The sequence below is a fragment of the Pedobacter sp. SL55 genome (assembly GCF_026625705.1).
Taxonomy (GTDB): Bacteria; Bacteroidota; Bacteroidia; order Sphingobacteriales; family Sphingobacteriaceae; genus Pedobacter.
In genome coordinates this window covers 57,672-113,232 of record NZ_CP113059.1, presented here as the reverse complement: position 1 = coordinate 113,232, position 55,561 = coordinate 57,672, and the positions used below count along the sequence as shown (strand labels likewise).

Sequence of the window (55,561 nt, the reverse complement as noted above, 5' to 3'; positions counted from 1 at the left end):
GGATTTTTTACTTTGCTACAGATGGTAATATAGGTATGGGCGGGCTGGATATCTTTAAAACCAAGCTAAAGAGCGGTGTAGTAGAGAACATGGGCTATCCAATAAATTCCCCACAAGATGATTTTGCTTTCCAGATGTTAGGTGTAGATAATGGTTATCTCTCCTCTAACAGAGATGGTGGAGCTGGACAAGATGATATTTATAGTTTCATGGTGCGCCAGTTAAAACTGTTGGTTCGTGGCAAGGTGTTTAACCAAGAAACTAAAGCGCCTTTGCGTGATGCGGTGGTAAGTTTAACTAGAGCTAATGGTAGCCCAATGTTAGCACAAACCGATGCCGATGGCAACTTTAAGTTTAACTTAGAAGAAGAAAAAGATTATGAGCTATTGGCAGATAAAACCAACTTTAGAACGGCGACTGCAAAGATCAATGCTAAAGGTTTATCTGAAAGCAGTGTTATTGAACAAGACCTTTACTTAACACCTATCGTAATTAACAAGCCTATCCGTATAGAAAACATTTATTATGATTTTGATAAATCAAACATCAGGAAAGATGCAGCTGTAGAGTTAGATAAGTTGGTAGCCATTATGAAAGAAAATCCAACCATTTGGATAGAGCTTGGCTCGCATACAGATAGCAGAGGAAAAGACCAATACAACCAATGGTTATCGCAAAGTAGAGCAAATTCTGCGGTACAATATATCATAGATAGAGGAATTGATAAAAGCAGAATTACGGCCAAAGGTTACGGCGAAAGTGTACCAGTTAATAAATGTACCAACGGTGTAAAATGTAGCGAGGCAGATCATCAGCTGAATAGAAGAACAGAGTTTAAGATTATAAAGCAATAGCGTTTTTAGCAGTTCTCTGCTAATCTCAATCCGATAGAATCATAACATTCTTTGCAAAAGCTCAATGTCATTATTCACATTGGGCTTTTGCTTGTAACAATTTAATTTTAAGCAATCATTAACTTATAGCTAAAGAAATTTCAAAGTATAATTAACGTGAGTTATGGGTCTTAATCTTCGCTAACCGACCCTGACCTGTAGCAAAGCGGAAAGCTACGCAGTAAAATAAATTCAGGGTGACGGTATGGGCGGTTCGTCATGCTGAATTTATTTCAGCATCAGCTTTTAGGTCCATTTTTTAAAATCACATTTTCGAAATAAACATCTAACTTATTGATAAACAGAGAAAAAATATATAATTCACGTTAATTACTTCATTTGTTTAGCACTTTTAGTTGTAATTGGTAACTTCGGCGCATGAAAAAACTAATTGCAGTGCTAATGTTTTGTGGTAGCGCTATTATCGCTAAAAGCCAGGTTAAAGTGTCAGCTAAAGAGGCGGTTAATTATGTCGGCAAAGAGGTGCAGCTTTGCGATTCTGTGTATAGTTCCCGCAGTTTAGAAAATCTAAGTTTGTTGAATTTGGGTGGTGCATTCCCTAAAGAGGTAATTACCGTGGTGGTATTTAAAGCAGATCGAGCCAAATTTGAAAAAGATCCAGTGGAAATGTTTAACGAGAAGAAAATATGTGTGGTAGGTACAGTTACACTTTACAAAGAAAAGCTACAGATTGTAGTTAACGATCCAAAAAAAATAAAGCTAAACTAACGTGAGTTCGGGATAAGAAAATTATGCTATTTGCTAGCGATAGCGCTTCAAATCTTCGTTCAGCTGATTTTCGGTCTCTTATTTTTCGGGCCGCACCAATAAGCCAAAGCACTTTCTTTGAAAGAAAAATAAGCAACCGAGAGTTTTTGTTACTTTTTGCGGTCAAAAAGTAAGAACCCAGCGGCGGCGAGCTAAAAAAATACGTTCAATGCGAATTTCTTAAGAATTGTAAATACACTTAACCCGAACTCACGTTAAACTAATTGTTGTTTGCTGGTGTAAGTGCTGGCGTTTTCATTTGCTGAACAATGTACAAGCCAATGATTACCAATACTACTCCGGCTAGTGTATACCAAGTAAGTGGCTCTTTCATAATGATGGAGGCAATGGTAAAACCTGCAACGGGGCATAAAAATAACCAAGCCGAAGCCTTAGTTGGATTTTTGCGAAGTAACGACATCCAAAGTAAAGAAGCAATAATAGAAGCTGGAATGGCCAACCATACTACTGCACCTAAAAAGCCAAAATCAAAAGTATTTGCTTCCGAATTGTAAAAGTAAATAGCAAACGGCAATAGATATAAACATCCAAACAAGGTTTGCCAGCCATTAATGGTTAAAATGTGCATTTGTTCCCAATTTTGTTTAGAAAAGTAAATGGCCCCGGCAGAATAAGAAACGTTGCATAAAAGTAGCAGACATAAACCTAAAACGCTGGCGTGGCTACCACCTAGTAAAGGATAGGCGGCAATAAGCATCCCTACCATACATAAGGCAAAGCTAAGCACAGTGGCCAAACGCAAAGGCTGCCTAAACCAAATGCTACTAATTAGCAAAATAAGCACAGGATTAATGGCAATAAACAAAGCCCCTAAGCCTGCAGAAACTTCTTGCATGGCCACCACATACAAACCCAAGTATAGGCCAACATTAAAGAAACCATAAATCGCAATCTTTTTCCATGCACTTTTTTTATGGGGCATAGGTTGCTTCATAAAAAAATGAGCAATAACCAGCATTAACGCAGATGCCAAAATGAAACGTGGAATAGAAAGCACCAGCGGCTGTACCGAGTGAAGGCCAATTTTTGTTGCTGAAGATGCCGAAGCCCACAAAATCACGAAAGTAATTCCTGATAAGAAGTTGAGCAGCGATTTACTTGAACTGCCCATTTTTGTTTACTGTAGTTGTTTTCATTTAATGCTGCAAAGCTAGTAATTTACTTGCCTGCAAATGTTTTTTTAACATGTTTTTTAACGCCAAAAGGCGTAACCATTTAAAGTTACGCCTTTTGCTTATTACTGCTAAAAATTATTAGCGACTACAATTGGCAGTCCACGTAGCGCCATCTTTTAAAAAGCCAATGGTTAAGTTGTCTTCGGTAATTCTAATGTATTTACTTTCGGTACTACCAATAGAGATTACTTCATTTTCTTTTCTTTCAAACTCTACACCATCCAAGTCAGGAATGCCATCAGAAAATTTAAAGTTGTAGTTGTTGCCAGTTTTAATTACAGTTACTTTACCCGTTTCGGTACTTATAGAAGAGTTGCCATTATTATAGCTAATAGAACCATTATAAGTGCCTACAAATAAGTCATTGTCTGCTGGGTCATCATCCTTGCTACACGCTAAAAATACGAGAGGCATTGCTAATAAAAGAAGTAAAAATTTAAATTGAGTTTTCATAATGTTCTATTTTCTAAATGTTTCGGTTTAGTAACATTATTGAAACAAAATGGTTTTCTGTTTTTTTATTCAAATATTTTGACGTGCTTATGTTGTTGGATATCAGCTGGTTGTTTCTGGTGTAAAAATAGCTTAGCTAAAACCAAGCTGTGTGCAATCAAATGCGGTGGTGTTAAAAAATTAGGGAACTATACCAAGTTTACACAAGAGTTCGGATTATTTAGAAATTTTAATAGTGTTCAATTACAGAGCATAAGTAATTTTTGATTAGTCAACAGCAGATTTAAGAGGAAGCTCTAGCTAACAAATATGAACTACTTTTTCAGACTCTATGAAATCAGTTGTTACATGTGGATATTCCGCCAAAGCCGTGTAAGAAACGGTAAGTACGAGGTTGCCCCAAAAGGCAGACCTTTTACTCATTATACTGTCCATTGTGCGGAAGTGTTACGGTTTCAACATCTGAAAAATACAAGTCTTTGGTAGGATATTTTAACGTTTACATAACCATCGCCATATCATTAATAGCTTTGGCGGTAAGTCTGTATCCTTATCTTTTGCCGTATTTTTAACCCAATACCAAAAATTCATGCCAAGTTGAAACCCAAACAATAAAAACATTATAAAGAGTAATGTATGCACAATAATAGGTTTAAAAAAAGCAATAGTTAAAATAGTTTCCATTTTTCTTATATTTGGTTCATGAATTAGAATACGATAATTAACAACATATTACAGAAGCGTTAGCTTTTATTCTTGCCGTTTAAATCTGGTAAATTTCAACAAAGGCAATACAAGAATAGAGTTCTGACTGCTCATGCGCATAGCGTGGGCTGGACTTTATTATTTGTATTGCAGGTTTACCAGAACCTTAACGGCGAATGAGACTTCCAGTTCCACGCTTCTTTATTTAAAAGGCTCTAGGGAACTGTAGGGTATTTAATAAATGAAAAATTTTACTCCCTTACGGTTTCCCGTAAAAACATCTTCTTTTAATGGTTTAGATTTGTGCAAAGCCAATTTTATACAAATCTTTATGAAGAAATCAATCTATTTAGTCCTAGTAACTATTTTCTTATTATCCTGCTCCAAAAAAGACGAAACTCCAGAAAGTTCAATTAAGATTAGTCCTCCTACATGGGTGCAGGGAGAGTGGTATTTAGAAGGGGAAGCAACAAAATCTAGTGCATTCAAGATTACATCCGATGACTTCTGTATCGGGGCTTTCAATTCTTATAGCTGTAACAAAGAAGCACTTGCTACCTATTCAAAAGGTAAGATGGCAGCCAATGTAAAGGAGGTTAAATCAGATACTGACTATTCCATAGAGATAACATTGGCATCACAAGTAACTACCTATAATTTCAGAAAGGTATCTGCTACAAAGATAAAGTGGACGAACCACCCGCTTGGAGATTTAGTTGATGCAGTTTACGTAAAGAAATAGATATTATGAAATTGCATTTTAGAAAATTCAAGTTTACAGAAAACTTGTTTTTTAAATCTCACGAATCTTCTGTGGAAATTACAGAAACATCTGTTAACGTTCTGATATTACCATATTTCGTTTATTGCGGTTCCTATGAAATTTTAGACATTCTTTATAATGAAAGCCTTGGTATGACAAGGTATGTCACAGAATTTCAGTTACAGAGATTTTATATTGACATACATAGGGGCGCAAACAGAATATCAATATTTAATGACAATAAAGAGGGTTTAATCTTAAAAAACTAATTTTATGCTATACTTCATAATAGGAATAGTTGTATTCCTAATCTTTATTTTTCTCAGAGATAAATCCGATGAGGTTTCAAAAGTCAAATCTTATGGTGGTATGATGGGTAAATATTCCATCCTAATAAGTGGTCTCTCGGATTATCCCGGTACGAAAGTGGAACAAACATCTTCTACAAGCGTTTGGATATTAACACGAGATAGATTAGTTTCAACGGAGTTCAGAATCAACCACGGATTTTCCGATTTTACGGTTTTCTGGACTCATCAAAGTTATGCCTTCGGCAAACACCATCTCCGCTGGACTTTTCCAGAATATATGAGCCAACACAGCGCAACTAATGTGATTATGAACGAAATTGAAGAATACTCAATTAAAATGATATCAAAAACACTATAATATAATTAACCATTTATTTGATATTTTTACAATATAAAAATCCTAATCATGAAAATAAAGAACCACAACGACAATTAAAGACAAGAAATCAACGAACATTATGACCAACATTCAAATTGGAAACTACTTCCTAGAGCAATTTAATGTGAACCTAGGTGAAAATTTTAAAATCGAATACAATGAGACGAAAAGCGAATTTTCAAGAACAAGCCATGATATAAGGTTCAACCATTATTTTGATGATTATTGTATTATGACGATAAATTGGCTTATTAAAATTAAAAATCATGATATTCAGGAATGGATTGATGAAGAAACTTATAGCAAAGAAATATTCAATACATTTCATAGTAGGAGACTAATTTTTCCAGAAAGCGAAGCAAAACTATTCCTCAAAATATTTGGCAACCTAGAGTTCGATATGCCATATTTTACAGAAGAGCAAAAAGCTAAACTTACCAAGCAGGTTAAAGACTGCTGTGAAATTGTTAAGGACTATATACCGGAAGCGTAGTTTATGTTTGCCATTAATATAAGCTGTCTTTTTAAATATTCCTTATCTATCTCTTCGAAGCAGTAGTATCCGTTAAATTCGGCTCTTATCTTTATCGGACTTTTTAACTCCCTTAACTTTTTTTGAAGTCGATTTACTTCAGTTAATATATCTGCTTCTACCTTATTTTTTATTTCATAACCTCCGCTTATTTCGGAGGTTTTTTTATTTACTTTATCTTCAGCCTCCTCTACAGGGAGGTTTTTTTGGTTATTTTCCATCATATTTTAATTACTGTAAAACAAAAAAGCACCTGTTGTAATATAGATGCTTCGTTAATTGTGTATATTTATTTATGAATTTATTTGAAAAAGTTTCTCTTGTTAGAGGAGCAATACAGTTGCAACTAGATAGTTTGGCTTTTACAGCATTGGGTAATGCAAAAGTAAACCTGTCATTCATTGTTGACAACAAAAAACCTGAAAAAGACGAAGACAATGTGTTTCAAGTATCCTCTGTACAAGAAGTCGAACAGATTGCTTTACACATTTACGATGATAAGAAAATCATAAATAATGTACAGGATTATAATAGACCTCTTTACTTAACAGTGTTATTAATAATACCTCGATAATGATAACTTGTTCCATCTAACGTCCTAATGGAGTAAAAACCATTAAATACTGCATTGTTACAAATGCTAATACTCTTTAATTTGATTGTTCCTGTAACTACAGGTTGTTTATTAGGTAAGGGAGATATGTTTATTACTACGGTGTACTTTTCTATATCCTTTATTTTACAAAGCTTATTAATGTAAGCTTTTGTGTAATGTTCTATAAGCATTTTTATAAAATTATGTGTAAAACAAAAAACACCTATTGTATTTCAAATAAGTGCTTGGGGTTAATTTTTACTATTTTTAATTCAGTGTAAACTTGGTATAGTTGCCTAAAATTATTAGATAAATTTTAAATAGGCTCTTAATTTAACCTATTTTTGATGTTTTAAATACGCCATGTCCACATCATTATGCCCTTGTTTTTCTGGGAAACCTTATATCGAATGTTGCCAACCCTATCACTTGCAAATTGCTTTGGCACCCACACCAGAACAGTTAATGCGTTCTAGGTATAGCGCTTACGCTTTACATTTGGTAGATTATTTATGGGAAACTACCCATCCGGCCAAAAGACATTTATACAGCAAAGCTGATATAGAAAATTGGGCAAAGGAAAACCACTGGACTAAGCTGGAAATTGTTGCCGCAAAAAAAGATGTGGTAGAATTTAAAGCCTTTTATCAACACGGTTTAAAAGAATTTACACATCATGAACGTTCTGTTTTTAAGAAAGAAGCTGGTAAATGGTATTATTTTTCGGGAGAGCATTTTAATTAATACTTTAAACCAAGGCATTTGTCTTTTGTTGTAAAACCTATGCAGAAATACCTTTTACTTAGCTTCATCTTTTGTTTTTTTCTTGCTGATGCTTCTGCCCAAAATCAGGATACGGTTACCAAAGTAGCTTTGGATAGTGTAGTTATTCATGCCTACGGCAGCAAAATGCTGATGGCAACGCCTGCGGCAGTCAACAAAATTAATTTAAAGCAACTACAATATTATTCCGATGGAAATATTATACAGGCGGTAAATGCTACCCCAGGGGTACGAATGGAAGAGCGTTCGCCGGGCAGTTACTCATTAAATATTCGTGGTAGTTCTGTGCGTAGTCCTTATGGGGTTCGCAACGTAAAAATCTACTATGATGGCATTCCGTTTACCGCCCCCGGAGGTAATTCTATGTTAAATATGCTCGGGTTTTATAATGTGGGTGCAATAGAAATTATTAAAGGCGCTGGAAGTAGTTTGTATGGAGCCGGAACAGGTGGCGTGGTTTTGTTTGACGCTCCGCCAGTAGCCAAAAAAATGCAACTTAACGGTGGGTTTAGTGCAGGCAGTTACGGTGCTTTAAATTACCATCTGCAACTGAAATTGCCAAAGCATAATTTTAGTTATGAAGAAACTAGCGTAGATGGTTACAGGCAGCATACCGAAATGAAACGGAAGTTGGCAAGTTACCAGACACAACTTTCTACCTTTGCTAAGGGCAGTTTAAAGGTGCATTTTATTTACAGCGATTTGAATTATCAAACTCCTGGGGCCTTAACTTTAGCCGAATATCAGGCCAACCCAAGACAGGCCAGGCCTGCGGTGGGCGCCAACCAAGGTGCAGTTGCGGCAAATGCCAGCATCCATCAGCAAGCGGCTTTGTTGGGTATAACTCATCAATATTCTTTTTCGCCAAAGTTAAACAATACCACCAGTTTGTATGGTTTCTATAACGAAACAGCAAATCCTGCTATACAGAACTACGAGCTAAAGAAAGAGCCTCATTGGGGCGGAAGAACGAATTTTGTTTACGGACTTAAAAATCTCGCTATTAATTTTGGCGCAGAGCTGCAAAGCGGAGATTTCAGCTCAAAAACCTACCGAAATATACAAGGCAATAAAGGCAGTCAGGTTACCGATGATGAACTCGACTTGTTGCAATGGATGGCTTTTGCGCAGGTAAATTGGCAAATGCAACGCTGGCTATTTACTGCTGGGGCAAGTATCAACCAGTTTTCTTTAGATTTTTTGCGTAGTAGTGAAATACCCAATATCCAAGCCTCAAAGAGTTTTAAAGGGCAGTTGCAGCCTCGTTTTGCAGCGCTTTACAAAATAGACGATCAAATTGCTACCTACATCAACGTAACTAAAGGCTTTTCTCCACCAGCTAGTAGTGAGGTTTTTGCAGATAACAATAGCTATAATTTAGCTTTACAAGCAGAAACAGGATGGAATGTGGAGCCAGGCGTAAGATGGAATTTATTAGAAAATCGTTTATTCCTCGATGCTAGTTATTTCCACACTTTGCTAAGCAATTCTATTGTAACCCGGAGAGATGCGGCTGGTGCCAACTACTACATAAATGCAGGTAGAACCAAACAGCAAGGTATAGAAGCAAGTTTATCTTATCAGTTAATTACAAAAGAGCAGCCTTTGTCGGTTTTATTACAGGGCGCTTATGCATGGCATCATTTCAAATACAAAGATTTTGTGCAATTAAATGAAGATTTTTCAGGGAACCAATTGCCTGGCGTAGCACCTCGCAGCTATACAATAATGGCCGATATTAATCACAAAAGTGGATTTTTTGCCTTTACCAGTTTAAACCATAATGCTAAAATTGCATTAAATGATGCCAATACGCAATATGCGGATGACTTTCAGTTGCTAACTGCGAAGTTAGGTTATCAAAAACAGATGAAAAATATACCGTTTCAGCTTTTTGTAGGCGCAGATAATTTGCTCAATCAAACTTATAGTTTAGGTAATGATATCAATGGTTTTGGAGGTAGGTACTACAACGGAGCTACAGGCCGTAGCTTTTACGTTGGGTTAAAGTTAGGGTGGGTTAAAAGATAATGACGCCTAAAAAGTCTTTTTCACGTTCGGGTCGGTAAGTATCACATAATCGCCTAATTCTTTATATTTTTCCCAATCCGGATTAGCAAAATCATCGGCAGCAAATGATGCAATATTTAGCGCTTTAAGCGTAGGTGCGTATTTTTTTAGCTGTGCAAAGGTTCCCAATTTCTCATCGCTATGAAAGCGGCCATTTACCTGAAAAATTTTCTTGTCTTTGTTTGCCTTTGCGAACTTAGCAATAGACCACGCCATGGTGGCATCCCAAAAATTTTGAGTTTGATAAACTTTCATCGCTCCCATACCATGGCCACCAAGTAGCGCAATAAATTTTTCGTAATACCTGCCCGTTAGGGTATCAATAGCGTTTGGTGGTAAAAAGGCTTTAGAAACATCAGGAAGTTTAGCTAAAATTTGCAAACCATTTTTAGTTACCGCATTGCTGTATCTAGCTGCGGCATTGCCGCCAATTACACTTAAACCTTGTTCTTTTGCAAATTCTACCATCGGGCGGTAATCTTTGTAATTGTTCCAAGCTCTGGCTTCTTTAACAAAATTCTTCTCGGTAATTATACCTGCTAAATATTCGGTTATTACGGGCTGTACATCAGTGTGAAACATTTCTAGGGTTAGCCCAACTTTATTGTTATAAGCGGTAGCCAATTTTTTAAACAAAGTGGTTTCTAAATAATGTCCAATAGAGTCGTTGTGCTCTTCTCCAAAAAACAACACATTGGCATTGGCCATATCTGTTACAATGTCTTCTAAATTGATTGTTTTTTGCTTCTTTACATCGTAAATTTTATAGTGCGTGCTAATTTCTTGCGCTGTTGCAATAAATGGCAATATCAGTAAAGCAATAAAGAGTAATCTTTTCATATCAACGGTTGTAAAAACTAACTTCTGTAAAATAACAAAAATTTTTACCGATAAATTAATGCATTTTACCGATAATTGAGTAGCAAATAGCGGTCTTGTGTTGTAATGCCTTCATAGTTGATATACTTTTGAAGCATATTAAAAAACATAAGGCAATGGAAAATATAAATAATAATAAAGAAATGGTTAATCGCTCCGGAAAAGTTTGGGCAGGCTTATTTATCGTTGGTATTGGCGCACTGTTGTTGCTAAGAAACTTTGGCTTGTATCTTCCTCATTGGGTATTTAGTTGGAGTACAATTTTAATCTTGATTGGCTTGTTTGTAGGTGCACGCCACAATTTTAGAAACAGCGGTTGGTTTGTAATGGTGCTTATTGGGGCCTACTTTACTTTGGAAGATATTTTTAGGGGTTACGATATGTCAAATATTGTTTTCCCGATCATGTTAGTGGCGCTTGGTTTGTTTCTGGTTTTAAAACCTAAAAGCGTTCCTAATTTTAAGAGAAATAAATGGAGTCGTAAAAACGATGGCTATAATACTTTTGAGAAGGTCAATCCGTTGGGGCAAGAATCAGATCCATCATCAAGTAACACTCGACAGGATTTTAATGCCAATGATTATATCGATTCGGTAAATGTATTTGGCGGCAGCAATCAAGTTATTTACTCTAAAAACTTAAAAGGTGGCGAAATTACAGCTGTTTTTGGTGGAGGAGATATTAACTTGACCCAATCAGATTTTGAAGGTCAAATTGTATTAGATGTAACCGCTATATTTGGTGGGGTAAAAATTGTGGTACCGCCAACTTGGCAAATCAAATCAGAAGTAACTGCAGTTTTTGGTGGAGTAGATGATAAACGAGCTATTTATCCTGCTACCGAACAGGCAAATAAACTTATCATTATAAGAGGCGTAGTATTGTTTGGAGGCGTAGAGTTTAAGAGTTATTAATCTTTTTTGTAACCTTAAAAATTAAACGCTTTGACTACTACTCCACTATCAAAACCGCAAATCAAAATTATAGCAGGCATCATTTTATTATGTTGGCAGGCTGCTGGTGCTGCGGTTTTGTATTTTTTCTTTAATTTCTCTTGGCAAATTGCATTGGCAGATAGTGTAATTAGCAGTTCGTTTCTAGCTATTGCTTGTATCATTATCAGTAATATGTTAGGGTATTATCAACCTAAAAACGAGAAATTGTTATATGTTTTGCTTGTTACTGTTGTTTTGTGTGCTGCCGTTGTGGTTGCCTCTAAATACAGCTTAACTTTTTTATTCGCCAACGAGGCAAGTTATCTGTCTTTTTTAGACCTGTCGGATGTTTTTAAAGCTGCCGTTTCTTTTGTTTGTTTGGCTTGGTGTGCCCTAGCTAATATTTTATGGTATAGGCTAGAAGAACAATCAGAAATGCAGGCAAGAATGTTGGCTACACAAAACTTGGCCAAAGAAGCAGAGCTCAATAAGCTTCGCCATCAGTTGCAACCACATTTCTTGTTTAATAGTTTAAACTCGGTGTATGCTTTAACCATTGTAAACCCTACCGAAGCAGGAACTATGATTACCAAACTGGCTGCTTTTTTACGCGGCACACTTAAACGCGACGATGAGGTTTGGGTTAACGTAGCCGATGAGATGGAGTACATACAACTGTACTTAGATATTGAAAAGGTGCGCTTTAGCCATAGGTTAAGTGTTGAGGTAGCCATTGCCGAAGAAACGCTCGCACTCTGTTTGCCTGGTACTTTGTTGCAGCCCATTGTAGAAAATGCCATCAAATTTGGTTTGTATAATACGGCAAAGGCCATTACCATTACACTAGATGTAAAACTGGAAAATAATACCTTAGTAATTTGCGTAACCAATCCTTACGATGCAGAAATGACAGCCTCAAAAGGCACTGGTTTCGGCCTTTCGGCGATAAGACGTAGGCTATATCTACTTTTTGCGGATAGCAGTCTGTTGCAAGTCGAGTCGCAAAACAATAATTTGTATATTACCACGCTAAAAATACCTCAAAAAGATGATAAAAACCATACTCATTGACGACGAAGCCCTTGCTAGAGATATTGTGAAGCATTATTTAAAGGCTTTTCCAAACATAGAGGTGGTAGCCGAATGTGCCGATGGTTTTGAGGGTTTAAAAGCAATAAGTCAGCATCAACCAGATTTAATTTTCTTAGATATACAAATGCCCAAAATTAGTGGTTTTGAGATGTTAGAATTGGTAGATAACAGGCCTGCAGTTATTTTTACTACCGCTTTTGATGAGTACGCCATTAAGGCTTTTGAGGTAAATGCAGTAGATTACTTGTTGAAACCCATTGAGCAAGGCCGCTTTGAGCAAGCTATGCAAAAATTGCCATCGAAACTAGCCAAAGGCGATGATAGCCAAGAATTATTGGAAACTGCTTCTTTATCGCCAGCACAAAATAATAGGGTAGTGGTAAAAAATGCGGGTGTAATTAAAATTATCCCAGTAGATGCTATAAATTACTTAGAAGCTGATGACGATTACGTGAAACTGAGCACTACCGAAGGCAATTTTCAAAAGAATAAAACCATGAGCTTCTTTGAACAAACCTTAGATGCCACGCAGTTTATCCGTATTCATCGGTCTTACATTATTAACCTAGCGCAAGTAACCAAAATAGAGCTTAAAGAAAAAGAAAACTATGTGGTGTTGCTAAAAACTGGGATTTGGTTGCCGGTAAGCAAAACGGGTTATGTTAAACTTAAAGCTGCTCTAGGTATTTAGTTTCTTAGCATTTTTATGCTATCACTCTTGTTTTTATTGGCCACAGATACACAGATTTTATGATTAGTAGCTGTGCATTGTGGCTTTTTTTGTGTGCCAGAAAAAAAATCAGAACAATTTTTAATCACAGCGTGTTTAAGTAGTAATCAAAACAATTAACAATTTTAATCACTTAAACATCAAAGTCATGGGAAATCTATTATACGTAATTGCGGTTATCTTGGTAATCATTTGGGCAATTAGTTTTTTAGGAGGTTATTACACAGGCGGTATTATCCACGCATTATTGGTAATCGCAATCGTAGCAATTTTATTAAGAGTAATAAGAGGTGCTGCATAAAAAGAAAAATTTGTTTTAGTTAATAATCAAAGCTCGATAGGTTTAGGTCATCTATCGGGCTTTTTTGCTAAACACTATGCTGCAATTGCTAAGTTGAGCCAGCAATAAGCTAATTTGAAGCCTGTTCCAATCTTTAGGTTTGTGCTAGTGGCTTGTATAAATACTTCTTCGAATAGCTAATTCTTACTATTTTAAAATAAAAGAAAATAGTGTTGCAATTTTAAAAATATCGCTTTATATTTGCACCTCTATTAAAAACTCTAGTTAAGATATTATATAGTTATGAAAAGAACATTCCAACCTTCGCAAAGAAAGAGAAGAAACAAGCATGGCTTCCGCGAAAGAATGGCTACAGCAAATGGTAGAAGAGTTTTAGCTTCTCGCCGTGCAAAAGGAAGAAAAAGATTATCAGTTTCTGACGAGCGTCGTCATAAAGCATAGTTTTTGATTGTCCCAAAGGGATGCCTTTGGCACCTGGAGCAGTATATGCTGTAAAGTCTAGGGTTGATTACAATCAAAAAAATGAATAAATTTTATAAAGAAGAGCGTTTATGTAGCAAAAAGTTGTTAGACTTGCTATTTAAAAAAGGCTCTTCTTTTCTTTTGTATCCGTACCGAGCTACTTTTGTTTTTGAAGCTCATTCATCAAAATTTCCTGCCCAAGTAGTTATTAATGTGGCCAAAAAGCGATATAAACACGCTCACGACCGCAATTTAATTAAACGCCGTACCCGCGAAGCTTATCGCTTGCAAAAGAATACGGCACTTTACGAGCTTTTACCCAATAACCATCAGCTTTTGCTTTTAGGTTTACAATACGTAGGTAAAGAAATTTATCCATACACTTTTTTAGAGAAGAGAATGGCCCAGCTTTTTAAAAAGCTGTTAGTACAAATAAGCAATGAAAGTAATTAAACTATTGTTTTCGTGGCTGTTTTTGGGTATCATTAAGTTGTACCAATGGCTGTTATCTCCTTTGTTAGGGCCAAGTTGTAGGTATACGCCAACTTGTTCGCAATACGGGGTAGAGGCTATCAAAAAGCATGGCCCATTTAAAGGTGGCTGGCTTACTTTAAAGCGTATCGGTCGCTGTCATCCTTGGGGTGGTCATGGGCACGATCCGGTACCTTAAAAAAGTATAAAGTTAAAAGTTAAAAGTGGGTTAAACTTTTAACTTTGCACTTTATACTTTCAACTATCCCATGTCAACAATACTTCAAATAGAAACAGCTACGTCTGTTTGTTCAGTGGCTATCTCAGTAAATGGCAAAACTATCGCAGTTAAAGAAGAAAAAGCGGCTAACATTCATGCTTCGAGCTTAACGCTTTTTATAGCCGACGTGATGGAAATGGCTGCAATTAGCTACACAGATTTAGATGCTATTGCGGTAAGTAAAGGCCCTGGTTCTTATACGGGTTTGCGTATTGGGGTTTCTACAGCTAAAGGCCTTTGTTTTGCGTTAGATAAACCTTTAATCGCTATCAATACCTTAAAGATGATGGCCAATGGTTACTTGTTGCAGCATCCTAATTTTGGTGGTTTGATTTGCCCAATGATAGATGCTCGAAGAATGGAAGTATTTACTGCTGTTTTTGATCATCATTTAAACGAAGTTGAAAATACGCACGCTAAAATTGTTGATGAGAAAAGTTTTGTGCTAGAACTTCAAAGCAACTATGTTTCGTTTATTGGCGATGGTGCAGAAAAATGCAAGGCGGTAATTGATAACCCGAATGCCCATTTTCATTTGGAGAATTACAATAGTGCTGCCTTTATGAGTAATTTGGCTTATGCGGCGTACCAGTCTGCCGAATTTGAAGATGTAGCTTATTTCGAGCCTTTTTATTTGAAAGATTTTGTTTTTACCACGCCTAAAAAGAAAGTTTAAGGCATTGCAATTTGATAGTTTAGCGCTTTGTGAATTGTAAACTGCCAACTGTAAACTGCCAACTGTCTACTGTTTTTTCTTTTTAAAGATGCTAAAAATGCGTCCAAAGAAACTTTGGCGGTCTTTTCCATCGCCAACACCTGGCATCCAGCTCATGTTCATAGGGTGTTCTACAATGTAGCCAATTTTAAAGGCCATTCCCAAATATACCGAACCTCGGTTGTAGCCTGTTTCATTAGCTTGGTTTTTATTGATGATATCTTTACCGGCATAATACGTTTGGATGATATCATTGGTTCCCAAAAACATTTCAAAATTAGGGGTTTGTAGCATGCCTTGTACGCCTAGCCTAAAGTTTTTGTCGGTGTTGTAGCTAGGTGCCGCACTAAAAGAAAAAGTGCCCGATTTTAGCGTATTTACCAAAGCCGCCTCGCCATATTTATTGAAAATATTTTTAGTTACAATTAAATTGGGCGTAAAAGGGCCAAAGGTTTTCGAGATCAAAAAATCGGCCTTGCCATTAATTGGTGTTACAAAAGCTTTCTTTTCTATATTTTGTGTGGCCATTAAATTTAATTCCCTTTGCAAATGCTTTTCTGAATCTGGGCCCATAATAACGGGAGCTTGTTCTGTAACGTCGAAAAAGCCAGTATAAGAATTTTTACCCCATCTAATAAACCCTAGATCCTTAATGTTTGCCATAAAGAAAACGCCAGATTTGCTGGTGTAGGTAGTGCCCACGGTAATTGCCGCACCTAGGTTTTTAAAGGGAAGGGTGTTTTTTAGCTTAAATTCTCCGTTTTCCGGGTAACTTATTCTGTATTTTGCAGCCATATCTATATCCATAGTATTAGCCGCTAATGTTACCGAAGATCTATCTGCATAAAACTCGGTGTAGCCCAAGCCACTAAGTAAGCTAACTTTGGTACCCAAGGCCCAACGTTTGGTGTAGTTTTCGCGATAGGTAAAGCTAAACTGGTGGTAAGCCTGTAGTTTGCCATTGTTGTTAAATATATTGATACGAGGAATGGTGGTAAACTGCTCAAAAGTATCGTAAAACAATCCTTTGCTAATATCTTCATCGTAGTCTATTTGGGTTTCAGATTTGATTTGCCACGAAAACCCCATTTCGCTGTGGTACTTGTGGTATTTAAAAAGTTTAATACTCAATAAATAAACATTCACGTTTTCGCGAACCGTATTAGGGTTTTGGAAAGCACCAATTCTTTGCTGCGTGTACCCTTTGTTAATGAGATTTCTGATGGCCTCGTTAGAAGAGCCTTTACTTAAACTACTTAAATCCATATACGGGATAAGAAAGTTAGATGCAAACTGGCGAGAAGAATCTAAAACGAAAGATTTTTGTGCAGGATTTTCGAATGAATCAAAAAGAGTTTTGGTGTTAAAAAGGGCGTATTGTTGGCTATAGGAACGAAGCGAACTTACAACTAATAGGAGTATAAGAAAATGTCTTCTCATTAAAATTAGCTAAATCAATTTTATACTATAAAAATAGGTTATTAGTTGCTTTTCAAGCTATCTAACTCAACTTTAGTTTGTTTTTTAAGCAAAATGATATTGCTCATGAACTTTCCATTATCTGCAGAGAGTTGGTAGCCAAAAGAATTGTAATCCTTAACGCCCTTTGCAGATTTATATTGTTTGTAATAGGCTGGTTTTAAATTTCTTCCAAAAATATCGTTGCTGTTTTTGTTGTTGATATAAAAAGCAATGGTAGCGGTGCTCGAAGTCTGGTCCTTAAAGTTAATATAGTCATCCGTATTAGCCAACAAACGATTGTTTTTGTAGCTATTTAAAAACACTTGAATAGTGCTTGCGTAGTTGGCTACCACAAAATGATTATCAATAATGGTGTAAAACGGGCGTTCAAATTTTTTAAATGGTTCGCCAAAAAAGTTGGCCAATAAATTTGGTTCCTTAAAAATTCTAATATCGGGAGCGTACTCACTACTTAAATCTAAAAGTAACTGCCCTAGTTTATCGCCATTTTTGATTTCTATCAGTCCCATTTTTTCGCCACTTTTTAATTGCAGAACAGCTAATTGTTTGTTAAAATACTGCGGAAAAGTTTGGTTAATATCTATCCTGTATTGTTCGCTTATAGCTTTTTCTTGCTGCGTAATCTTGGTATCTTCTTTGAGTTCTTTTTGTAACTCTTTAAGTGTACCTGCCCATTTTTGGTAGTCATTTATAGCTAGTACGGTATAATTGGCAGTTTGCTCTGGAAAAAGCTGGTCTATACTTGTTTTCTGTTCTTTTTGGTTCACAAAAAGGTTGAAATAATTCTGCTGGTTCTGGATGTCGGTATAACCGTTTAGTAGCAGTTTATCGCTGCCAAAATTATAGCTTAAAGAGGCGTAGGCTTGTTGTTTGTTAAAAATGCTGAGCTCGCCAGTGAGATTGGAGTTTAAAATATTTTTTAGCAATAGCGGAAGTTTAGCATAATCGATATAGATATTGGCTAGCGTGTTTTTGTTTACTCGTATATTTTGTCTAATGTACTCGGCAAATGTATTTTTTTTGGTTTTATCTGTATGGGTAATTTGGTTCAGCGCATTTGGGCTGTTAGAGATTAATACCGATTTTTGATTGATGGCCAAATAAAACGTTGCGCTGTCCCCAAATTTTAATTCGTGAAAATTACCTTGTTTCTGTAATGATAAGTTTAATTTATTAAAAAGCGATAAGTCTAGCTGTGCTTTTTTGGTTTGGGTGGCCATTACAAAATCTACTTTGTTGTGTTCGCCTGGTAAAAAGCCAAGTACTATTTTTTCGCCCTCAATAAGTTGGTTAACGCTGTTGTTGTTAAGTAGTTTTTCTCGTAGAACGCTTAATAATTTGCTTTTCTCTTCGCCAACAATGTGGTCTGTGATCTGCTGGCCGCTAAGAATTTCATAGAAGCTTTTGTCGCTATCAAACGTAAAAATAATTGGAGCAGCAGCCGATACTACATTTAACGAGTTATCTGTTGCGCTACTTTCTTTATTCAAATTTGAAAAGTATAAGTACGCCATGCCCGATACCCCGAGCGTTAGTAAAACCAATAATATATATATCTTTCTCATATCAACCTTGGCAAATTTAATTTAATTTTATGATTAGTAAGATTGTGAGGGCATTTTCTTAATTTAGCATTATTTAAAGCCGTTGCTCATGAACAAAAGAATAATCTTAACTGCCGCTTTCTTTGGCGCTTTAGCCGTAATATTAGGTGCTTTTGGTGCCCATGGTTTAAAAAGCATGGTTACGCCAAGCCAGTTAGAAACTTGGCAAAAAGGGGTCGAATATCAGTTTTACCATACCTTTGCCATCTTATACTTGTCTACTTTTGCCCGTTATAAAAATAAGCTTATTGGCTTTTCTTTCTTGTCCTTCGTTTTGGGCATTGTCTTTTTTTCTGGGTCATTATATTTGTTAGCGCTTAAAGATGCTTATCATTTATCGTTTGCACAGGTGTTAGGCCCCATAACGCCTATTGGTGGTTTGTTTTTTATTTTAGGGTGGATTTTCTTGTTTTTAGCAGCATTAAAAGATAAATAGAATGGATTTTGCGGAGTCGGATTTTTTGGAGCGAGAAACCTTGTTTGTAGAAGTGGTTTTGCCACTTTCTTTAGCTATAAACTATACTTATCGGGTGCCTTTTGAACTTAGCGACCTTGTTGCTGTGGGTAAACGGGTGGTGCTGCAGTTTGGTAAGCACAAAATTTATACGGCCTTGGTTAAGCGCATTACCAAAACTCCGCCAGAACACTACCAAGCAAAATATATTATCGATGTGGTAGACGAGCATCCGGTGGTTACCGAAAAACAATTTGAGTTTTGGAACTGGATTACCTCATACTACCTCTGTAACGAAGGCGACGTAATGGCTGCTGCTCTGCCAACAGGTTTAAAATTGGCAAGCGAAACAGTCTTGCTGCTAAAAGACGAACTGCCAGGCGAACTTAATTTGAGCGATAAAGAGCAAATTATTTTTGAAGTGCTGCATAAACAACATCGTATCAGTATTGATGAGGTAGCTGGCCTTTTGGGGCAAAAAACAGTTTATCCGATAGTTAATGCTTTAATTGCCAAAGAAGTAATTGTAGCTGCCGAAGAGGTGGTAGACAAGTACAAACCCTTGTTAAAGTCGTTTGTAAGGTTAAATGATTTCTACCACGAAGAGGCTAATTTGAGGAAATTGTTTGAACAATTGGAAAAAGCACCCAAGCAGTTAGATGCACTTTTAGCCTACCTGAAGTTAAGCAAAGACAAAGGGTTTGTACCTAAAAATCAACTCATAGAAGAAAGTGGAAGCGGCCAAGCGGCGTTAAAAGCTTTAACTGATAAGGAAATTTTTAACATCGAAAAAAGGCCTGTTAGCAGGCTAAGTAGTGACGGAGAGTTGTTTGATATCAACTTTGAGTTGAGCGAGCATCAAAAAGAGGCATTAGCAAAGGTTAAACAGCAGTTCGAGACCAAAGATGTGGTTTTGCTGCATGGTGTTACTGCTGCGGGTAAAACCCAACTTTACATCAAGCTTATTGAAGAGGCCATTGCCGGCGGAGGACAAGTGTTGTTTCTGCTTCCAGAAATTGCTTTAACTACGCAGATTGTCGAAAGAATAAAGCTCTACTTCGGGAATAAAATTGGCGTTTATCATTCTAAATTTAATGATAACGAGCGTGTAGAAATTTGGAACAAAGTGCTCGAAGGTACTTATCAGGTGGTGCTTGGAGCTAGATCTGCGGTGCTGTTGCCTTTTACAGATTTAAAATTGATTGTAGTAGATGAAGAGCACGAAAACTCTTACAAACAATATGACCCAGCGCCACGATATCAGGCTAGAGATGCGGCCATTTATTTAGCGTATCTGCACCAGGCCAAAGTTGTGTTAGGTTCTGCTACGCCATCTTTAGAAAGTTATTACAACGCCAAAACCGACAAATATGGGCTGGTAGAATTAACCGAACGTTTTGGTGGCGTACAATTGCCTTTGCAAGAAGTGGTAAGCATAGCTGAAGAAACGAAGCGTAAGAAAATGACATCCTATTTTACCAGTGTTTTGATTGATGACATTGCCGACGCTTTGGAAAAAAAGGAGCAGGTAATTTTGTTTCAAAACCGTAGGGGATATGCGACCATTTTAATTTGTGCTACCTGTGGCTATGCGCCAAAATGTGTGAATTGCGATGTAAGCTTAACCTACCACAAATCTAGCGGTAAATTACATTGTCACTATTGTGGCTATCATCAAAGCAGTATCAATGTTTGTCCGGCCTGTGGTTCTGTACATGTAGAGCAAAAAGGTTTTGGTACCGAGCGCATAGAAGAAGAGCTAAGTTTGATTTTCCCCGATGCGAGAATTGCCAGATTGGATTTAGACAGCACAAGAACCAAAAACGGGATGCAGCAAATTATCAGTGATTTCCAAGAGAAGAAAAACGATATCTTGATTGGAACCCAAATGGTAGCCAAAGGCTTGGATTTTGAAAATGTGAGCTTAATTGGGGTAATTAACGCAGATACGTTATTGAACTTCCCAGATTTTAGGGCTTTTGAACGAAGTTACCAGTTGTTGGCACAGGTTGCAGGTAGGGCAGGGCGAAGAGATAAACAAGGAAAGGTATGTATACAGGCTTATGCCGACGATCATCGTATCATTAAACAAGTAATTAATAACGATTACGAACAAATGTATGCTGATGAATTGGAAGAACGCAGACAGTTTAATTATCCGCCCTTTTCTAGGTTAATTTTCATTAACGTTAAACATAAAGATGCCAATGTGCTTCACATTGCTGCTCAAACTTTGGCTTCAAATCTTAGGGGGCAGTTAGGCAAAAGGGTTTTGGGGCCAGAGCAGCCTTTGGTTTCTAGGGTAAGGAATTACTATATCAAACAAATTATCCTTAAAATTGAACGTACCGCCGCTATGCAGAAAGTTAAAACGGTATTGGTAGATACCATAAGAGACTTCAATTCTCAGAAAGAATTTAAAAGTGTAATTACACAAATAGACGTAGATCCCTATTAGTTTTTACGTACCAAATGAATTTGGATACCAACAGAAACCGGATTTAATAAAGTTTCTAACCTATTGTACTTGGCAAAAGTTCTGGTATTGGCTACGTCATTGTAAGTGGTTTCCTGACGTTCGTAGGCGTAATAAAAATCTAAACTCGACTCTACAAAAACACTTAATTGGTTAACAATGTTCGCTTTTATGCCCAGCGTAGGACTAAAAACGCCACCGCTCTTACTGGTGTTAGTAGAAGATGTGGTGCTTAAGCTAGCGCTATTAACTGGCTGTATATTTCCTTTAAAGCTATGAGATCTATAACCAAAATCGGCAGCGAAATAAGGTTGTATTACCGAATAATTGAAATTCTTCTCGAAACCAAATTTAATCGCATAATCTGTCATGTTGCCTTTGGCGTTTTCGCAATTATCGCATTTATTGTTAAAGGTAAAATCTCTTTTAAATAAGTAGTGCCCACTAATTCTAAACGCAATTTGGTTATCGTTAAACTTAATCATCCCTCCATTTAACCACATATTAGTAAAGTCTTCGGTATTAGTTTGCTGTAAAATTTTAGGCATTTGCATTAAGCTGTAGCCTCTTACACCAATACTGTAATTATAATTTCCGTCTACTTGGGAAAAAGCTGAGAGGCTAATGAATAATGAAGCAATAACCAGTATAATTCTATTCATGCAAACGATCTTGATAGTGCAAAAATATAAAATATTTGTTACCGTAACTGTTTTTGCTCACTTATTAAATTAATTGTTTGGCAATTAGTCATCGTTATTTTATTTGTATAGTAAATTGTTGGTAAAAATTATGGGCTTTAATTTCGTTAAATACCGACTTTAAAGCTATTTTTGACGCAAATGGCGTATAAGTTTGTAGATAATTACAGAGAAAAGGGAGCAAGAAAAAAACTTGTAGAAATCTTAAAAGAAAGAGGAATATCTGATGCTAAGGTACTTCGGGCAATCGGAAAAGTGCCTCGCCATTTCTTTTTTGATGAAACATTTTGGAACCAAGCTTATAGAGATATTGCTTTTCCTATTGGAGATGGACAAACCATTTCGCAACCTTACACAGTAGCTTACCAAACAGAATTGCTGCATATTCAAAAAGGCGATAAAGTGCTAGAAATTGGGACAGGCTCTGGCTACCAAACTTGTATATTGCTAGAATTGGGCGCCAATGTTTTTACTATTGAGCGGCAAGAAAACTTGTATGCCAGAACCATAAAAGTTTTGCCCGGAATGGGTTATCAAGCAAATTTCTTTTTAGGCGATGGCTCTAAAGGTATTGAAGCGCATGCGCCTTATGCAAAAATAATTGTAACTGCTGGTGCTCCTTTTGTGCCCGAAATCTTGTTGAAACAGTTAAAAATAGGAGGTATTTTAGTTATCCCAGTGGGAGACGAAAAATCTCAGAAGATGATTACCGTAATCCGCGTTAGCGAAAACGAATACGATAGAATAGAATTGGATACTTTTAGGTTTGTGCCGCTGGTTGGCGATCAGGCTTGGTAGGGAGATTTACGATTTTAGATTTACGAATTACGATTTTGATAAAAAAACAAGGAATAAAGATAATAGTTGTTAAACTTCGAATCCTTATTCTTTGCTCTTTATTCCTTGTTCTAATTGTATAGCAAATATTTCTTTCTCATTTCTTTGTACTTGCTCAAACCTGGCTCCCAGCTTGCCCTAATTTCAGTTTCGCTTTTACCGTTGATAATCTGTTGCCTAAAATCGGCTACGCCAATTAATCTTTCAATTGGTAGTAATTGGTTGCTCAATTTCGAGTCAAAGAAAGTTTCTTTTTTAGGAGAGGCTTTATAAAGTTCCATTACCCATTGGATGTTGATTTGCCTGGTTTTTCTGAAAATCGAAGTATCATAATTTCTTAAATCTATACCGTAGCAAACCTCGTCTTTAAAAAGTGGAGTTTCAGCCATTCCTTTAATGCCAACCGGCTTAAAAGAAAATTCGTAAATACCTTTGTAGTATGGGGCGCCTAAAACCGTAAAAGGAAATTGCGTGCCTCTTCCTAAGTTCATATAAACGCCCTCGAACAAACAAGTGCTGGGGTACAATAAGATAGATTGTGGCGTGTTTAGGTTTGGAGAAGGTGCAACTGGCAATTCGTAAGGCATATCATGGCTATAGTTGGCATTTTTAATTACGGTAATTTTGCATTTCAGTTTATTTTTTAACCAACCTTCGCCATTTAACATTTGCGCATATTCGCCCACGGTTAAGCCGTGCGCCACCGGTATAGGTTGAAAGCCGATACCCGATTTAAACTGTAGATCTAAGATGGGGCCATCAATTACAAAACCGTTTGGATTCGGTCTATCGAGAATCATTACTTCCTTGCCGTTGGCGGCACAAGCTTCCATTACACGTTGTAACGTGTTGATGTAAGTGTAGAAACGAACGCCAACATCCTGTATGTCAAATATCATTACATCAACATCTGCCAAGTTTTCTTTGCTCGGTGTACTTTGTTTGCCATACAATGAAACCACTTTAATGCCAGTTTTTGCATCAATTTCATTACCTACATGAACGCCTGCACTAGCATTCCCTCTAAAACCATGCTCTGGACCAAAAATCTTTACTATTTTTACACCGCGTTTTAGTAAACTGTCAACAGTTGTTGTTGTGCCAATAATGGATGTTGGGTTAACCACCATACCTACGCGTTTACCTTTAAGTAGCGGAAGATAAATTTCGGTTTGTTCGGCACCAGTTTTAAACTGTGTTGAAGTTTGGTTTTTAACGATGTTTGGATTTGTTTTCTGCGTTTTTTTGCTGCTTTGTCCGCAGGCGGTAAAGGCAAATGCAATTAAGAAAAGCTTTAAAAGTACTGTTGATTTGTTCATTATCAGGTTTTAAACATGTGCGCGCTAAAACGGAATTGAATTAGCACTGTTGCTAAGTTACAAAATATTGCAAAAAGTTGAATGTAGCCTATTTCATATCGAGACGTATTTCATTAAAGGCCGAAAGAACCTTTTCTAAGTTAATTGTACGTATTGCTATTGCTGGCGTAATGCTAAGTTTGGCGGTAATGATACTTTCGGTAGCCATTATTAAGGGCTTTAAAACCGAAATACAAGACAAGGTTAGAGGTTTTGTTGGCGATATCCAGATTTACCGTTATGATTTGAATGGTTCGTTTGAAAAATCCCCTTTTATACCTAACGATACCACCATAAACAATCTTAACAACAATAAGGAAATTGCCGCCTATTATCCTTTTGCAACTAAACCGGCCATTATTGTGGCCAATGGCCAAGTAGAAGGTATAAATTTTAAAGGCATAGACAAAACATATAACTGGGATTATATTAAAAAGCACTTGGCAAGTGGTAGCGTAATTGATTTTGCTGACAATGCTAAATCTGCCCAACAGATACTCATTTCTGATTTTACAGCCAAACGATTGATGCTCAAAACTGGAGATAGTTTTATCATGCATTTTGTGCAAAATCCGCCTAGAAAGAGAAAAATGACCATTGTAGGCATTTATCATATTGGTATCGAAAACTTAGATAAAAGCTTTGTAATAGGAGATTTAGCGCTAATTAGGCGTTTGAACAATTGGCAAGCAAGTGAAACTGGTGGCATTGAAGTGCGTATCAAAGATTTTAAACTTTTAAAGCCCGTGGCCGACGATGTTTATAGTAGCTTAGAACTGAAGCTAAGGTCTCGGTCGGTACAGGAAAGTACACCAGAAATATTTACGTGGCTATCTCTATTGGATGTAAATACCAACGTAATTTTAACACTTATGTTAATTGTTGGCCTAATTAACATGATTACGGCATTGCTGATTATGATTTTAGAGCGCACCAATATGATTGGTATTTTAAAAGCAATGGGAATGCCGAATACCAGTATGATGAAGATTTTTCTTTACAATGCCATTTATCTGGTTAGTTTAGGGCTTTTGCTGGGTAATATTTTGGGTCTTGGTCTTTGTTATTTGCAGCAATACACCCATTTATTTAAGCTAGACCAAACCAACTATTACTTAGATTATGTGCCCATTGAGGTGCATTTTACCGATGTGCTGCTTTTGAATTTAGCCACCATATTAATTTGTGCTCTTGTTTTAATTATTCCTTCTATGTTGGTAAGCAGGATAAGTCCGCTGAAAGCGATAAGGTTTAAGTAAGTTAGGTTGGAAGTAGCTAGGTTTACCTATAAGTTTTGCACCTGCTATTTTTTACACCCAGTCGTCATTCCCGCATAGGCGGGAATCTTAAAGCGCTTAAAAAGTTGTATGTCTACCGCATTACGATTAGCTGCGCTGAGTACTTCGTGGTTTCAGAATAAATCTGGAATGACTTACTATTTAATTGTTTGTAACACACCCATTTTCAAATCGTAAGTAGATAAAGTAATTTGCAGTAAGTTAAGTTCTGCCAAAACATAATCGGTAATGATGGATGCCATTACAATCATATCTACCCGTAATGAAATGAGGTTTGGCATTGTTGCTCGCTCTTGATGTGTTGAGCCAATCAGTTTTTTACTTAGTTGATGATAAGCATCAATAGCTATGGGGGCCTTAGCCATTTCACGAATAGCTATAGTTGGATCTATTACTTCGGCATAAGTTTCAAAAGCACCAGCAGAACCAATTAAAGTGGTAGCTCCAAATTCTTTTCCAAAAGCGATAAGTTCTGTTAACGTATCTTTTAAATGTTGGTTAATGCTTTCTTGGTCAGTATTGCTAATTGGGTCTGACTTGAAAAATTTTTGCATCAATCTAGCAGCGCCAATATCGAAGCTCTTTTTCCAGTAATATCCATTTTCGTCACAAAAAATAAATTCGGTACTGCCGCCACCAATGTCCATAATTAGCGATTTACCTTGGATAGCACCGCTTAGCTTTACGCCTTCGTAAATGAGGTTTGCTTCTTCTTCTCCATCAATAATATCGATGGTAATTCCGGTTTCTTTTTTTACGGTGTTGATGAAAACTTGGCCATTGCTAGCGCTGCGAACGCCCGAAGTGGCAACTGCTCTAATTTTGGTTATGTTGTACTCATCTAAGCTTGCCTTAAAATCTTTCAGGCAATTCACACCACGTTCAAATGCAGCAGGAATAATCTTATTTTCTTTAGTGATATCTTCGCCTAGTTTTATAGGTTGATTGGTTTTGTAGATGATTTTCAGCTCACTTGCAGTTTGCTCAGCAATGATGAGATGAAAGGTATTAGTTCCAAGATCTATGGCAGCTATTTTCATTGAGTTTAACTTTGAAGTAAAGGTAGCAAAAAGCTTATGCGATTATCCCCGTCCTTTAGAACGAGGTTTGAGGAGAAATCTAGCAAATAGTAATTTGTAAAGCTTGATTGTAATGATGTTGACAATTCGCTAGATTTCTCTCTGCGTTAGAAATGACGGCCAGCACACGCATGCTCTTCCAAATTGCCCATCACTAAGAGCGAGTTAAATTTTTACCAACGTTGCAGGTAGCAGTATGTAATACTTTAAAGTTACAAGAGTTTGCAATAAAGCATAGTTCGTTTGCTTTTTGGTGTAAAGCGTTTACTAGTTCTATTTGCTCTGGATTATCAATGGTAACTACTGGATGTAAGTGAACTTCTACAAATCTTCCACTTCCTTTTTCGTCGGTTTCTAAAGTGCCAATAGCATTGTCTGTATAAGCTATTACATTGATTTGATGTAAGCTACAAACATAAAGAAACGACATCATGTGGCAAGAAATTAAGCTGCTTAAAAGTAAATCTTCGGGGTTGTGCAAACTTGGATCGCCTTTAAAAGCTTTGGCTGCTGATACCTGCAAATCAGATTTACCTTCAAAGCTAAGGGTGTGGTTTTTAGTATATCTTTTCTCCGCGTTTTTGTTGCTTTGCCAATTTAGCATGGCTTTGAACAAGTGTTTTAATGGCATCTCATTTTAATAAAAGCCTAAGATAGTGTTTAAATAAATGGTGCTAAGCAAACAAATTGTGATAATAAATAAGTTTGTTAGTGTTCTCGTTATCCATTTTTGATCTGATAAATCGTAGGTTAGTTTTTTGGTAATGGCCACTACAGTTCCCATTATGAAGAACCAAACAGCGAAGAATAATGAGAGCTTACCTCTAGCCAAAGTGGTAGCTAAATCATGTATCAGCCCGCAGAAAATGAAAGTGAATATGAGTGCAATGCCGATTGGCAATGTTTTTTTGAGCGGCTTAAACACTTTTGCTCCTAAATAATATCCGAAAATTGGGTTCCAGAAAGTCCAAAATGTAGCAAAGTTTTTAGCACCAAGTGAGCGATAAAGGTTATTGCTAAGTGATTTTGAATGTCCTATTGGAACACCGTTTCTCTTTTTTACATATTCGCCTAAATTCATGACCACTGAAGATTGATTTGCTGAAACATTGATAATTGCAAAGAAATTTTAATGTTATGCAAAAGCCTTTGTTAAATAAACCTGACAAAAGCGGATACCGGCCTTGTGGCTAAGGCCTGTGCAGTATGAGCGCTTGGCAGGACAGAAGGAAGATAGTAGCAATGGAGTTGCTTTTCAAAAAGATGGTATGCGATAAATAAGACTTACAAAGTATTTAATACTTCGTAAGTCTTGAAGCAAGTTGCCATTTGCTGCTTATTCTTTATTCTTTATTCTTTATTCTTTATTCTTTGCTCCTTGTTCCTTGCTCCTTTTACTCTAATTCTTATAAGTAAACCACTTAAACATTTCTTTGAAAGTAGTTTTCTTGCCATACATTAAAATACCAACGCGGTAAATGCGGCCGGCAACCCAAACGGTAAGCAAAAATCCGGCAACGAGAATAGCCATTGATAAAGCCAATTCCCAAGTTGGCACGCCATAAGGCATACGAACCACCATGGCAATAGGAGAAGTAAAAGGGATCATTGATAACCAGAAAGCGGTACTGCCGTAAGGATCGTTAGTGACCACGCTGAGCGATAAAGCGTAGCCTAACAGCAAAGGTAGCATTACCGGCATCATAAATTGCTGGGTTTCTGTTTCGCTATCTACGGCAGAGCCAATGGCTGCGTATAAAGCACTGTAGAATAAATATCCGCCCAAAAAGAAGAAGATAAATACCGTTACAATTTTGCCAACATCTAGGCCAGCTAAACTTTTTTGGATATCGCCAATTGGCCCAGCTTGTGTGCTTGCTGCGGCCATTTGTGGGCTGCTGCTTGTTACCTGGTTTTGCGCTTGTGCAGCTGCAATTTCTTTCACATCATCTTTATCTACAAACAGACTTACGGCTGCGGTACTGATGGCCAAGGTAAGCACAATCCAAAGCATAAATTGGGTTAAACCAACTAGGGCAATACCTACAATCTTGCCCATCATTAATTGAAAAGGTTTTACCGACGAGATCATGACCTCGATGATACGGCTGGTTTTTTCTTCGATTACGCCACGCATTACCTGTATGCCGTACATCATGATGAACATGAACATCAATACACCGGCAGTAAATGCAATAAAGGTACTCGCACCAGCGCTCGACTCTTCTTCTGCACCTGTGTCGGCAATTTTCTTGGTAGAAATATCTACTTCAGTTTTTAGTTTATCTAAATCGCTCTGCGAAATGCCGCTTTCCTTTAACTTTTGTGTTTTAATCAGTTCTTCAATATCGCTAGAAACACGCTTGTTTAACGACATACCCGCTTGTTTGGTGCCAAACAATTCTATGCCTTTTGGCGCATCTAAAGTAAACTCGGGCAGGTATAAAATGTAATCGTAATCTGCTTTGCCAATACTTTTCTTCGCTTCATCTAAGCTTTTATCAATGTAGGTGTATTCGATATTTTTATCTGTTTGTAGTTTTTCGGTTAGCGTTTTATTGGTGTTTACTACCGCTACACTGTCATGCGTATCTTTAATTCCTTTGTAGGTAAAATAACCAATAATGGCATATACACCAGCAATTAATAAGGGCGTTAAGAAAGTCATCACAATGAACGATTTCTTTTTTACTCTCGAAAAATATTCTCTCTGGATAATAAGTAAAATCTTATTCATGGTTTTGTCCTTTCACTTTTTCAATAAAAATATCGTTCATTGTTGGTATCACTTCATCCAATCGGTGGATGTTTACGTGCGGCAAAAGAAGTGATAAAGCTTCGTTGGCTGTGCGGTTTTCTTTCAGTTGTAGTTTAACCAACGTATTCGCTTTAACGGTTTCAGTTTGTAAAACCTCGTAAATATCGTTGTTAGCAATAGGGTAGTCGCCTTCGTATTCTACCCAATAGGTATTGCTGCGGTAGCTTGCTTTAATCTCGTCAACGGTACCATCTAATATTTTATGCGATTTGTTGATTAATGCAATGTTGTCGCACAGTTCTTCTACGCTTTCCATGCGGTGTGTGGAGAAGATAAAAGTTGCTCCCTGTTTGTTCAATTCTAGGATTTCGTTCTTGATGATATCTGCATTTACTGGGTCGAAGCCAGAGAAAGGTTCGTCTAGAATGATCAGTTCGGGTTGGTGCAAAACGGTAGCCACAAACTGCACTTTTTGTTGCATGCCCTTACTCAAATCTTCCACTTTTTTGCTCCACCAGTCTTTCATTTCTAGCTTCTCGAACCAATACCTAATTCGTTTGGTAGCTTCGGCACTGTTCAGTCCTTTTAGTTTAGAAAGATAAAGCACTTGCTCGCCAATTTCCATTTTTTTGTAGAGACCACGCTCTTCGGGCAGATAACCAATTTGCGAAATGTGCTTGGTGTTTAGGCGTTCGCCGTTAAAAAATACTTCGCCACTATCTGGAGCGGTAATTTGGGTAATAATTCTAATGAGGGAGGTTTTACCAGCACCGTTTGGACCCAAAAGCCCGAAGATTTTGCCTTTCTCTACTTCCAAACTCACATTATCTAAGGCACGGTGCGTAGCATACTGCTTTACAATATTCTTTACGCTTAACATATCTGTCATTTAGTTTCGATAATAAGATAGCAAAAAAGCTATTTCGTTACACAAATTTTGTGTTTTTTAATCGGAACTTAAATGTGCTAAAGTTTTTAAGGTTGTTCAAACCAACTGTGCAATAAAACTTAGCGTGCTTTGTGGTTTTCTAATTGTTCTTTGCGTTGAAGAACTAACCGCAAAGGATTTAAAAGCACTAGCAAAGAAGGCCAAGTAAACTGATCCGAACTTAATTGTGCTGAGATTTCTTAAGTGGTTCAAAAACCAACTGTGCAATAAAACTTAGCGTGCTTTGCGGTTTTCTAATTGTTCTTTGTATTGAAGAATAAACCGCAAAGGATTTAAAGTATGTGCAAAGAACGCAGAGAAGTAAACTGATCTGGGCTACAGTACACTTCGGTAAAAAAGCCGAAAATAAAGCCGGCTTTTGTAGCAAATTGGGAAAAACCACCGTACAGTTTAAAACCACTATTCTGTAAATTTTAATAAAACCATGATGAAAAAATTTTTAGCCGTATTAGCAATTGTATTTTTGGCCAATTTGGGTTGCAAAAAACTTGATGTTAACGATGGATTGTGTGCCTGCTCTCCTATTACAGAACCCACAGTTGTATTGGTGGTAAAAAATGCAGCGGGTGCAGATATGCTAAACCCTGCAACAAATGGATATTTTACAAACAGCAACATTCAACTCTACTATCAAGAAAGTGGAGGTTCGTTAAAACAGTTAAATTTTTTCGTTCGGCCGTCATTTTCTTACGGAAGCGATAAGTTCAGTTACTATCAATTACATACCACCGATATCTTAAAGAACGTTGTGACGAACAATCGTAGCTTTTACCTTAAATTAGGTAGCAACAACCCATTGAAACTAGATGTTGAACTACAAACAGATGAAAAATATAAAGTAGTTAAATTATTGGTAAATGATGTAGAAGCCCAAGCAGAAACGGGAGCGGTTGCCGCCTACGTACCAAATATTTTCTATGTTAATTTATAATGAGTTGTACTTAAAAGTTCAACATTTCTTTAAAGCTATTTAATTCATTTCAAGAGGGTGAATAAGGGGGCTGGTTTGTTTATTTGCTAGATAATGAATTTGTTAGCCATAGTTTTTTTAAATGATAAGAACTATCTAGCTTACTTTTTGTTTAGTATACAAATCAATCTTCATTTTAAATTTTTGGGTTATGAATATTAAAGAACTATTACTAAATGGAAAGGCATTTTTGGCCCTCTTAAATGATTTCGCAATTGAGGCAAAAAACATAATGATACAGGATGAAGAAATGCTTTTTGCTAGCAAGCGTAATCCTAAAAATGATGTTTTAAAAGAGTCGGTTTGCATAGAAGGTAGAAACGACGATGGAATTTTCAACTTCTTTGGCACTTTGCATTTCAATTCTTCACATCAATTGGCTGTTTTTGAGATGCAGGGATTTGAAAAAATTAATGCTCAAGCTTAATTGTATTAAATGATTAGTTAGGATTTATTTTGGGTTTTTGTATTCCTAAAAGGAGTATTTTTGGGCGTTACAGCTTCAGTATTAAGTAAAATTTAAAAAATGAAAAAAATATTATTATTAGCTAGCCTAATGTATACTTCGCTTTTGGGGTTTGGCCAGGCGCTTCCCACATTTCAGTTTGGTATTAAAGGAGGTTTTAATCTGAGTAAGTTTAGTACCGAAAGCACTTTTGCCAGTGATAACAAGGCAGGTTATTACGGTGGTTTGTGGACACGCATTGGCGCTGCGGGTATTCACTTACAGCCCGAGGTTTATATTTCGGGTAAAAATACGACGTTAAAGAACAGTAGTGGTTTAGAAAACGAGGTAAACTTTACTAGCGTTGATGTTCCTGTATTATTAGGAACAAAGATTGGAGCAAAAGGTGTTGGCTTTAGATTAAATACTGGTCCTGTAGTGTCGTTTATTTTAAATGAGGAACAAAGTTTTGAAGATGCCGCATCAAATATATTCGACGGCAAATTTAAAAATCAGGCTATTGCTTGGCAATTTGGTACAGGCCTAGATGTAGGCAAATTAAGTGTAGATTTGCGCTACGAAATGGGCTTGTCTAAATTAAATGATGCTGGCTATCCAGATACAAAACTAAATATGTTTACCCTAGGTTTGGGCTTAAAACTTTTTTAAATAATTTCTTTTAGCTCATAAGCATGTGCTCCTTTAATTGGACGTATGTCTTTCCTTTTTCTTTCGCTAATTACTTTGATAAAACAAGCTCCGAAATAGAAAATTAAGGAAGAATAAAACACAAACAACATTACCAATATAATAGAGCCAGAGGCACCATAGATGTTCTCTATATTGCTTAATGGCAGCATAATGCGTAGTATATATTTGCCGATGTTGAATAACACAGCTGTTAGCAATCCGCCTTGCATGGCAATTTTCCAACTTGGCCGTGCATTGGTTAAAAATCTAAATAAGATGGTAAACCAAACCATTACAATAAGTGTAAATGCTAATTGATTTAAGCACCAAACCAGCCATTTGGCAACGTTGGGAGCAGTATCGTTTAAATAAGTTCCTACTAAAGCTTGAATACTGTCTGTAACTATTCCTACAAAAAATAAAATTCCGGCTAATAATATGATAATCATAGATCTAGCTCTTATTTTCAAGCTGAATATAAAACCTGTTTTATCGTCTCTGCCAATATTCCAAATCTGTTCTACCGAGTTTTTAATTACGTTAAATAGTGTGGTAGCTACAAAAATGAAGAACACGAAAGTTAACACGGTTGCCCACCAATTATGGTCTACACCACGAATGTTCTTCAGTGTATCTTTAATTTGATTGGTGCTGCTCGGTATCAAAATCTCAGAAATGCGGTCGAATAAACGAGTAGCTAAAATTCTTTTATCTACAAAAAAGCCAAACAGCCTAATTAAGATAAGTAAAATAGGAGGGATGGCAAAGTTGGCAAAAAAAGCAGTGGCACCAGCTAAGCGCAAAGGATCATTTTTTTGATATAAAACAAATGCTTTTTGTAAATGATAACAAAAATGAAAGAGCTTAGACTGCTTGATGATTGCCGTTTTTTCCATTAGCGATTTCAAAAATAACAAAATATAGCTAATGGATGTTTGCCTTTGTGATATTTAATATCACTTTGAGGCTACTGTACAATTTGTTGGGGAAGTTTGAAAACCATTTGCATGTAATATGGTTATTCTAGTAAACTAAAATTTAGCGTGTGAATAATTTTTTCAGAACAATATTGGCCGGCTGGGGAGCTTGGAAATTAGGAGGTGGTTGTGTATCCACTATTGTGGTGTTTGTGGTTTTGTATTACTTGTTGGGTCATTGTTAATAAAAAAAACTGTCATTCTGAGGGGAACGAGCAATCTACTGATAGTTAACAGATAATTCGCTAAACTCAGAATGGCAGCCAATTTCTAATGAACAGAGGGAAGGTTATAAATTTCCTCTCAATGCTTGTTCACGTTCTAAGCTTTCAAATAAAGCTTTAAAATTACCGGCACCAAAACTTTGTGCTCCTTTACGTTGTATAATTTCGAAAAACAAAGTAGGTCTATCTTCTACAGGTTTGGTAAAGATTTGTAACAAATAACCTTCTTCATCGCAATCCACCAAAATTCCTAAGCTTTCAAGTAGCGCTATTTCCTCATCAATTTCGCCTACACGTTCGGGCATCATTTCGTAATAAGCTTGCGGCGGTGCGCTTAAAAACTCTACGCCCCTTTCTTTTAGTTGCCTTACCGTTTTAACAATATCATTAGTGGCAACGGCAATGTGCTGTACGCCTTCGCCTTCGTAAAACTCTAAATATTCTTCAATCTGCGATTTTTTGATGCCCTCGGCTGGCTCGTTAATTGGAAATTTAGAATATCCATTACCATTACTCATTACCTTGCTCATTAAGGCAGAGTATTCGGTATTGATCTGTTTGTCATCAAAAGAAAGAATATTTACAAATCCCATCACATCTTCGTACCATTTTACCGTTTCGTTCATACGGTTCCAACCTACGTTGCCCACACAATGGTCTATGTAAAGTAAACCTGCATCATTAGGGTTATACTCGCTTTCCCATTTTTTATAGCCAGGCATAAACACACCATTATAATTTTTACGTTCTACGAACATGTGTACGGTTTCGCCATAAGTGTAAATGCCACTTATTTTAACTTCTCCATGTTCATCGGTTAAGGTTTGAGGTTCTAAATAAGGTTTAGCACCACGTTTGGTAGTTTCTTCAAATGCACTGTAAGCGTCATCAACCCAAAGTGCCAATACTTTTACACCATCGCCATGCGTTTTTACATGCTCGGCAATAGCATGATCTGATTTTAAAGCAGTAGTTAATATCAAGCGGATTTTCCCTTGTTGCAAAACGTAAGAAGCCCTATCTCTCACGCCTGTTTCTGGCCCGGCATAAGCTAAAGATTGAAACCCGAAAGCGGTTTTGTAATAGTGGGCGGCTTGTTTAGCGTTGCCTACATAAAATTCTATATAATCCGTTCCGTTAATTGGAAGGAAATCTTGCGCCTTAGCTATTTTTTCTGCAAATGTTTGTGTGCTCATTGTATTTTTTTTTTGGTCCGAAAGTCCGAAAGTCGGAAAGTCGGAGGTTGACTTATATGTTGGTCTTTCGGACTTGCCGACTATAAACTTTCTGACTACATCCAACTTTTGTGATAACTCTCGTCTTCTATCGCAATTGCGTCTTCTGTTAGCATTAAGGGCCTAAAAGGATCAATCATCACGGCAAGTTCTTCTGTACTCTCTTTACCTATAGATTTTTCTACCGTGCCAGGGTGTGGCCCATGAGGGATACCACCCGGATGTAAAGTAATTTGGCCTTTCTCCACACTTTTGCGGCTCATAAAATCGCCATCTACATAATATAGAACCTCATCACTATCTACATTACTATGGTTGTAAGGTGCAGGTATCGATAAAGGATGATAATCGTATTTACGTGGAACAAAAGAACAAATCACAAAATTATGTCCTTCGAAAGTTTGATGTACAGGAGGTGGTTGGTGCAAACGCCCAGTAATTGGCTCAAAATCGTGGATAGAGAAAGCCCAAGGGTAATGAAAACCATCCCAGCCTACAAAATCGAAAGGATGCGTGCCATAGGTGTAAGGGTACATTACTTCCTGTTTTTTGATCAGCATTTTAAAATCTCCTAACTTATCAAAAGTTTGTAGGTTTTGCGGTCTTTTAATATCTCTTTCGCAAAATGGAGAATGCTCTTCTAGCTGTCCAAAAGCATTTCTATACCTTTTAGGAGTACGAATTGGACTAAAACTTTCTACAATAAACAAACGATTTTTCTCGTCGTTAAATTCCATTTGATAAATAGTGCCACGAGGAACCACGAGATAATCGCCATATTCAAACGCAATTTCGCCAAAACCTGTTTTTAACTTACCTGTTCCTTCGTGGATAAAAATCACTTCATCAGCCTGACTGTTCTTGTAAAAATAATCAGTCATTGATTTTTTTGGTGCCGCCAAAGAGATGTGCAAATCGCTGTTTATCAAAACCGGTTTACGGCTTTTTAGGTAATCGTCTTCGGGTTTGATATTGAAACCAATAAGGCTAGTGTGGCGCAAATGCTTTTCACGAGCAATTTTAGGTGCTACACTGTACGGTTCGCCCAAAGATTTTACAATGGTTGGCGGGTGGCAGTGGTAAACCAACGAATACAAGCTCGAAAATCCTTCTGTAGAAACAAGTTCTTCGGCGTATAAATCGCCATTTGGCTTACGGAAAACGGTATGTCGTTTAGGAGGTATAGTTCCTAAGGTGTGGTAAATAGGCATATTATAAGGTTAAATTTGGTTAGAAATAAATATAACGAATAATAACGCAAAGCGTTTTGATAATATTTACGGAACGTCTTGATAACGTTCAAGGTAGATGGGGTTTTCTATAAAGAGTACTGCGCAAATATCAGCTTAGAGAGCAGCGCATATCGGTAAGCAGAAAAAACTTCTGCTACACAATGGTTATGATATGGAAAAATCTCGCTCATATTTGTGATGGTAAAATTAGCCTTTTTACAGCAATGTTTCAAACATCAATTTTCTCTTTTAAAATTTACCACCTAAGTTACCTTATTCATTTTAGCAATTACGTTAAACCAAGATGTTCTTGTGTGTCTTAGATGGTTGATAAAAATAATAACCGTATGTAGCTTTTGGAAAACCTCAAAAGCTTTCATAGCTTTGACCACAATCCAATTATAAACCATCTCCAATAAATACTGTTGTTACATTGGGATGTTAAAATTGACATCGCTAACTAAAATTATTTATAACAATGAAGCTAGTATCCTATAAAACCGAAGACAAAGAACATTTGGGCATTTTCGTAAATGGACATATTTATAATTTAAACTCTTGCCATAAGTTAATTCCTGATGATATGAACGCTTTTTTAGCTGGTGGAGAGCCGCTAATGGAAAGGGCGAAACAAGTTAACCAAGATATTTTGGATGGTAAACTACAACCCAAGGAAGAAGTGTTTTACGAACTTTTAGCTCCCGTTCCGCACCCAACTTCGTGCAGAGATGGCTATGCTTTTAGGCAACACGTAGCTGCGGCTCGCCGTAACCGAAAGGTAGAGATGATTGCCGAGTTTGACCAATATCCTATCTTCTATTTTACCAACCACAATGCGATACAAGGCCCGGGAGAAATTGAGTGCATGCCCGATCATTTTCAAAAACTAGATTTTGAACTGGAAATTGCTGCAGTAATTGGCAAAAAAGGACGTAATATTAAAGCTGCAGAGGCCGATGAATACATTGCAGGCTTTACCATTATGAATGATATGAGTGCTCGTACCTTGCAAATGGAAGAAATGTTGCTGAACCTTGGCCCGGCAAAGGGTAAAGATTTTTCTACCGTAATTGGTCCTTGGTTGGTTACGCCAGACGAGTTGGAACCTTATAAAGTAGCGCCAAAAGTAAACCATGTAGGCAATAGCTACAACCTTAAAATGACCTGTAAAGTTAATGGTGTGGAAGTTTCTTCTGGTAATGTGGCTGATATGGATTGGACTTTTGCCGAAATTATAGAACGTTGTGCTTACGGTGTAGATATTTTACCAGGCGATGTAATTGGCTCTGGTACGGTAGGTACAGGTTGCTTTTTAGAGTTAAATGGTACTGGCTTGTTAAACGATCCTAACTATAAGGTACAGTGGTTGCAAGATGGCGATGATGTAGAAATGGAAATTACTGGCTTGGGCCAACTTTCTAATGTAATTAAGGCCGTAGATACAGATTTTTCTATACTAGCACTTAAAAAATAAAATTTGAAAAGCAGGTTTCAGTGTACTTAGGTTACGAAAGCCCTGCTATCCGCTTTACTGCGTGGCAAACACACAGGTTTGCCACTACGTGTTCGCTGCTATCAGGTTTAGGTAAATGAAGTAAACCTTACTCTGTTAAATTCAGCAAAAGTTATCAGATTTTAATAGGAAAACTTCAGCGTGAGCCATCGTTACTTTTCAAAATAATGATTACAATTACACATTAAAAAGGTAAATTTGTTTATGGAAGCACTTATTATTTATCCAGAAAATGCCGACCAGTTAGCAGCGGTAAAAGCAGTAATGAAAGCAATGAAAATTACTTTTAAAGAAAAGACTAATGTTTACCCACCTTCGGTTTTAGATGGCGTGAGAGAGGCTGTTATGCAAGTTAATGAAGAAAAAATACACCCTTATATAAGTGTACGCGATATGCTAGACAAAAATGGCATTTGATATTTTATATACAGGTAAGGCAAAAGAGACATTAAATGTGGTATATACTTTTATTGTAGAAAAGTTTAGTTTAGCTATTGCTAATAAATTTATAAACCAAACCGAACTTAAAATTAAATTGATTAGCGAAAATCCTTTTATCTACAAATCTTCTGTTTTAGATGAAAGTATAAGAATAGCGTTGATTAACAAACATACTTCGCTTTTTTATCAAATTAAAGGTAATAAAATTTACCTTCTTTTCTTTTGGGATAATAGACAAGACCCATTTTTTACTACAGATTAGAATTATGTTAACACTTAAAACTGCCGATTTATCTCCAATGCAACTGCAAAACTACCTGCAGTATGCCATAGCGCCACGTCCAATATGTTTGGCTTCTACTATCGATGCCCAAGGTAAGGTAAACCTTAGCCCTTTCAGTTTTTTTAATTTATTTAGTACCAATCCGCCTATTTGTATTTTTTCGCCAGCACGTAGGGTACGAGATAATACCACTAAACATACGCTAGAAAACGTGCAAGAAGTGGGAGAGTGTGTCATCAACATTGTGAATTATGCCATGGTACAGCAAACCAGCTTATCTAGTACAGAATATGGCAAGGGAGTGAACGAATTTGAAAAGGCGGGCTTTACCATGGAGGTTTCGCATTTGGTTAGGCCACCACGTGTAGCAGAAGCACCAGTGCAATTGGAATGTGTTGTCACTCAAGTTATTCCTTTGGGCGACCAGCATGGTGCAGGAAATTTAGTGCTGGCTGAAATTATGCTCATTCATATCAAGGAAGAAGTGTTGGATACGGAAGGCAAAATAGATCAGCATAAAATAGACTTGGTAGCTCGTTTGGGGGGTAATTGGTACAGCCGGGTAACGCCAGAAAGCTTATTTACAGTCCCAAAACCTTTAACCACATTAGGGATAGGTGTTGATACGTTGCCATTATCTGTTCGTCGTTCTAAAGTGCTTACAGGTAATGATTTGGGATTGCTAGGGAATGAAGAGCAGTTGCCAAATGAAGATGAAGTTGCAGAAATGCAATGGAATACCAACGTGAAAGATATTTTAGATGCTACCATCGGCGATGAAACCAATCGTGAACGTGAGCTGCATGAGTTTGCCAAAGAGCTAATTGCTTATGGTAAAGTAGCAGATGCGTTGAAAGTGTTGCTGCTTTAGGTAGTCGGCAAGTTATTGGTCAGTAAAGTCCGAAAGAGAAGGTTTCTTAATCAAGCGAAATAGAAAATCTCCTAAATCAGCGGAAAAATCAGCGGGAGAAATTTGAAGTTGGGAAAGATTTTAGTCCGATAAGTCCGAAAGAAAAAGTTCCTTAATCAATCGAAATAGAAAATCACTCAAATCAGCTGGGTTAAGTAGTATAGGTAAAACTAACTAATACCTGCCCCCTAATTCCTAACTTACTCCATCACAGTCACTGCCTTTAAAAAACGGTTTTTGTAGTAACCTTCTAAATCAGTAATGGTTACGCCTTTAGCTTTGCCAGAAGAAGAATGAATGAATTTGATTTTGCCTTCTTCGTCAATAGAATAAATGATACCTACGTGTCCAGGTCTTCTCACTCTAGAATTAGATCCAGTAAATACCAGCACATCGCCTACTTTAGCGTCAGCGAGTTTAATAGCTTTGCCTTTAGCTGCAAAATCTGCAGAAGAGCGAGCACCACTGAAACCAAACTGTTTGTAAACGTAGCTCACAAAACCAGAGCAATCAAAACCAACTTCAGGATTACTAGAAGCATAGCGGTACCTAGTTCCAATCAATGATTTAGCGAAATCCATGATTTTGTTTGAAGTAGAATTGGCCACTTCTGGGATGCGGCTAATTACTTTCTCCATCATCTTTTGATATTGCATGGTTAGCGATACATTATCTTGTGCTTTAGAACTAAAAGCAATACTACCGAGCAAAAAGATGGTTAAAAGTATTTTCTTCATTGTTTCAAACTTAACTAACCCAACGCTTAGAACCAAGAAATGTGGAAAACTTTGCCTCCCCAAACCCCTCCAAAGGAGGGGAGTTACATTGTCTATCTCCTCCCCTTTGGGGAGGTAGGGAGGGGCCTTTATGGAGTTGTAACCGCCACAGGCAATACTTTTCCATTAAAAAATTTATGGCCAGTTCTGGCAAAATCAGCTACATATTTGCCCATTTCAAATGCCATTACAGGGCTTTCGTATCCAGGAAAAGCGGCTTCTAACATTTCTGTTTGCGCCGAACCCAATGCCAAGCAGTTAATTTTAATTCCGGTAGTGGTCAATTCTTGCGCCATGCATTCGGTTAAAATATGCAATGCTGCTTTACTTGCAGAATATGCTGCTAAACCTGAGAATTTTACACTGCCCTGAAAACCACCCATACTGCCAATATTTACAATGTGAGCACCCGCACTCATAAATTGCAACATATATCGGCTCATTTTAAAATGGCTCATCACATTGTGTTCTAGCATTTCTGCCAAATCAACCTCTGTGGTTTCTAACAATGGTTTATTAATTAGCGAGCCCGCATTGTTAATCAAAATATCAACCGTACCCAATCGCTGTTCTATAAAAGGATTAAGTGCATTGTAATCATCGTTTACTAAATCAAATGCTACAGGAAGTAAGGTGCACTCAGGGGTAATGCTTTTGGCAATTTCGTGCAATTTTCGCAATTTATCAGCCGAGCGGGCAATGCAAACTACTTTGTTTTTGGTGTCTAAACTAAACTCTAAGGCTGCTTCGAAACCTATGCCGCTACTGGCTCCTGTAATTATAATGTTCATAGCTATTAACTTTTGAGAGGCCAAAGATAGCTATTAAAAAATGTTTCGCATTTGAAGTTTAAAAAATGATTGACGCTACTTTTTTAATACCCATAAACTTAAATAAGTAAATTTGCCGCTTTAATTGAATAAGATGTTAGAAAAACTAAAAGAACGCAGCGGTGGATTGTGTGAGTTATGTAGTAAAACGGAAGCAACAAATGCCTATGTGGTAAGTCCTAAAAAAGACGATGCAATAGAAAATCAGGTTGCGTTGTGTAACGATTGTTTACAAAATATTGAGGCAACCGATCAGAGTTTCTATTGGAGAGTGGTAGAAGGTAGTATTTGGAATCCAGAACAAAGTGTGCAAGCTTTGAGTTACCGTATACTACAAAATTATAAAGATGAAGATTGGGCAAGTGGAGTTTTGAGTATGGTAGATTTAGATGAGGATGTGATTCAATGGGGAATGAGCGGATTGGAAATAGCTGCGGTTCATACGGATGCTTTTGGAAACGTGTTAGAGCATGGAGATACCGTAGTTTTAACGCAAGCTTTAGATGTAAAAGGCACAAATTTCAGTGCGCCAAAAGGCACAGTGGTTAAAAAAATTAGATTGGTGCATGACAATCACGAACAAATTGAAGGTAAAATCAATGAGCAGATGATTGTGATCTTAACCAAATATGTAAAGAAAAATAACTGATTTTACTACAGTAATTTCGAACAAAGCAATGCGAAGTGGAGAAATCTGTGAATTTAATTAAACATGATGTTTAGCAATTTCAAAGATTTCTCGGCTGCACTCGAAATGAAGGCTTTTTTAAAGCAAGTGCTTAATCTTCTACCGAAATTAACTGCGTTACCGGATTAGCAATGACATGAAAACCATCGTTAATTAACTTCGTAAACTCCTTCTCATTAGCAGCTTTCATTTCTAAGTAAATTCTTACTTCATTTTCTAAAGCAGGATTGCTTGAGGCATGATGCAAAATCTCTAAAATTTGCAGCGCACAAAGCCAATCGTAACGGAAATTAGTTTTCAATTCGTTAAAGATTTTAGCTAATTTTTCATTTCCCTCGCCTGCTTCGCGAACATTTCTTACCTCTTGGTATAATTGGTGCAAACGTTTAGTAGGCTCATCGTACACAATTTTATGGGTTAATTGCTGACTGACGTATGTTATTTCTTCATAAGAATCTTTATCGGCAGCACCGTTAAAAACAGATACTATTTTCTCGCCCACGGCCATGTCGTAAGTACCCCATTCTGGTTGGAACAATACGTTTCCATTGGCTTCTTTTACTGTGCAATCCTCGAAAGCAATCAGTATCGTTTTGTCGCCTTTGCGGATAATTTCTTTCACTTTTCCGTCTACGTGAATACCACTTTCAAAAGTTAAACTACCCACCAAACCCACTTCTATGCCTAAAGTTGCCAAATCTGCTAAGCTATGGTCTTCCAGTAGTTTTTCAACATTTTTTAATTTGCCAACTGGCGATGAAAAACCGTCTTTATGGTAGTGTTTGCTATGTCCATCCAACTCTTTACCATCAAAAGCTAAAGCCGATTGGCCTGTGGTTTTAATGAACGTTACCTCATCATCTTTGCTGATACCAACATCGGTAAATACCCCAGTTACTTGTAAGCCAGAGCTGTAAACTGCGGTACTTGGATTTTTGCATTCAATAGCTTTCAAGATGCTCTCGGCACCGCCACGTCTAAAGGCCATGGTATCTGCAAACGCTTCTAAAACATCAATTAAGTTTTGAAAAGTTGGCGTTACAAATAACTGTGGTTGCTCTTGGGTAATATCGTAAGAGTAATTTATAGTGTTAATGTCGTACCACAGTTTTTTGATTTTCGGATCCATACAAGTGGCACTTTCGCCAATAGAAGAAAGTAAGCCAGCGCCATAAATCTTCGGATTTTCCAAAGTTCCAATCAAACCATATTCTACAGTCCACCAATGTAAGCGCCCCAATAAAGCCATTTCCGAAGGTTCGCCCATATTTTCTGAAATGAATTTGAGTTCTTTTTCTGCTTTGGCAATTTCCACTTCGTCTATATTTACCGCCTCCTTTAAAATAGATAACTTACGGATGGCTTCATACAATTCGAAATCTTTGCTAGAAAACATTGCCTTGGCACCAATAGAGCCAAAGTAACTTAGGTAAGCATTGTAATCAGTATCGGCAATAATAGGGGCGTGACCAGCACTTTCGTGGATAATGTCTGGTGCAGGCGTATATTCAATATGGTTTATCTGGCGGATATCTGCAGCAATAACCAATACACGGTAAGCTTGGTACTCCATAAATGCAGCTGGCGGAATAAAACCATCAACGGTTACGGCGCCCCATCCAATTTTGCCCAAATTGTCGTTCATGGTTTGCAGATCTGGAATATACTCGATACTTAAACCCGCTCTTTGCAAACCTTTAATGTAAGGGTAATAAGCAACATGCTTTAAATAACTATAGTTTTGGCGCATTACATAACGCCAAACCGCTTGGTCTATTGGCGTGTATTTCTCGTAATTTTGCGCTACTATAAATTGCCTCAAATGCTTGGGTAATTTGGCAACCTGCTCGTTATTAAAGTCGTTAAAATCGCTCATTTATACATTTATTAATTGCCCTAAATTTAGCTGATTTGGGACTAGAAAGCAAGAAAATAAGGCTATTTTGGTTGAAAATTGACTAAGATTACATTTTAGGGATAAGGCTGCAGGAAGTTGGCTCAATAGTATAACTACATTAAATTTTGCTTTGCGCTCTCTGCGAATACGCTAAAACCTTTGCGGTAAATTTTTAAACGCAAAGAAATGCAAAGGTTGGCAAAAAACGCCAAGTGACGCAATAACAATTGTACAATAGCCCTGATTGTAGCGTAAATACTTTTTGTGTGTCACGCTGATCGCCATAATTATCCATTGAAAAGCTCTGGATGACAGGAGTATGCTGCAAAAACGGTAGCAAAAAGATTTTAGCGTAAAGCAGGACTAGCGAGCCCTAGTAGTACTGCCATTGCGCTTCAAAAATTAAACATTTTTCTTTACCCGAAACGAAAATGCACTTTTGAGAAAAATAACTAAAAATGGCTAGCACAACAGTAATTAAAGCTTTGGCAATAGAAGGGTAAAACATAAAACCGTCTACCAAAATCTTCATTAGCGCATAATTGAGTAAGATATTAGTGCAAACTACCGTGCCATATCTAAACAATTGTATACGTCCTTTTAAATTTGATTGCGTAAAAACCAAATACTTATTAAGGGTAAAACCCACTAGAAATGTGAAAACAGATTCGATAGCCAAAGCGGCAATGTGACCGGTAACTAAATAGCCGTTAACATGTACCGCCTGTTGGTGAAGCACGTAATTGTAAATTACAAAATAGGCAATAATACCCGAGGCTGCAGTAAAGCCACCACTTGCCATGTACCTAAATGTGCCGATAGAAAACCAATTTTTAAAAGGGGGATAGAAAAAATCGATGATGCGCAATGCTAATTTTCTCATCCTTAATTGCTGCTTGCTGGTTTTTTAGTCATTAATCTATACACTTTTACAAATCTGGTTTATTGTTTTTAAGCCGTTAAGGGGCCACAATGGTAAACAGATAAGCCGCAAAAATAGTTAATAAAACCACGCCCTGCAATATGTTGGTTTTTCCGGAGCCAAGCGAAAGCATTAAGATGAATTGAGCCAATAGCAAGAGCACCATAGATTTGGTGTCTATTCCTAAAGTAATATTTAAGCCCGATATGATTGATACAATAGCAACCGCAGGTATAGTAAGGCCAATAGTTGCCAATGCAGATCCTAGCGCCAGGTTTAAACTGGTTTGCAATCTGTTTTTTCGTACTGCATTTAGCGCTGCTATGCCTTCTGGTAATAAAACTACTGCTGCAATTACTACACCAACTAATGATTTTGGCGCTCCGGCGTTCACAATTGCATTTTCTATATCTGGTGCGAGTGCTTTGGCTAACAGCACCACAATACCTAAACAGGTTAATAGCAATAACATACTAAATAACGCTGTGCTTTTTGTAGGTGGAGCAGCATGCGCATCTTCATCGGCGGTATTAACTGGGGGTAAAAAGAAATCTCTATGCCTAACGGTTTGTACTAAAATAAATGTGCCATAAATCACTAAAGAAATTAAAGATACAAAAATCAGTTGCGCTTTGGTGTAGGAAGGCCCATCTACGCTAGTGGTAAAATTTGGTAACACTAATGTGAGCATTAAGATCGCTGTTAGCGCAACTAATGGCGCTTTTACCCCGTCGAAACTAAATCCTTGTTGATTAAACTTAACTCCACCAACTAATAAGCAAATCCCAATCATCCCAGTAAGAATAATCATTACAGCGGCGAAAACAGTATCTCTGGCCAGTTCTTCGGTTCCCGGGCCGCCTGTAAGCATTAACGAAACAATTAAGGCAACCTCGATAGTAGTAACCGCCAAAGCTAAAATTAAGGTTCCAAATGGTTCGCCAACTTTATGTGCCACTACTTCGGCATGGTGTACCGCGGCCAACACACTGCCAATTAAAAGCACTACCAATATGGCAGTACCGAAACCGCCAATACCATTTAAAGGCAAAAAATAGGCGAGCCAAGCTAAAATGGGTAACGCAATGGTCCAAAGTGGTAGAGGTAATTTTTTAAGCATATGATTTAATTTTTGGTGGTAATTAATGCAATAATTTCAAAATTAAGGTTAGTAAATTCTTATCCTAATTATCTATGTAAAGATTAGATTACTAAAAATAGGAATAGCTTTTTAGTTGTACCTTAGTTGAAAACAAAATACAACCCATTAACACTACAACATGAAAAGATGTTTTTTCTTTTTGATTTGCATTATACTTAGCGTTTCAGCTTATTCGCAGATAGATACCTCGGCTTACCGCACCATAGCAAATGCTATTCAAAAAAAGTATGCTCCAGATAAAAGAACGGTTTATTTTCAAGTTCGCTTTAAAGCGGATACTGTTTTTGTAGAAAGTACCTCTAAACAGGCAGTAGCAGCATTTGAAAAATCTTTTCCTAAAGATGCGAAGGACGGACTAAACGTAGAGGTTTTACCTGCTAAGCAGTTGAAAGACTTAATTTATGGCGTAACTACTATTTCTGTTGCCAATAACCGAAGCCAGCCTTTTCATGGCGCCGAGCTGATGACACAAACCCTTTTGGGTACGCCCATACAAGTGCTTAAAAAACAGGGCGGATTTTATTTAGTGAAATCGCCAGATGGTTATTTGGCATGGACAGATGGTGGCTCCATTGCTTTGATGAACGAAAATAAATTTAAGGAATGGCAAGCAGCTAAAAAAGTGGTTTTTGTGAACGATTATGGCCACGCTCTAACAAAAGCCGAAACTGGTGCGGCAAGGGTTTCTGACTTGGTAGCTGGTAATATTTTGAAGCTTTTAACAGTTGAAGGTACTTTTACCAAAGTGGGTTTTCCCGATGGGAGAGAGGCTTATGTGCCAACAGCGCAACTTGCCGATTACAACCAATGGATTAATAGACCTTTGCCCGCTGCCGATGCTATTTTAGCTACTGCCCAAACTTTACTTGGTGTGCCTTATTTATGGGGTGGCACTTCAATTAAAGGGGTAGATTGTAGCGGTTTTACAAAAACGGCTTACTTTTTAAACGGCGTAATTATTCCCCGTGATGCTTCGCAGCAAGCACTGGTTGGAGAGAAATTAGATGTTTTAGAAAACGACTCGATTAGTGTAGAAAAGTGTCTAAAAAACCTACAGCCCGGCGATTTAATGTTTTTCTCTGCTGCAAAGCGAAGAGGTGTAAACGGAAGTCGTGTTACTCATACTGCAATTTACATGGGCGAGGGGCAGTTTATCCAATCGGCAGGAATGGTGAAAATTAGTAGCATTTTGCCTGAGGCTACAAACTATGATGAGTACCAAACTAAAACTTTGGTTGGCGCAAGGCGCATTTTAAATCAAGTGGGGCAGCCAGAAATTACTAAAGTAGAAAAGCACGATTGGTATTTTAGCAAGAAGTAATGAGTATTACCATTTATCATAACAGCAAATGCAGTAAGAGCAATATTGCGTTAAAAGAAATCACACAAAGTGGAGAGCCTTTTGAAGTGATTAACTATTTAGAAGATGTACCCAGCGTTGAAGAGCTAAAGGACGTTTTAACTAAGTTGAATTTAAAACCCTTTGATATTGTTCGTAAAACGGAGAAGGTTTATTTAGAAAAATACAAAGGTAAAGAACTGTCTGATGAGGAATGGGTTAAGGCACTGCATGAAAATCCAATTTTAATACAACGTCCAATTATTGTTAATGGAGATAGAGCTGTAATTACCAGGAGCGAAGAGGCTATGGATAGCATTATATAAATTCAATAAAGTAAGTTAAGCTTTAGAGATTAAGTGTTTTGCTAGCGATAGCGCTTCAAGCCTTTGTTAAGCTTATTTTCGGTTCCCCACCTTTCGGGTAGCGCCAGTAAGCCAAGGCACTCACTTTAAAAGAAACCTGCGGAGCAAGCATGAAGACAAACAAAACAAATACTAAAACGGAATAAATAAGCAACCGAGAGTTTATCAGCAAAGCTGATGAGCTCCGTAAACTCCGGTTTTGTTAATTTTGCGGTCAACCTGCGAAGCAAGCTTGAAGGCAATTAAAAACAGAAAGAAATTCTGAAAAAAAGTAAGAGACAAGCAGCGGCGAGCTTAAAGATGTAGCAAAAAAATCCCGATTTTTTAGGTCGGGATTAAATATTTATGATTGGCTCAGCAAACTTCTCCAACTTACTTTGCTTTCAATAGTCCAGTGCAAATCTTTAATTTCAATACGTTGTTGCTCCATCGTATCTCTATGACGGATGGTAACCGTATTATCCTCTAGCGTTTGGTGATCTACCGTGATACAGAAAGGCGTGCCCACCGCATCTTGCCTGCGGTAGCGTTTACCAATCGCATCCTTCTCTTCGTAAATACAGTTGAAATCAAATTTCAGCGCATCCATTACCTCACGAGCTTTCTCTGGTAAGCCATCTTTTTTAGTTAATGGGAAAATAGCCGCTTTAATTGGCGCTAAGGCAGGATGCAAACGTAATAAGGTTCTGCTGTCTTGTCTTTCTGGCGTACTCAAATCTTCCTCTTCCAATGCGTTAATCATCGTTAACAAGAACATTCTGTCTAAACCAATCGAAGTTTCAATTACATAAGGAACGTAGTTGCCATAAGGTTTGCCGTTTTCATCCAGTTCAGCATCAAAATACTGCATTTTTTTACCGCTAAACTCTTGGTGTTGCGTTAAATCAAAATCAGTTCTGCTGTGAATACCCTCTACCTCTTTAAATCCAAACGGGAATTCGAACTCAATATCTGTAGCCGCGTTAGCATAATGCGCCAATTTCACATGATCGTGGTAACGGTATTTCTCTGGTGCTGTGCCCAAAGCTTTGTGCCATTTCAAACGAGCTTCTTTCCAGTATTCGAACCATTTTTTATCCTCGCCTGGGCGCACAAAGAATTGCATTTCCATTTGTTCAAACTCACGCATACGCATAATAAACTGACGGGCAATTACTTCATTTCTAAAAGCTTTACCAATTTGCGCAATCCCGAACGGAATTTTCATCCTGCCCGTTTTTTGTACGTTCAAAAAGTTTACAAAAATACCTTGAGCCGTTTCTGGGCGTAGGTAAACTTTCTCGCTACCATCGGCCATGGCGCCAAACTGCGTGTCAAACATCAAGTTAAACTGGCGTACATCAGTCCAGTTTTTAGTGCCACTCACTGGGCAAGCAATTTCATGCTCTTCAATCAATACTTTTAAACGAGGCAGATCCTCAGCTTTCAAAGCATCATCCATGTCAGCTTGCAATTTTGCAGCCTTTTCGGTTTTGCCGTCTTTTTCGTATTTGGCAATTTTATCCTCCAATAATTGGTCAGCACGGTAGCGTTTTTTGCTATCCTTATTGTCAATCATCGGGTCGTTAAAACCATCCACGTGTCCGCTGGCTTTCCATACTTTAGGATGCATAAAAATGGCAGAATCAAGACCTACAATGTTCTCGTGCATTTGCACCATTGCTTTCCACCAATAGGTTTTAATGTTGTTTTTCAGTTCGGCACCCAATTGGCCGTAGTCGTAAACCGCACTTAAACCATCATATATTTCGCTGCTTTGGAACACAAAACCGTATTCCTTTGCATGTGATATTACGTTTTTAAAAATTTCGTCGTTGTTTTTTTGAGCCATAGTGGCGTCAAAGTTAAAAGTTAAAAGTTAAAAGTTATAAGATAAGCGCTTTAAAATGTTTTGAAAAGCAAAGCAACGGTTCCATCGCTTCCGAAAGCCCTGCTATACATTACAAGTCCGCACTCGCTACGCTCGCTTGCGGGCTTTTCATTCCTATCAGGTTTAATTAACAAATGTTAACATTTCAAACTTTGCGTTCTTTGCGAAACTCTTCCATCCTTTGCGTTAAAAATAATCATACCGATATTTTCAAACTTAAACATCCTTTGTTATAAAAAAAAAACGAAAATAACCGCAAAGTTTCTAAAGTTTTCGCAAAGTACGTAGAGAGATATAAAACCTTAAATCTCTTGCATGGTTAAAAAAGGAATAAACCTAATTTTTTCCTACATTCGGTAATTTACAAAGCACAATATAAAATGAAGAGGATACTTTCCATAGATGGCGGTGGTATTCGTGGTATTATACCAGGGATGATTTTGGTAGCATTGGAAGATAAAATCCAGCGAGCAACCCAGAACCCCAACGCCCGTCTTACCGATTATTTCGATTTTTTTGCAGGCACAAGCACGGGTGGTATCTTGTTATCTATACTATTGTGCCCTAGCGATGATGAACCCACCAAGCAAAAATATAGCGCAAAGCAAGCGCTCGATATATACCTTAACCATGGAGTAGAAATATTTGCCGCAAAACCATGGCGGCGTTTCCTTAGTAAATTTGGTTTGTTGAGCGAGCTTTATGATGCCACAATTTTAGAAAAAGTGCTTTATGGTTATTTCGGAGATAAAAAATTAAGCGAATTGATCAGGCCTTGTATCATTACTGCGTATGATATTGAGCTCCGTAAAAACCATTTGTTTCGCCAACAAAAGGCAATTTCTAATGGAGATTCTCGCGATTTCTTCATTAGAGACGTTTGTAGAGCTACTTCTGCTGCACCAACTTATTTTTCTGTGGCAGAAATTTTTTCACTAGCAAAAACACGCTATCCTTTGGTAGATGGAGGCGTGTTTGCACACAATCCATCGCTATCGGCTTTGCTGGAGGTTATTAAAAATTATAATACCTACAAAATAGATGATTTTTGGGTGCTATCTCTGGGTACAGGTTTATCTAAAATATCCTACAACTACGAAGATTTTAAAAAGAAACGAGCAATTTCTATAGGTCCGGCGCTGGTAGATATCATGAGTAGCAGTTCTGCCGAGAGCACAGATTATTTTATGAAACAGCTTTTTCACTCTGTTAAAAAAAGTGGTAATTACATTCGTATAGAGCCTAATAATTTATCCTCAATTGATCCCGCTATGGATGCCGCTACACCCCATAACATTCAAAAAATTATTTCGCTTGCCGATAAATTGGTTAGCGAGAATGAAGATTTGTTAGATCAAGTTGTGGCTGGACTTATGCAAGATAAAAAAGATAAAAAAGACGACTCTGTTTGGAGTTTTTTGAAGAGGTGATACATTTTCTACAACTAAACATCCTTAAATTTTTTTGACTGCTAAAACAAAAACTAACTTTGCACTTCATCATCGTTAAAAAAACAAAAAGATGAAAAAAATACAACTCTTATTTTTAGCTATTGCATTAGCTGGGCTTGCCTGCATTGCGCCAGCTAAACATCATTACATCAGCTTTAAAACGGCTAAAGAATTTCAAGCTTTTTTAATAGAAAAACAAGGCCTTACCCATTGTTAAGTGCGCATCGAGGTGGCCCAATGGCGGGTTTTCCAGAAAATGCTATCGAAACTTTTGAGAATGCCACTACTTACCAGCCTGTTATTATTGAGTTTGATGTGGCTTTAAGTAAAGACTCTGCCTTAGTAATTATGCATGACGATAAACTAGACCGAACTTCTACGGGTACAGGCTCAGTTTCGTCATATACTTACAGCGAGCTACAAAAGTTTACGTTAAAAGACGACGATGGAGAAGTAACCGATTTTAAAATTCCTACACTAGAAGAAGTATTACGTTGGGGCAAAAATAAGGTGCTTTTCACTATTGATATCAAGAGGGGAGTGCCCTACGAGAGCATTATTGCTGCGGTGCGCAAAACTAAATCAGAAACTAATTCCATCATCATTACTTATAACGCTAACCAGGCGGCAAAGGTACACGAGTTAGCACCAGATTTGATGATTTCGGCAACAGTAAAAAGCCCCGAAGATTTAGAGCGTTTGAACCAAATGGGTGTGCCCAATGATAAGATTGTTGCCTTTGTGGGTGTTGCCGAACCAAATCAAAGCCTTTATAAATATCTAAACAGCAAAGGCATTAGTACTATTTTAGGTACCATGGGCAACTTGGATAGGAGTGCAAGGGCAAATAAAAACAGACAAGTATATCGCAATTTGGTAGCCAATGGTGCCGATGTGCTTTCTACCGATGATATAGTGTTAGCCGGCGAGCAATTAGATGCCTATCGTAACGAAAAACAGTTGCATTTAAGAAACTTAAAGCGATAATATTTTGAGTGTAGTAGTAAGAAATTTAGCCAAACATTATGGCGAGCAAAAGGCCGTAAACCAAATTAGTTTTGAAGCAAAGCCTGGGCGTATATTAGGTTTTTTAGGCCCAAATGGTGCGGGTAAATCTACCACCATGAAAATGCTGACTGGTTATTTGCAGCCTACTGCTGGCCAAGCCGAAATTGCTGGTAAAGACATCCAATTAGAGTCGTTACAAATTAAAAAACTGATTGGCTACCTGCCAGAAAATACCCCTTTGTATATGGATATGTATGTTCGTGAGTTTTTAGGCTTTGTTGCCGAAACTTACGGGCTAAAGAATAGATCGCAAAGGGTAGAAGAAGTAATTAAGCTAGTTGGTTTAACGCAAGAACAGCACAAAAAAATCGGGATGCTATCTAAAGGTTACAAGCAGCGGGTAGGTTTGGCACAAGCCATTATCCACCAACCGCAGGTGCTGATCTTGGATGAGCCAACATCGGGTTTAGATCCTAATCAGTTAGCCGATATTAGGGCATTGATTAAAAACTTAGGTAAGGATAAAACCGTAATTATTTCTACACATATCATGCAAGAAGTAGAAGCGCTTTGCGATGATGTCATTATCATTAACAAGGGTATTTTGGTAGCCAATGCTTCTATTGCTGATCTTAAAAAAGAACATTCTGGTGCTTCTTTGGAAGATATTTTTAAAAAATTAACGAAATAATTAATTGCTATTTAACGTGAGTTCGGGGATAAGAAAATTATGCTATTTGCTAGCGATAGCGCATCAAATCTTCGTTCAGCTAATTTTCGGTCTCTTATTTTCGGGTCGCAGCAATAAGCCAAAGCACTTTCTTTGAAAGAAAAATAAGCAGCCGAGAGTTTTTGTTACTTTTTGCGGTCAAAAAGTAAGAGCCCAGCGGCGGCGAGCTAAAAAAAATACGTTCAATGCGAATTTCTCAAGAATTGTAAAAATACTTAACCCGAACTCACGTTATTTAAGAAATCCACTTTAAGTTTACCCATTGATATGAAATTTAAGCTATTCATTGCTGTGTTTTTTGTAGCTGCACTACTTTCGTTTAATGTGCAGGCTCAACAAATCAAAATTGGTTTGGCTCCAGAAATTAACCTGCCTACTGGCAATGCTTCTAGCATTAGTGGTGTGGGCTTTGGTGGCGCTATAAAAGCCGAAATTGGCATTGCCGATAGGTATGCCATTACCGCTAATGGAGGTTATAACCTGTTTTTAACCAAAAGAAAATTAGGGACTAAATTAGCGAACATAGCAGCTGTGCCAGTTAAGCTGGGTTTTAAGCATTACCCAAGCCAAGATTTTTATATAGAAGGACAAGCGGGAGCTGCTTTTCATGTCGGCGGCGCCTCTAAAACTTCCTTCATTTGGTCGCCAGGGTTTGGAACCTATATTAAAACAAGCAGCTCGAATAGTAAACTAGAATTTGGTTTGCGTTACGAAGCTTGGACAAATGCCAGTTATGGGGCAACTTCTACACTAAAAACCACAAGTTTTAGTTTTATTGGTTTAAAATTAGGCTACGTTTTTGGTTTGTAGTAAAAAATATTTCGCTGATTTTCATTTGTTTGTAATTTTTTTGATGTGCTTTTGTAACGATTGGCAGTATTGTTGCTTCTATTGGAGCGATTATTAATCATTAAAACAAATTTAAATTACTTAAAATGAAAAAATTATTATTATCATTTGCTCTTGTGGCTGGCTTAGGTTTAGCTGCTAATGCGCAAACAGAAGGTGCAGTTAGAAAATTAAGCATTGGTGCTGAATTTGGTTTTCCTACAGGAGAAGGTTCTGAAGACAATATGATTGTAGGAGGATCTTTGCAGTATGAGCACCCAGTTGCAAAATCATTTAACATTACTGGTTCTGCAGGTTATTTATCTAACATGTTAACGGGAGACACAAAAGATGCAGTTAAAGCGTTTGGCGGAAAGACTAGCTATGGCTTCATTCCAGTGAAAGCAGGTGGTAAATACTACTTTGGTGGTAACTTTTATGGTGCTGCAGAATTAGGTGCTGCAATTGCCACAGAAGAAGGAATGGGTACTGCATTTGCTTATGCTCCTAGCTTAGGCGCTTCATTTTCATTGGCAGATAAATCAAGCTTAGATTTTGGTGTACGTTATGAAACTTGGTCCAAAGATGGTTCTTCATCTTTTGTAGGCTTAAGATTGGCTTATGCGTTCGGCCTATAAGCAATAAATTATAAAATATTATAATGAAAGCCCTGTTTTTTAAAATTGGGCTTTTTTATTTGTACTAAATTTATAGTTTTGCATCTAATTAATTAACAATCAAAAAAATAATCAAATTAAAATGAAAAAAATTTTTCTATTATTAACGCTCGCAGCTGGTTTAACCACTGCTGTTAACGCTCAAGACAAACCTGTTTCTTTTGGAGTTAAAGCTGGTGTTGCTTTTCCAAGTATTACTCTTTCTTCGATGGGTATTTCGGTAAATACTTCATCTAAAACATCGTTTTATGTAGGTGGTATAGCAGATATTAACATTTCACCTATTTTCTCTTTTCAACCAGGCTTAACCTATGTAGGTAAAGGCGGTAAATTCGACCTTAGTGAAATGGTGGAACAAATTGGTGTTGATCCAGAAGAATTGGATGGAGTTGATGCTGTTACGTTTAATTATTCTTATTTAGAACTTCCTTTAAATCTATTAGCAAACTTTAATGCAGGCACCGGAAAGTTTTTTGTAGGTGCAGGTCCTTATGCGGCTTATGCTTTGTCTGCCAATATGAAAGCTGGAGATCAAAAATTAGATGCTGAATTTGGTTCTGAGGAAGGGCAGTTAAAAAGAATGGAGTTTGGTTTAAATTTCTTAGGTGGATATAAACTGAGCAATGGACTAAATTTGCACGCAGGCTATGGCTTAGGGTTAAGCACTACAGAAAATAGTAGCGAAGGCACTACCAAAAACAAAGTTTTCTCTGTTGGCCTAGGCTTCAACTTCTAAGAAGAAATAAAAAATAATTAAAGCCGTTCCGATTTTTCGGAAGGGCTTTTTTGTTTTAACAGATATTGTATAACTTCGGCAATCCTATACCAAAGCATGTTAGCAGTATTTAAAAGAGAATTATTCAGTTTCCTCAGTTCGGCTATGGCCTACATTACCATTGGCATATTTTTGCTGGCCTGTGGTTTAATGTTTTGGTTTTTTCCAGATACCTCTATTTTAGAGTACGGCTATGCCGAAATGGATGGTTTCTTTAGCTTAGTTCCTTACCTGTTTATGTTCCTTATTTCGGCCATTACTATGCGTTCTTTTGCCGAAGAAAGAAAAGAAGGCACTTATGTGTTGTTAGCTACACGGCCACTTACTGATATGCAAATTATTTTGGCCAAGTATTTGGCCTGTATGGTTTTGGTACTTTTTTCTTTGCTGCCCACTTTGGTGTACTACTACAGCATTTCGCAATTAGGTTTGCCCAAAGGAAATATAGATGCTGGAGCGGTAATTGGTTCGTACATAGGCTTGTTCTTGTTAGGGAGTGCGTTTACGGCCATCGGCGTTTTTGCTTCGTCCATTACAAAAAATCAGATCATTGCTTTTGCGGTAGCGGTATTTTTGTGCTTTTTTGCTTACAGTGGTTTCGATTCGCTAAGTAAAATTACCGCTTTGGAAAGCTTAGCAACCTCTTTAGTAAATCTAGGGATTAACGAGCATTACCAATCTATCAGTAGAGGAGTTTTAGACACTAGAGATCTGGTTTATTTCATCACTTTTGTGGCCTTGTTTTTAGGTTTAACCAAGTTGGCAATAGGAGGTAGAAAATGGTAGGTAAGGGAGCAAGGAACAAAGAACAAGGAGTAAAGACTAGATGGCTTAGATTTTCGCTGTTCGTTTTGGTATTGGTGCTAATAAATGTTTTGGCTCAGTTTGTTTACACCAGAATAGATTTTACCAAAGAAAAACGCTTTACGCTTACCGAAAAAACTAAAGAAGTTTTAAAGAGCAACAAGCATGATGTTTTGGTAACCGTTTTTTTAGACGGAGATATGCCGGCAG

Annotated in this window: 62 protein-coding genes (2 of these 62 only partly in view); 39 read left to right on the top strand and 23 right to left on the bottom strand. The window is 37.3% G+C overall.

The genetic code is table 11. The annotated features are described in order from the left end of the window. Positions 1 to 854, top strand: the end of a protein-coding gene (locus OVA16_RS00545) for an OmpA family protein (RefSeq protein WP_267762968.1). Its footprint begins 1,093 nt before the window's first position; 854 of the gene's 1,947 nt are visible here — the last part of the coding sequence; its start codon lies off the left edge, out of view; the stop codon is at positions 852 to 854. A gap of 417 nt (positions 855 to 1,271) precedes the next feature. Then, entirely contained in the window at positions 1,272 to 1,622 is a 351-nt protein-coding gene (locus tag OVA16_RS00540; RefSeq protein ID WP_267762967.1) for a hypothetical protein, read from the top strand. Between the two features lie 259 nt (positions 1,623 to 1,881). Here the strand turns inward: OVA16_RS00540 and OVA16_RS00535 are convergent, their stop codons facing one another. The 3 genes from OVA16_RS00535 to OVA16_RS00525 form a co-directional block, all read right to left on the bottom strand. Continuing rightward, complete coding sequence (locus OVA16_RS00535) at positions 1,882 to 2,793, bottom strand: DMT family transporter (RefSeq protein ID WP_267762964.1); 912 nt, start codon at positions 2,791 to 2,793, stop codon at positions 1,882 to 1,884. Positions 2,794 to 2,935: 142 nt separating this feature from the next. Then, the gene (locus OVA16_RS00530) at positions 2,936 to 3,310 is read right to left on the bottom strand and encodes a hypothetical protein (RefSeq protein WP_267762962.1); all 375 of its coding nucleotides are present in this window, start codon (positions 3,308 to 3,310) and stop codon (positions 2,936 to 2,938) included. Positions 3,311 to 3,802: 492 nt separating this feature from the next. Next, positions 3,803 to 3,994: a hypothetical protein gene (locus tag OVA16_RS00525; protein ID WP_267762960.1), complete on the bottom strand. Its 192-nt coding sequence runs from the start codon at positions 3,992 to 3,994 to the stop codon at positions 3,803 to 3,805. A gap of 262 nt (positions 3,995 to 4,256) precedes the next feature. On the opposite strand from OVA16_RS00525, the gene OVA16_RS00520 reads away from it, so the two are divergent. From OVA16_RS00520 to OVA16_RS00510, 3 genes are all read left to right on the top strand, one after another. Then, entirely contained in the window at positions 4,257 to 4,757 is a 501-nt protein-coding gene (locus tag OVA16_RS00520; protein WP_267762959.1) for a hypothetical protein, read from the top strand. Between the two features lie 294 nt (positions 4,758 to 5,051). After that, complete coding sequence (locus OVA16_RS00515) at positions 5,052 to 5,447, top strand: hypothetical protein (protein ID WP_267762957.1); 396 nt, start codon at positions 5,052 to 5,054, stop codon at positions 5,445 to 5,447. A gap of 100 nt (positions 5,448 to 5,547) precedes the next feature. Next, positions 5,548 to 5,961 carry a hypothetical protein gene (locus OVA16_RS00510; protein ID WP_267762955.1) on the top strand — a complete coding sequence of 138 codons (414 nt, stop codon included), beginning with the start codon at positions 5,548 to 5,550 and terminating at the stop codon, positions 5,959 to 5,961. On the opposite strand, the gene OVA16_RS00505 is transcribed toward OVA16_RS00510, so the two are convergent. Beyond that, entirely contained in the window at positions 5,943 to 6,224 is a 282-nt protein-coding gene (locus OVA16_RS00505; RefSeq protein ID WP_267762953.1) for a hypothetical protein, read from the bottom strand. The genes OVA16_RS00510 and OVA16_RS00505 overlap by 19 nt on opposite strands. Before the next feature lie 71 nt (positions 6,225 to 6,295). Here OVA16_RS00505 and OVA16_RS00500 point away from each other — a divergent pair, with 71 nt between their 5' ends. The 3 genes from OVA16_RS00500 to OVA16_RS00490 all read left to right on the top strand — a co-directional run bounded on the left by OVA16_RS00500 (position 6,296) and on the right by OVA16_RS00490 (position 9,409). Then, positions 6,296 to 6,574 (top strand): hypothetical protein, encoded by a 279-nt coding sequence (locus OVA16_RS00500; protein WP_267762951.1) that lies wholly within the window; start codon positions 6,296 to 6,298, stop codon positions 6,572 to 6,574. A gap of 384 nt (positions 6,575 to 6,958) precedes the next feature. After that, the gene (locus tag OVA16_RS00495; protein ID WP_267762950.1) at positions 6,959 to 7,339 is read left to right on the top strand and encodes a YchJ family protein; all 381 of its coding nucleotides are present in this window, start codon (positions 6,959 to 6,961) and stop codon (positions 7,337 to 7,339) included. Positions 7,340 to 7,378: 39 nt separating this feature from the next. Next, positions 7,379 to 9,409, top strand: a complete 2,031-nt coding sequence (locus tag OVA16_RS00490; RefSeq protein ID WP_267762949.1) for a TonB-dependent receptor family protein — start codon at positions 7,379 to 7,381, stop codon at positions 9,407 to 9,409. 6 nt (positions 9,410 to 9,415) lie between these two features. Here OVA16_RS00490 and OVA16_RS00485 read toward each other — a convergent pair whose 3' ends face one another. Next, positions 9,416 to 10,288 carry a ChaN family lipoprotein gene (locus tag OVA16_RS00485; RefSeq protein WP_267762948.1) on the bottom strand — a complete coding sequence of 291 codons (873 nt, stop codon included), beginning with the start codon at positions 10,286 to 10,288 and terminating at the stop codon, positions 9,416 to 9,418. 155 nt (positions 10,289 to 10,443) lie between these two features. Here OVA16_RS00485 and OVA16_RS00480 point away from each other — a divergent pair, with 155 nt between their 5' ends. The 8 genes from OVA16_RS00480 (at position 10,444) to tsaB (ending at position 15,274) form a co-directional block, all read left to right on the top strand. Beyond that, positions 10,444 to 11,241: a LiaF transmembrane domain-containing protein gene (locus OVA16_RS00480; RefSeq protein WP_267762947.1), complete on the top strand. Its 798-nt coding sequence runs from the start codon at positions 10,444 to 10,446 to the stop codon at positions 11,239 to 11,241. Between the two features lie 30 nt (positions 11,242 to 11,271). Beyond that, entirely contained in the window at positions 11,272 to 12,333 is a 1,062-nt protein-coding gene (locus tag OVA16_RS00475; RefSeq protein WP_267762946.1) for a sensor histidine kinase, read from the top strand. Next, a complete protein-coding gene (locus tag OVA16_RS00470; protein ID WP_267762944.1) occupies positions 12,311 to 13,045 on the top strand; it encodes a LytR/AlgR family response regulator transcription factor in 735 nt (244 codons plus the stop codon). Before OVA16_RS00475 ends, OVA16_RS00470 begins: the two co-directional genes overlap by 23 nt. Positions 13,046 to 13,232: 187 nt before the next feature. Then, complete coding sequence (locus OVA16_RS00465) at positions 13,233 to 13,385, top strand: lmo0937 family membrane protein (protein ID WP_113635858.1); 153 nt, start codon at positions 13,233 to 13,235, stop codon at positions 13,383 to 13,385. 282 nt (positions 13,386 to 13,667) lie between these two features. Further along, a complete protein-coding gene (gene rpmH, locus OVA16_RS00460; protein ID WP_055133745.1) occupies positions 13,668 to 13,826 on the top strand; it encodes a 50S ribosomal protein L34 in 159 nt (52 codons plus the stop codon). Positions 13,827 to 13,907: 81 nt separating this feature from the next. Next, on the top strand, positions 13,908 to 14,300 hold the full coding sequence (locus tag OVA16_RS00455) for a ribonuclease P protein component (RefSeq protein WP_267762932.1): 393 nt from the start codon (positions 13,908 to 13,910) through the stop codon (positions 14,298 to 14,300). Continuing rightward, complete coding sequence (yidD, locus tag OVA16_RS00450) at positions 14,287 to 14,517, top strand: membrane protein insertion efficiency factor YidD (protein WP_138730365.1); 231 nt, start codon at positions 14,287 to 14,289, stop codon at positions 14,515 to 14,517. Before OVA16_RS00455 ends, yidD begins: the two co-directional genes overlap by 14 nt. Before the next feature lie 70 nt (positions 14,518 to 14,587). Continuing rightward, positions 14,588 to 15,274: a tRNA (adenosine(37)-N6)-threonylcarbamoyltransferase complex dimerization subunit type 1 TsaB gene (tsaB, locus tag OVA16_RS00445; protein WP_267762929.1), complete on the top strand. Its 687-nt coding sequence runs from the start codon at positions 14,588 to 14,590 to the stop codon at positions 15,272 to 15,274. A 66-nt stretch (positions 15,275 to 15,340) separates the two neighbouring features. Here tsaB and OVA16_RS00440 read toward each other — a convergent pair whose 3' ends face one another. Then, positions 15,341 to 16,753, bottom strand: coding sequence for a DUF5723 family protein (locus OVA16_RS00440; protein WP_267762927.1), 1,413 nt, complete (start codon positions 16,751 to 16,753; stop codon positions 15,341 to 15,343). A 41-nt stretch (positions 16,754 to 16,794) separates the two neighbouring features. Further along, positions 16,795 to 18,360: a hypothetical protein gene (locus tag OVA16_RS00435; RefSeq protein ID WP_267762925.1), complete on the bottom strand. Its 1,566-nt coding sequence runs from the start codon at positions 18,358 to 18,360 to the stop codon at positions 16,795 to 16,797. Positions 18,361 to 18,448: 88 nt separating this feature from the next. Here OVA16_RS00435 and OVA16_RS00430 point away from each other — a divergent pair, with 88 nt between their 5' ends. Together OVA16_RS00430 and priA are read left to right on the top strand one after the other, a co-directional pair. After that, the gene (locus OVA16_RS00430) at positions 18,449 to 18,835 is read left to right on the top strand and encodes a DUF423 domain-containing protein (protein WP_267762924.1); all 387 of its coding nucleotides are present in this window, start codon (positions 18,449 to 18,451) and stop codon (positions 18,833 to 18,835) included. Position 18,836: 1 nt separating this feature from the next. Next, positions 18,837 to 21,311, top strand: coding sequence for a replication restart helicase PriA (priA, locus tag OVA16_RS00425; RefSeq protein ID WP_267762922.1), 2,475 nt, complete (start codon positions 18,837 to 18,839; stop codon positions 21,309 to 21,311). On the opposite strand, the gene OVA16_RS00420 is transcribed toward priA, so the two are convergent. Then, positions 21,308 to 21,991: a hypothetical protein gene (locus OVA16_RS00420; RefSeq protein ID WP_267762920.1), complete on the bottom strand. Its 684-nt coding sequence runs from the start codon at positions 21,989 to 21,991 to the stop codon at positions 21,308 to 21,310. The genes priA and OVA16_RS00420 overlap by 4 nt on opposite strands. Positions 21,992 to 22,171: 180 nt before the next feature. Between OVA16_RS00420 and OVA16_RS00415 the strand changes: the two genes are divergently transcribed. After that, positions 22,172 to 22,828, top strand: a complete 657-nt coding sequence (locus tag OVA16_RS00415) for a protein-L-isoaspartate(D-aspartate) O-methyltransferase (RefSeq protein WP_267762918.1) — start codon at positions 22,172 to 22,174, stop codon at positions 22,826 to 22,828. A 110-nt stretch (positions 22,829 to 22,938) separates the two neighbouring features. Here OVA16_RS00415 and OVA16_RS00410 read toward each other — a convergent pair whose 3' ends face one another. After that, on the bottom strand, positions 22,939 to 24,186 hold the full coding sequence (locus tag OVA16_RS00410; protein ID WP_267762917.1) for a DUF1343 domain-containing protein: 1,248 nt from the start codon (positions 24,184 to 24,186) through the stop codon (positions 22,939 to 22,941). Between the two features lie 77 nt (positions 24,187 to 24,263). On the opposite strand from OVA16_RS00410, the gene OVA16_RS00405 reads away from it, so the two are divergent. Then, a complete protein-coding gene (locus OVA16_RS00405; RefSeq protein ID WP_267762915.1) occupies positions 24,264 to 25,484 on the top strand; it encodes an ABC transporter permease in 1,221 nt (406 codons plus the stop codon). A 176-nt stretch (positions 25,485 to 25,660) separates the two neighbouring features. Here OVA16_RS00405 and OVA16_RS00400 read toward each other — a convergent pair whose 3' ends face one another. From OVA16_RS00400 to OVA16_RS00380, 5 genes are all read right to left on the bottom strand, one after another. After that, positions 25,661 to 26,563, bottom strand: coding sequence for an exopolyphosphatase (locus OVA16_RS00400; protein WP_267762913.1), 903 nt, complete (start codon positions 26,561 to 26,563; stop codon positions 25,661 to 25,663). A 193-nt stretch (positions 26,564 to 26,756) separates the two neighbouring features. Beyond that, the gene (locus tag OVA16_RS00395) at positions 26,757 to 27,233 is read right to left on the bottom strand and encodes an OsmC family protein (protein WP_267762911.1); all 477 of its coding nucleotides are present in this window, start codon (positions 27,231 to 27,233) and stop codon (positions 26,757 to 26,759) included. 6 nt (positions 27,234 to 27,239) lie between these two features. Beyond that, positions 27,240 to 27,683: a hypothetical protein gene (locus OVA16_RS00390; RefSeq protein ID WP_267762909.1), complete on the bottom strand. Its 444-nt coding sequence runs from the start codon at positions 27,681 to 27,683 to the stop codon at positions 27,240 to 27,242. 318 nt (positions 27,684 to 28,001) lie between these two features. Continuing rightward, the gene (locus OVA16_RS00385; protein WP_267762908.1) at positions 28,002 to 29,339 is read right to left on the bottom strand and encodes an ABC transporter permease; all 1,338 of its coding nucleotides are present in this window, start codon (positions 29,337 to 29,339) and stop codon (positions 28,002 to 28,004) included. Next, positions 29,332 to 30,249: an ABC transporter ATP-binding protein gene (locus tag OVA16_RS00380; protein WP_267762907.1), complete on the bottom strand. Its 918-nt coding sequence runs from the start codon at positions 30,247 to 30,249 to the stop codon at positions 29,332 to 29,334. Before OVA16_RS00380 ends, OVA16_RS00385 begins: the two co-directional genes overlap by 8 nt. A gap of 484 nt (positions 30,250 to 30,733) precedes the next feature. Here OVA16_RS00380 and OVA16_RS00375 point away from each other — a divergent pair, with 484 nt between their 5' ends. From OVA16_RS00375 to OVA16_RS00365, 3 genes are all read left to right on the top strand, one after another. Then, positions 30,734 to 31,240, top strand: a complete 507-nt coding sequence (locus OVA16_RS00375) for a hypothetical protein (RefSeq protein WP_267762905.1) — start codon at positions 30,734 to 30,736, stop codon at positions 31,238 to 31,240. A gap of 190 nt (positions 31,241 to 31,430) precedes the next feature. After that, positions 31,431 to 31,706 (top strand): hypothetical protein, encoded by a 276-nt coding sequence (locus tag OVA16_RS00370; protein ID WP_267762904.1) that lies wholly within the window; start codon positions 31,431 to 31,433, stop codon positions 31,704 to 31,706. Between the two features lie 99 nt (positions 31,707 to 31,805). Beyond that, positions 31,806 to 32,393, top strand: coding sequence for a porin family protein (locus tag OVA16_RS00365; protein ID WP_267762902.1), 588 nt, complete (start codon positions 31,806 to 31,808; stop codon positions 32,391 to 32,393). Here OVA16_RS00365 and OVA16_RS00360 read toward each other — a convergent pair. The 3 genes from OVA16_RS00360 to OVA16_RS00350 form a co-directional block, all read right to left on the bottom strand. Further along, entirely contained in the window at positions 32,390 to 33,310 is a 921-nt protein-coding gene (locus tag OVA16_RS00360) for a YihY/virulence factor BrkB family protein (RefSeq protein ID WP_267762901.1), read from the bottom strand. The genes OVA16_RS00365 and OVA16_RS00360 overlap by 4 nt on opposite strands. 370 nt (positions 33,311 to 33,680) lie before the next feature. Further along, positions 33,681 to 34,811 (bottom strand): 4-hydroxyphenylpyruvate dioxygenase, encoded by a 1,131-nt coding sequence (hppD, locus tag OVA16_RS00355; RefSeq protein WP_267762899.1) that lies wholly within the window; start codon positions 34,809 to 34,811, stop codon positions 33,681 to 33,683. 95 nt (positions 34,812 to 34,906) lie between these two features. After that, positions 34,907 to 36,061, bottom strand: a complete 1,155-nt coding sequence (locus OVA16_RS00350) for a homogentisate 1,2-dioxygenase (RefSeq protein ID WP_267762898.1) — start codon at positions 36,059 to 36,061, stop codon at positions 34,907 to 34,909. Positions 36,062 to 36,560: 499 nt separating this feature from the next. Between OVA16_RS00350 and OVA16_RS00345 the strand changes: the two genes are divergently transcribed. From OVA16_RS00345 to OVA16_RS00330, 4 genes are all read left to right on the top strand, one after another. Then, positions 36,561 to 37,556, top strand: a complete 996-nt coding sequence (locus OVA16_RS00345) for a fumarylacetoacetate hydrolase family protein (protein ID WP_267762897.1) — start codon at positions 36,561 to 36,563, stop codon at positions 37,554 to 37,556. A gap of 243 nt (positions 37,557 to 37,799) precedes the next feature. Next, positions 37,800 to 38,012 carry a DUF2683 family protein gene (locus tag OVA16_RS00340; protein WP_267762895.1) on the top strand — a complete coding sequence of 71 codons (213 nt, stop codon included), beginning with the start codon at positions 37,800 to 37,802 and terminating at the stop codon, positions 38,010 to 38,012. After that, positions 38,002 to 38,298, top strand: coding sequence for a type II toxin-antitoxin system RelE/ParE family toxin (locus tag OVA16_RS00335; protein ID WP_267762894.1), 297 nt, complete (start codon positions 38,002 to 38,004; stop codon positions 38,296 to 38,298). Before OVA16_RS00340 ends, OVA16_RS00335 begins: the two co-directional genes overlap by 11 nt. Before the next feature lie 4 nt (positions 38,299 to 38,302). After that, positions 38,303 to 39,190 carry a flavin reductase family protein gene (locus tag OVA16_RS00330; protein ID WP_267762892.1) on the top strand — a complete coding sequence of 296 codons (888 nt, stop codon included), beginning with the start codon at positions 38,303 to 38,305 and terminating at the stop codon, positions 39,188 to 39,190. 239 nt (positions 39,191 to 39,429) lie between these two features. Here OVA16_RS00330 and OVA16_RS00325 read toward each other — a convergent pair whose 3' ends face one another. Then, a complete protein-coding gene (locus OVA16_RS00325) occupies positions 39,430 to 39,966 on the bottom strand; it encodes a C40 family peptidase (RefSeq protein ID WP_267762891.1) in 537 nt (178 codons plus the stop codon). Positions 39,967 to 40,094: 128 nt separating this feature from the next. After that, the gene (locus OVA16_RS00320; RefSeq protein ID WP_267762889.1) at positions 40,095 to 40,796 is read right to left on the bottom strand and encodes an SDR family oxidoreductase; all 702 of its coding nucleotides are present in this window, start codon (positions 40,794 to 40,796) and stop codon (positions 40,095 to 40,097) included. 133 nt (positions 40,797 to 40,929) lie between these two features. Between OVA16_RS00320 and OVA16_RS00315 the strand changes: the two genes are divergently transcribed. Next, positions 40,930 to 41,484, top strand: coding sequence for a PhnA domain-containing protein (locus tag OVA16_RS00315; protein ID WP_267762887.1), 555 nt, complete (start codon positions 40,930 to 40,932; stop codon positions 41,482 to 41,484). A 130-nt stretch (positions 41,485 to 41,614) separates the two neighbouring features. Here OVA16_RS00315 and OVA16_RS00310 read toward each other — a convergent pair whose 3' ends face one another. The 3 genes from OVA16_RS00310 to OVA16_RS00300 all read right to left on the bottom strand — a co-directional run bounded on the left by OVA16_RS00310 (position 41,615) and on the right by OVA16_RS00300 (position 45,462). After that, positions 41,615 to 43,399: an aromatic amino acid hydroxylase gene (locus OVA16_RS00310; protein ID WP_267762885.1), complete on the bottom strand. Its 1,785-nt coding sequence runs from the start codon at positions 43,397 to 43,399 to the stop codon at positions 41,615 to 41,617. A 394-nt stretch (positions 43,400 to 43,793) separates the two neighbouring features. Next, positions 43,794 to 44,303: a GtrA family protein gene (locus tag OVA16_RS00305; protein ID WP_267762883.1), complete on the bottom strand. Its 510-nt coding sequence runs from the start codon at positions 44,301 to 44,303 to the stop codon at positions 43,794 to 43,796. 76 nt (positions 44,304 to 44,379) lie between these two features. Next, the gene (locus OVA16_RS00300) at positions 44,380 to 45,462 is read right to left on the bottom strand and encodes a calcium:proton antiporter (protein WP_267762881.1); all 1,083 of its coding nucleotides are present in this window, start codon (positions 45,460 to 45,462) and stop codon (positions 44,380 to 44,382) included. A 160-nt stretch (positions 45,463 to 45,622) separates the two neighbouring features. Between OVA16_RS00300 and OVA16_RS00295 the strand changes: the two genes are divergently transcribed. Together OVA16_RS00295 and OVA16_RS00290 are read left to right on the top strand one after the other, a co-directional pair. Next, entirely contained in the window at positions 45,623 to 46,825 is a 1,203-nt protein-coding gene (locus OVA16_RS00295) for a C40 family peptidase (protein ID WP_267762879.1), read from the top strand. Continuing rightward, positions 46,825 to 47,169: an arsenate reductase family protein gene (locus tag OVA16_RS00290; protein ID WP_267762877.1), complete on the top strand. Its 345-nt coding sequence runs from the start codon at positions 46,825 to 46,827 to the stop codon at positions 47,167 to 47,169. The genes OVA16_RS00295 and OVA16_RS00290 overlap by 1 nt, the downstream gene beginning before the upstream one ends. Before the next feature lie 382 nt (positions 47,170 to 47,551). On the opposite strand, the gene OVA16_RS00285 is transcribed toward OVA16_RS00290, so the two are convergent. Beyond that, positions 47,552 to 49,039, bottom strand: coding sequence for a glycine--tRNA ligase (locus tag OVA16_RS00285; protein ID WP_267762875.1), 1,488 nt, complete (start codon positions 49,037 to 49,039; stop codon positions 47,552 to 47,554). 419 nt (positions 49,040 to 49,458) lie between these two features. Between OVA16_RS00285 and OVA16_RS00280 the strand changes: the two genes are divergently transcribed. The 9 genes from OVA16_RS00280 to gldG all read left to right on the top strand — a co-directional run. After that, the gene (locus OVA16_RS00280) at positions 49,459 to 50,508 is read left to right on the top strand and encodes a patatin-like phospholipase family protein (RefSeq protein ID WP_267762872.1); all 1,050 of its coding nucleotides are present in this window, start codon (positions 49,459 to 49,461) and stop codon (positions 50,506 to 50,508) included. 91 nt (positions 50,509 to 50,599) lie between these two features. Beyond that, positions 50,600 to 50,746, top strand: a complete 147-nt coding sequence (locus tag OVA16_RS00275; RefSeq protein WP_267762870.1) for a hypothetical protein — start codon at positions 50,600 to 50,602, stop codon at positions 50,744 to 50,746. Further along, positions 50,740 to 51,516 carry a glycerophosphodiester phosphodiesterase family protein gene (locus OVA16_RS00270; RefSeq protein ID WP_267762868.1) on the top strand — a complete coding sequence of 259 codons (777 nt, stop codon included), beginning with the start codon at positions 50,740 to 50,742 and terminating at the stop codon, positions 51,514 to 51,516. The genes OVA16_RS00275 and OVA16_RS00270 overlap by 7 nt, the downstream gene beginning before the upstream one ends. A gap of 4 nt (positions 51,517 to 51,520) precedes the next feature. Further along, positions 51,521 to 52,228, top strand: coding sequence for an ATP-binding cassette domain-containing protein (locus tag OVA16_RS00265; protein WP_267762866.1), 708 nt, complete (start codon positions 51,521 to 51,523; stop codon positions 52,226 to 52,228). A 306-nt stretch (positions 52,229 to 52,534) separates the two neighbouring features. After that, positions 52,535 to 53,077: a hypothetical protein gene (locus OVA16_RS00260; RefSeq protein ID WP_267762865.1), complete on the top strand. Its 543-nt coding sequence runs from the start codon at positions 52,535 to 52,537 to the stop codon at positions 53,075 to 53,077. 125 nt (positions 53,078 to 53,202) lie between these two features. After that, a complete protein-coding gene (locus OVA16_RS00255; protein ID WP_267762864.1) occupies positions 53,203 to 53,733 on the top strand; it encodes a hypothetical protein in 531 nt (176 codons plus the stop codon). Positions 53,734 to 53,854: 121 nt separating this feature from the next. Further along, positions 53,855 to 54,508 (top strand): porin family protein, encoded by a 654-nt coding sequence (locus OVA16_RS00250; protein WP_267762862.1) that lies wholly within the window; start codon positions 53,855 to 53,857, stop codon positions 54,506 to 54,508. A gap of 96 nt (positions 54,509 to 54,604) precedes the next feature. Continuing rightward, positions 54,605 to 55,333, top strand: a complete 729-nt coding sequence (gene gldF / locus OVA16_RS00245) for a gliding motility-associated ABC transporter permease subunit GldF (RefSeq protein WP_267762861.1) — start codon at positions 54,605 to 54,607, stop codon at positions 55,331 to 55,333. Then, on the top strand, positions 55,327 to 55,561 hold the 5' end (the start) of the coding sequence (gene gldG, locus OVA16_RS00240; RefSeq protein WP_267762860.1) for a gliding motility-associated ABC transporter substrate-binding protein GldG. It continues 1,472 nt past the right edge of the window; only the first 235 of its 1,707 coding nucleotides appear in the window; the start codon lies at positions 55,327 to 55,329; its stop codon lies off the right edge, out of view. The genes gldF and gldG overlap by 7 nt, the downstream gene beginning before the upstream one ends.

Bases quoted from the DNA above. Each gene is read 5' to 3' on its own strand.
- OVA16_RS00540 (WP_267762967.1), top strand. From the start codon at position 1,272: ATGAAAAAACTAATTGCAGTGCTAATGTTTTGTGGTAGCGCTATTATC.
- OVA16_RS00535 (WP_267762964.1), bottom strand. From the start codon at position 2,793: ATGGGCAGTTCAAGTAAATCGCTGCTCAACTTCTTATCAGGAATTACT.
- OVA16_RS00530 (WP_267762962.1), bottom strand. From the start codon at position 3,310: ATGAAAACTCAATTTAAATTTTTACTTCTTTTATTAGCAATGCCTCTC.
- OVA16_RS00525 (WP_267762960.1), bottom strand. From the start codon at position 3,994: ATGGAAACTATTTTAACTATTGCTTTTTTTAAACCTATTATTGTGCAT.
- OVA16_RS00520 (WP_267762959.1), top strand. From the start codon at position 4,257: ATGAAAAATTTTACTCCCTTACGGTTTCCCGTAAAAACATCTTCTTTT.
- OVA16_RS00515 (WP_267762957.1), top strand. From the start codon at position 5,052: ATGCTATACTTCATAATAGGAATAGTTGTATTCCTAATCTTTATTTTT.
- OVA16_RS00510 (WP_267762955.1), top strand. From the start codon at position 5,548: ATGACCAACATTCAAATTGGAAACTACTTCCTAGAGCAATTTAATGTG.
- OVA16_RS00505 (WP_267762953.1), bottom strand. From the start codon at position 6,224: ATGATGGAAAATAACCAAAAAAACCTCCCTGTAGAGGAGGCTGAAGAT.
- OVA16_RS00500 (WP_267762951.1), top strand. From the start codon at position 6,296: ATGAATTTATTTGAAAAAGTTTCTCTTGTTAGAGGAGCAATACAGTTG.
- OVA16_RS00495 (WP_267762950.1), top strand. From the start codon at position 6,959: ATGTCCACATCATTATGCCCTTGTTTTTCTGGGAAACCTTATATCGAA.
- OVA16_RS00490 (WP_267762949.1), top strand. From the start codon at position 7,379: ATGCAGAAATACCTTTTACTTAGCTTCATCTTTTGTTTTTTTCTTGCT.
- OVA16_RS00485 (WP_267762948.1), bottom strand. From the start codon at position 10,288: ATGAAAAGATTACTCTTTATTGCTTTACTGATATTGCCATTTATTGCA.
- OVA16_RS00480 (WP_267762947.1), top strand. From the start codon at position 10,444: ATGGAAAATATAAATAATAATAAAGAAATGGTTAATCGCTCCGGAAAA.
- OVA16_RS00470 (WP_267762944.1), top strand. From the start codon at position 12,311: ATGATAAAAACCATACTCATTGACGACGAAGCCCTTGCTAGAGATATT.
- OVA16_RS00465 (WP_113635858.1), top strand. From the start codon at position 13,233: ATGGGAAATCTATTATACGTAATTGCGGTTATCTTGGTAATCATTTGG.
- rpmH (WP_055133745.1), top strand. From the start codon at position 13,668: ATGAAAAGAACATTCCAACCTTCGCAAAGAAAGAGAAGAAACAAGCAT.
- OVA16_RS00455 (WP_267762932.1), top strand. From the start codon at position 13,908: ATGAATAAATTTTATAAAGAAGAGCGTTTATGTAGCAAAAAGTTGTTA.
- yidD (WP_138730365.1), top strand. From the start codon at position 14,287: ATGAAAGTAATTAAACTATTGTTTTCGTGGCTGTTTTTGGGTATCATT.
- tsaB (WP_267762929.1), top strand. From the start codon at position 14,588: ATGTCAACAATACTTCAAATAGAAACAGCTACGTCTGTTTGTTCAGTG.
- OVA16_RS00440 (WP_267762927.1), bottom strand. From the start codon at position 16,753: ATGAGAAGACATTTTCTTATACTCCTATTAGTTGTAAGTTCGCTTCGT.
- OVA16_RS00435 (WP_267762925.1), bottom strand. From the start codon at position 18,360: ATGAGAAAGATATATATATTATTGGTTTTACTAACGCTCGGGGTATCG.
- OVA16_RS00430 (WP_267762924.1), top strand. From the start codon at position 18,449: ATGAACAAAAGAATAATCTTAACTGCCGCTTTCTTTGGCGCTTTAGCC.
- priA (WP_267762922.1), top strand. From the start codon at position 18,837: ATGGATTTTGCGGAGTCGGATTTTTTGGAGCGAGAAACCTTGTTTGTA.
- OVA16_RS00420 (WP_267762920.1), bottom strand. From the start codon at position 21,991: ATGAATAGAATTATACTGGTTATTGCTTCATTATTCATTAGCCTCTCA.
- OVA16_RS00415 (WP_267762918.1), top strand. From the start codon at position 22,172: ATGGCGTATAAGTTTGTAGATAATTACAGAGAAAAGGGAGCAAGAAAA.
- OVA16_RS00410 (WP_267762917.1), bottom strand. From the start codon at position 24,186: ATGAACAAATCAACAGTACTTTTAAAGCTTTTCTTAATTGCATTTGCC.
- OVA16_RS00400 (WP_267762913.1), bottom strand. From the start codon at position 26,563: ATGAAAATAGCTGCCATAGATCTTGGAACTAATACCTTTCATCTCATC.
- OVA16_RS00395 (WP_267762911.1), bottom strand. From the start codon at position 27,233: ATGCCATTAAAACACTTGTTCAAAGCCATGCTAAATTGGCAAAGCAAC.
- OVA16_RS00390 (WP_267762909.1), bottom strand. From the start codon at position 27,683: ATGAATTTAGGCGAATATGTAAAAAAGAGAAACGGTGTTCCAATAGGA.
- OVA16_RS00385 (WP_267762908.1), bottom strand. From the start codon at position 29,339: ATGAATAAGATTTTACTTATTATCCAGAGAGAATATTTTTCGAGAGTA.
- OVA16_RS00380 (WP_267762907.1), bottom strand. From the start codon at position 30,249: ATGACAGATATGTTAAGCGTAAAGAATATTGTAAAGCAGTATGCTACG.
- OVA16_RS00375 (WP_267762905.1), top strand. From the start codon at position 30,734: ATGATGAAAAAATTTTTAGCCGTATTAGCAATTGTATTTTTGGCCAAT.
- OVA16_RS00370 (WP_267762904.1), top strand. From the start codon at position 31,431: ATGAATATTAAAGAACTATTACTAAATGGAAAGGCATTTTTGGCCCTC.
- OVA16_RS00365 (WP_267762902.1), top strand. From the start codon at position 31,806: ATGAAAAAAATATTATTATTAGCTAGCCTAATGTATACTTCGCTTTTG.
- OVA16_RS00360 (WP_267762901.1), bottom strand. From the start codon at position 33,310: ATGGAAAAAACGGCAATCATCAAGCAGTCTAAGCTCTTTCATTTTTGT.
- hppD (WP_267762899.1), bottom strand. From the start codon at position 34,811: ATGAGCACACAAACATTTGCAGAAAAAATAGCTAAGGCGCAAGATTTC.
- OVA16_RS00350 (WP_267762898.1), bottom strand. From the start codon at position 36,061: ATGCCTATTTACCACACCTTAGGAACTATACCTCCTAAACGACATACC.
- OVA16_RS00345 (WP_267762897.1), top strand. From the start codon at position 36,561: ATGAAGCTAGTATCCTATAAAACCGAAGACAAAGAACATTTGGGCATT.
- OVA16_RS00340 (WP_267762895.1), top strand. From the start codon at position 37,800: ATGGAAGCACTTATTATTTATCCAGAAAATGCCGACCAGTTAGCAGCG.
- OVA16_RS00335 (WP_267762894.1), top strand. From the start codon at position 38,002: ATGGCATTTGATATTTTATATACAGGTAAGGCAAAAGAGACATTAAAT.
- OVA16_RS00330 (WP_267762892.1), top strand. From the start codon at position 38,303: ATGTTAACACTTAAAACTGCCGATTTATCTCCAATGCAACTGCAAAAC.
- OVA16_RS00325 (WP_267762891.1), bottom strand. From the start codon at position 39,966: ATGAAGAAAATACTTTTAACCATCTTTTTGCTCGGTAGTATTGCTTTT.
- OVA16_RS00320 (WP_267762889.1), bottom strand. From the start codon at position 40,796: ATGAACATTATAATTACAGGAGCCAGTAGCGGCATAGGTTTCGAAGCA.
- OVA16_RS00315 (WP_267762887.1), top strand. From the start codon at position 40,930: ATGTTAGAAAAACTAAAAGAACGCAGCGGTGGATTGTGTGAGTTATGT.
- OVA16_RS00310 (WP_267762885.1), bottom strand. From the start codon at position 43,399: ATGAGCGATTTTAACGACTTTAATAACGAGCAGGTTGCCAAATTACCC.
- OVA16_RS00305 (WP_267762883.1), bottom strand. From the start codon at position 44,303: ATGAGAAAATTAGCATTGCGCATCATCGATTTTTTCTATCCCCCTTTT.
- OVA16_RS00300 (WP_267762881.1), bottom strand. From the start codon at position 45,462: ATGCTTAAAAAATTACCTCTACCACTTTGGACCATTGCGTTACCCATT.
- OVA16_RS00295 (WP_267762879.1), top strand. From the start codon at position 45,623: ATGAAAAGATGTTTTTTCTTTTTGATTTGCATTATACTTAGCGTTTCA.
- OVA16_RS00290 (WP_267762877.1), top strand. From the start codon at position 46,825: ATGAGTATTACCATTTATCATAACAGCAAATGCAGTAAGAGCAATATT.
- OVA16_RS00285 (WP_267762875.1), bottom strand. From the start codon at position 49,039: ATGGCTCAAAAAAACAACGACGAAATTTTTAAAAACGTAATATCACAT.
- OVA16_RS00280 (WP_267762872.1), top strand. From the start codon at position 49,459: ATGAAGAGGATACTTTCCATAGATGGCGGTGGTATTCGTGGTATTATA.
- OVA16_RS00275 (WP_267762870.1), top strand. From the start codon at position 50,600: ATGAAAAAAATACAACTCTTATTTTTAGCTATTGCATTAGCTGGGCTT.
- OVA16_RS00260 (WP_267762865.1), top strand. From the start codon at position 52,535: ATGAAATTTAAGCTATTCATTGCTGTGTTTTTTGTAGCTGCACTACTT.
- OVA16_RS00255 (WP_267762864.1), top strand. From the start codon at position 53,203: ATGAAAAAATTATTATTATCATTTGCTCTTGTGGCTGGCTTAGGTTTA.
- OVA16_RS00250 (WP_267762862.1), top strand. From the start codon at position 53,855: ATGAAAAAAATTTTTCTATTATTAACGCTCGCAGCTGGTTTAACCACT.
- gldF (WP_267762861.1), top strand. From the start codon at position 54,605: ATGTTAGCAGTATTTAAAAGAGAATTATTCAGTTTCCTCAGTTCGGCT.